This window comes from Amycolatopsis sp. NPDC101161, assembly GCF_044768185.1.
Classification (GTDB): domain Bacteria; phylum Actinomycetota; class Actinomycetes; order Mycobacteriales; family Pseudonocardiaceae; genus Amycolatopsis.
Genome location: NZ_JBIWPI010000002.1, coordinates 196052 through 251803, shown reverse-complemented (window position 1 = coordinate 251803; position 55752 = coordinate 196052). Strand labels below are relative to the sequence as shown.

Sequence of the window (55752 nt, the reverse complement as noted above, 5' to 3'; positions counted from 1 at the left end):
CGGCCGCCGCGGGGCGCAAGCCCGCGCGCCCCTCGACGACGGCGCCGCCGGCCGAAGACCAGTGGCAGCAGTACGTGAGCTCGGTGATCAGCTCGTGGCAGCAGCACCCGCACGGCCGGCCGAACCGCTGATCAGCAGTTCGGTGTCGGCGGCTTCCCGGCGATCCGGTCCTTGACGAACGCCAGCACGTCGGCGTTGCCGGTGTAGACCAGCGTGATGTGGTCGGTGTCGTAGGTCTTCCACGTCACCGCCACCCCGGCCGCGCAGTACGCCTTGTGCAGCGCGTCGGCTTGCGCGAACTGCACCAGCTGGTCGGCGGTGCCGTGGTACTGGAACACCGGGACCTTCGGCGGGCTGCCGCCGAGCTTGTTCTCGTTCAGCCGCGCGACCCACGCGGGCTTGATGTAGCCCGGGCCGGTCGTGTAGTCCGCGATCTTCTGGTTCGCGTACGTCGTGAGCAGCTCGAACGTGCACGCGCTCTGCTTCATTTCGGCCAGCTTCGCGCGGCCGTTGTCGCTGAGGAACGAGTCGAGCTGCAGCTCGGGGTAGGCCTGGTCGAGGCCGAGCAGGGCGTAGGCGAACACGCCGAAGCCGAACTTGCCGTCGAGCTGCAGCGTCACCTGGACGAGGTCGGCCGGCACCCCGCCGGCCGCGATCCCGACGAGGTTCAGCTCCGGCGCGTACGCCGGTTGCAGCTCGCCCGCCCACGCCGCTGCGCCGCCGCCCTGGGAGTAGCCGCGGAAGACGACCTTCGCCGCCGGGGACAGCCCCGCCGCGGGGAGCCGCTGAGCCGCGCGGACGCCGTCGATCACCGCCGGGCCCTCGGACCGGCCCACGACGTACGTCGTCTTCGGCGTGCTCTGGTAGCCCTCGTAGTCCGGGACGGCGACGGCGTACCCCGCGTCCAGGAGGTCGTCGAGGCCGGGCTGCTCGTAGAACGCGCCGATGTCGATCATCTTCGACGGCGTGCAGCCGAACGCCGGCCCGTGCGTGCCGGGGTCGAACGAGACGATCGGCGCGGTCGCGCGGTCGGCGTTCTTCGGCACGAGCACGGTGCCGGTGACGGCGTCGGGCTGCCCGAGCGCGTTCGTGGACAGGTACATCACCTGCCACGCGTCGACGGACGCCTTGCGCGGGCCCGCGTTCGACGGCCGCCAGCGGATGACGTCCCCCGGCTTTCCCGCGGGCAGCGGCGACGGCGGCGTGTAGAACGAGTCGTCGGCGGGACCCGGTTCCGGGGCCGCCGACGCCGCGGGCGCGAGCGCGGTGGCGAACACCAGCGCCGCGAAGGCGGCGAGCACGCGGCGGCCGGTCACGAGCCCGTCCCGTAGACGCGCTTGCAGGTCGCGGACTCGCTGAAGGCCAGGTTCAGCTCGGGGTTCGCCTTGAGGTCCTTGATCGGGCCCTCCGGGTCGGCGAGCTGGCCCATGGTCGCGTCGGCGTCGGAGATGACCTTGCGCAGACTGGGCTGGTCGGTCACCTTCGCCTGCTCCATCTTGGACTTCGTCTCGGCGAGCTTGGTCTTCGTCTCGGTGAGGTTGCCGGTCGCTTTGTCCACAGCGGACTGTCCATCCGGGACAGGCGGGACGCCGGCGGTGCGCAGGCCGCCCGCCATGTCGTCGAGGGCGGAACCGAGGCGGCCCAGGAAGTCGACCATGGCGTCCCGGGTCTTCACCGGGTCGGCGTCGTCGACGGCCGGCGGCTGTGAAAGCTTCGCCGAACCCGAGGCCACGCCGGTGCACACCTTGTCGACCCAGGCGAGCGCCGCGGGATCGGCGTGCCGGCCGGGGTCGGCCGGGGCGTCCGACCCGCACGCGGAGCACGACATAAGCGCGGCCGCCGCCATTGCGAGCACCGCGCTGTGCATTCTTTTCATGGGTTTCGAAGCTACGCGGCGCGGTTGCGGGCGAGCAAGGCGGGAATGGCCGATTGGCACGTGCGTCAACATTTCGCGGACCGTGTTTGTCACGCGCGTCAGCGCTTCGTCGATGCCTCTGTGCTGGGGAAACCTTCCCCGGCCTGCTAGGAACCCGAGCCGGGTGACGTGCCGGGGTGACAATTTGCGGTGCCCGTGTGGCCTTTTCACCGAAAGCCCTTGATCGGCGCCCTCTGCGCTCGTTAGCTTACGGTCCGGTCGCGATTCTCGAATAGCGCGGGCCGTTTCGTATCACTGTTGATACACGGAAGGACCATCGTGAGTCACCCAAGAGGCAAGAAGAAGACGGTCGCGGCCGCCGCGGCCGTGGGCGCGGTGGGGCTCGTCGCCACCGCGCTGGTCGTCGGGGCGCAGGCCAGTGCCGCCGACCCGATTTCGCTGACGCTGAACTACCACTGCACGTTCCCGCTGGTGGGGTCCCAGTCGCTGAAGGTGGTGATCAACACCGACCTGCCGACCACGGTGAACACCGGCCAGCCGACCGGCGCGTTCGACATCAAGGCCGTGTCCACGATCAACGCGGACACCGTCTCCGGCCTGAGCCTGATCGGGGCCACGACGCTCGAGGGCACCGCCACCGCCGCCGCGACCGTCGCGGCGCCGAGCCTCAACCTGCCGGTCAGCGTCCCGATCACGCTGGACAAGACGAACATCCCGGCCTCGGGGGAGATGAACATCAACGCGGCGGGCAAGACGCCGTCGCTGACGTTCACCCAGGCCGGCCAGGCGAAGATCACCGTCGGCGACCTGAACCTCAAGGTCACCCCGCGCAAGGCGGACGGCTCGGTCACCGGCATCACGCCGGACGGCACGATCGACGCGCCTTGCACGCAGGACGCCGGCCAGAACAACACGCTGGCCACCATCACCATCAACGGTGGCGGGACGACGACCCCGCCCCCCACGACCACCCCGCCGGTGACGACACCCCCGACCACCACGCCGCCGGTGACCACCCCGCCCACCACGACCCCGCCGGGCGGGGGCATCAAGTACTCCTTCGGCATCACCGGCCAGACGGCGCTGAAGTCCCTCGGCAGCACCGCGCCGATCACGGGCTCGTTCGACGCCGACGTCGACCTGGCGGCGAAGAAGTTCACCGGCAGCCTGCAGCTGAACCCGACGCACACCGACTTCAAGCTGTTCGGCTTCCTCCAGGGCAGCTCGGACGTCAAGGTCGTGCAGAACGGCCCGCAGACCGGTGAGCTGGTGGGCACCGGCTTCAAGGCGCACATCAAGTTCGACACGTTCCTCACCACGGTCAACCTGTTCGGCATCCCGATCAGCACCGACCCGAAGTGCGGCACGACCACCTCGTCGACGAGCGAGATGACCACCGGTCCCGACTTCGACCTGCTCAAGGGCGGCAAGCTGTCGGGCACCTACTCGCTGTCCGCGCTGCAGAACTGCGGCCCGTTCAACGACATCATCAGCGCGTTCGCCAAGAGTGACGGCAACACGCTGAACCTCGTGCTCGCCAAGAAGTGACCCGATCTGCCGGCCCCCGCCGCGCCGCGGCGGGGGCCGGTGCCACGTCTCGAGAAAGGGGAGCGCCCGTGCGGATCGCCCGGTCGTTGCTCGCCGCCTGCGTGCTCGCCCTCGCCGTCGCCACGCCCGCGTCGGCGTCGACCCCGGTCGACAAGGAGCTGAGCTTCACCTGCCCGTTCCCCTTGATCGGGCTGCAGAAGCTGGCCGTGGAGGTCAAGGCGGCGTTCGAGGTGCCGGCCGCGCCCGGCGGCACGTTCACGACGGCGGACCTCGCGGTGGCGGTGACCGTGCCGGACAAGTCCACGCGCGGCCTGGCCCTGGTCGGCGCGGCGAGCATCGAAGGGACGGCGTCCGCAGGGGTGACGCTGACCAACGGCCCGCTGACGCTGCCCCTGGCCCTGCCGCTCACCGTGGCGAAGACGGCGGTGCCGGCGTCGGGGCCGTTCACCACCAACGCGTCCGGCTCGGTCCCGCCGGTGCAACTGCCGAACGCGGGGAAGACGGCGCTGACGATCGGCGGGTTCAGCGCGCGGCTCACCCCGAAGAAGGCCGACGGCTCGTTCACCGGGCTCGGTTCGTTCACCTCGGACTGCACGCTCGACGCGGGGCAGGACCCGGTGCTGCTCAGCTTCGACCTGGGTACCCCGGCGTCCCGCGACTACCGCGTCACGGGGACGACGACCCTCAAGGCACTGGGGGCGACCGCGCCGGTCACCGGATCTTTCACGGGATTCAGCCCGGCGTTCGACCGGACGCGGGCGGAGTTCAAGGTCTTCGGGTTCGTCCCCGGGACAGCCGACCTGCTGTTCAGCCCGGATGGCCCGCAGACCGGAGAAATCACGGGTGACGGCTTCGTCGCGCACGCGAAGCTGGCGCTGTCCCTGCCGCAGGTGACCTTGTTCGGGCTGCCGGTCGCGGACGCGGGCTGCCGGGCGAGCGCGTCGATCCCGGTCGACCTGCGGTCCGGCACCGGCTTCACCCCGGCGGCGGGCGGCCCGGTGGCGGGCACGTACACGATCCCGGCGCTGACCGGCTGCGGCGCCTTCACCGCGTACCTCAGCTCTCTGGTCCAGGGGGAAGGCAACGCGTTCACGCTGTCGATTTCGCCGTTCCCCGCGTGACGGAGTAGGAAAGGACCGACGACCAGGAGGAACGGACATGGCGCAGTACGCGGTGCTGATCTACGAGCGGGTGCCCGCCGAAGACCTGCCGAAGGAGATCATGGACCGGCACCTGGGACTGCCGGACCTGATCGCCTCGAAGGGCGGGAAGGTGACCGCGGGCCTCGCCCTGCAGCCGAACGAGACGGCCACCGCCCTCCGCGGCGACCTCGTCACCGACGGGCCGTTCGTGGAGACCAAGGAGGTGCTCGCGGGCGTGTACGTGCTGGAGGCCCGCGACCTCGACCACGCCCTCGCCTGCGCGAAGCTGACGCCGGTCGTCGAGGGCGGCGTCGAGGTCCGGCCGCTCGTCGGCTTCCAGGTCGTGGCGGACTGACCCCGGTCGCCGACGCCGTCGCCGAAGCGCACCGTCGCGAGTGGGCATACGTGCTCGCCGCGACGGTGCGCGTCACCCGCGACCTCGACGAGGCCGAAGAAGCCGTCCAGGACGCCTACCTCCAGGCGCTGAAGCGCTGGGCGGCCGACGGCATCCCGGACCGGCCCGGCGCGTGGCTGACCACGGTCGCGCGCCGGACCGCGCTCAACGGCGTCCGGCACCGGGAAGTGCTGCGGCGCAAGCTGCCGCTGCTCGTCGAACCCGACGTCGCCGAGCCGCCGGAGCCCGCCGGGCCGATTCCCGACGACCGGCTCCGGCTCGTCTTCACCTGCTGCCACCCGGCACTCGCGCAGGAGGCCCAGATCGCGTTGACGCTGCGGCTGGTCTGCGGCGTGGCGACGGCCGACATCGCGCACGCCTTCCTGGTGCCGGAGCCGACGATGGCCGCCCGGCTCACCCGCGCCAAGAAGAAGATCGCCGCCGCGAGCATCCCGTACGCCGTGCCCGCGGCCGAAGACCTGCCCGCGCGCGTGTCCGTCGTGCTGACCGTGCTGCACCTGCTCTACGCGGCGGGCCACACCGCGCCGTCGGGGGACGACCTCGTCCGCGACGAGCTGACCGGCCGCGCGCTGGACCTGGCGCGGATGCTGCGTGCCCTGCTGCCCGCCGACACCGAGGTCGCCGGCCTGCTCGCGCTCCTGCTCGTCCAGCAGGCCCGCCGGGCCACCCGGACCGACGCCGCCGGGCGCCTTCTGCGGCTGGAAGACCAGGACCGCACGCGCTGGGACACCGCGATGATCGCCGAAGCCGACCGGCTCGTCGTCGAAGCGCTCGAAAACGGCCCGCCGGGGCGCTTCGGCGTCCAGGCCGCGATCGCGGCCCTGCACGCCCAGGCGCCGAGCTACGGCGAAACCGACTGGCCGCAGATCCTGACCCTCTACGACGTGCTGCTGCGCCTGTGGCCCTCGCCCGTGGTGGCGCTCAACCGCGCGGTCGCCCTCGCCGTGGTGGCCGGACCCGAGGCCGCCCTCGCCGAGATCGCCCGGCTGGAGGCCGACGGCCGCCTCGCCGGGTACCGCTACCTGCCCGCCACCAAAGCGGATCTGCTGCACCGCCTCGGCCGCGACGCCGAAGCGGCCGACGCCTACCGCGCCGCGCTCGCGTTGAGCGAGAACGCCGTCGAGCAGGAGTTCCTCGCCGCCCGGCTCAGCGGCGCCTGACGAAGTACGGCGAAGCCTCGGCCCGGAACATCCGGACGTAGCCGAAGATCGACAGGACCAGCACGCCGATGAAGAACAGCACCTGCAGGATGTCGCCGGTGTTCTGCCCGGGCGCGTCCAGCGCCGCGATCAGCTGGAGCGACACGTTGGCGATGCCCAGCGCGCCGAGCACGGCCAGCAGGATGCGTGCCCAGTTGGCGCCGCGGAACACGCCGTACACCAGCAGTGCCCACAGCCCGCCGAGGATCAGGAACGCGACCGCCGCGACCGGGGTGGGGAGCAGGCTCTGCGTCGACTGGGTGAGCACGGTGCCGTCGTCGAGCCGGACCGACCGCGACGAGGTGAACCGGAAGCTCCCCGCGACGTGGCCGCCCAGGAGCTGGCTGAGCAGCGCGCCGAGGAACCAGCACAAGACCGCGCCCCACCAGGCGAACGCGGCCAGCCGGACGGTGGCCGGCCGCTCGGGCCGGGCGGGCTGGTAGGCGTACGGCGGGGCGGCCGGGAACTGGCCGTAGGGCTGGGGCTGGGGTGGTGGGACCGGCGGAAACCCTTCGCCGCCCCCCTGCGTCTCCGACATGCGCGGAGCATAGGGCGGGATCGTCCGGTTCCGGCACGGTCACGACCCGAACCGTTACCCGTCCGGTGTCACACCGGAGTGCTATAAAACGCTACCTCCGTGGGACCGGTTTCGCGGCCGTAGGCCGCCGCCGCCAGTGCCGCTAGGGTGATCGTCTGGATGTGCTGGCTCACGAGCAGCCGAACGGGAGAAGCCGGTGACCGCCGCGCAGGACTCATCGTGGGACTCCGGCACCCGTTTGCGCGTGCTGCTCGTCGAGGACGACGACGGCGACGCGCTGCTGGTCGAGGAGATGCTCGCGGACACGTCCGTGCCGTTCTCGCTCGAACGCGTCGAAACGCTCGCGGCCGCGCTGGCCGGCCCGCTCACCGCCGACTGCGTCGTCCTCGACCTGCAGCTGCCCGACGCCATGGGCCTGAGCGGGCTGACGAAGCTCGGCCAGCACGCGCCCGGTGTCGCGATCGTCGTCCTGACCGGCGGGCACGACCAGGCCACCGGCGTCGCCGCGGTCGCCGCCGGCGCGCAGGACTACCTCGTCAAGGACCAGGTCGACGGACCGCTGCTGGTGAAGGCGCTGCGGTTCGCCCGCGAACGCAAGCGCGCCGAGCAGGTCGAGCAGCAGTTCCTGCAGCAGCAGCTGCTCGCCCGGGAAAACGCGCGGCTGGAACGCGGCCTGCTGCCCGTCCCGCTGCTGCGTGACCCGCACCTCGACCTGGCCTCCCGCTACCGCCCGGGCCGCAACGGCTCCCTGCTGGGCGGCGACTTCTACGACGCGATCGAGCTCGCCGACGGCACCGTGCACATGATGATCGGCGACGTCTGCGGCCACGGCCCGGACGAGGCCGCGCTCGGCGTCGCGCTGCGGATCGCGTGGCGGTCGCTGGTGATGGCCGGCCTGCCCATGGCCGACGTGCTGAGCATGGTCGAGCGGGTGCTGGTGCACGAGCGGATCGAGCCGCTGTTCGCCACCGTCTGCATGGTCGTCGTCGCGCCGGACCGACGATCCCTGCGCCTGTCGCTGGCCGGGCACCTGCCGCCGCTGCTGCTCACGCCCGGCGACGGGCACCTCCTGTCCGGCGAACGCCTGGGCGTCCCGCTCGGCGTCGTCGAAGGCACGAAGTGGGAGGCCCTCGAGGTGCCGCTCGACCCGGGCTGGTCGCTGCTGCTCTACACCGACGGCGTGTTCGAGGGCCGCGTCGGCGCCGGGGCCGAGCGGCTCGGCCACGAGCGGATGGCCGCCATCGTCCTGGAGATCCAGCACGAGGCCGGCCTCGCCGGCACCGACCTGCTCGACGAGCTGATCGCCCGCGCCGAACGGCTCAACTCCGGTCCACTCGACGACGACGTCGCCCTCGCCCTGCTCAGCCACGATCCGACAGGACCCCGCTGATGAGCACTGAAGCACGCGGCTGGACGATCCGCCGCTGGCTGAGCCTGTTCGCCGTCGCCGAAGCCGTGCTGCTGCTAGCCGCGGTGGCCGGCGGCGTGATCGCGCTGAACAACCTCACCGAGGCCCGCACCAGCCTCCTCGACGTCATCGGGCCGCAGCGGCTGGCCGCGACGCAGCTGTCGACGGCGTTGCTCAACCAGGAAACCGGCATCCGCGGCTACCAGCTCGGCCGGCGGCCGGACTTCCTCGCGCCGTACACCGACGGCCGCCAGGCCGAAGGTGACGCGGTCAGCCAGCTGCGCCAGCTCGGCGCGCTCCCCGGCACCCAGGCCGGCGACGACCTGGAAGCCGTCCTGCGGGCGGCCGCCGCCTGGCAGGCCGTGGCCGCCCCCGCCGTCGAACCCGGCGCCGGGCCGCCCACCCAGGCGCAGATCGAGCGCAGCCGGATGCTGTTCGTCGCGGTGCGCCAGGCCCTGGGCACCCAGTTCGACCACCTCACCGCCGTCCGCGACGCCGGCCGGGCGGACCTCGACAGCGCGGCGGCCTTCCTGACCGCCATCCTCGTCGCCATCGCCGTGCTGATCGTGCTGCTGTTCGTGGTGCTCTTCCTCGGCCTGCGGCAGGTCATCACCCGGCCGATCCTGCGGCTGGCGGGCGAGGTCCGCCAGGCCGCCGACCGGGACGTCGGCCTCCCGGTGCACGGGAGCGGGCCGCGTGAGATCGCCCAGCTCGGCGCCGACGTCGAAGCCATGCGCCAGCGGATCCTCGACGAGGTCGCCGAGCTCGAACGGGCCCACGCGCTCCTGGACCGCCGGACGCACGAACTGGAGCGGTCGAACGCCGACCTGGAGCAGTTCGCCTACGTCGCTTCGCACGACCTGCAGGAACCGCTGCGGAAGGTGGCGAGCTTCTGCCAGCTGCTCCAGCGCCGCTACGAGGGTCTGCTCGACGAACGCGGCCAGCAGTACATCGAGTACGCGGTCGACGGCGCGAAGCGGATGCAGGTCCTGATCAACGACCTCCTGGCGTTCTCCCGGGTCGGGCGGAAACCGGCCGAGCACGTCGTGACCGACGCGGGCCGGCTGGCCGACGACGCGCTCGCGAACCTGGAGGTCGCGCTGTCGCTCAGCGGCGGCAAGGTCGACCGGGGCGAGCTGCCGGAGGTGCGCGTCGAGCCGGCGCTGATGACGGCGGTGTTCCAGAACCTGATCGGCAACGCCCTGAAGTTCAAGGGCGAGGCACCGCCCGAGGTGCGGGTCACCGCGGACCGCGACGGCGACGAGTGGGTGTTTTCGGTGTCGGACAACGGGATCGGCATCGACGCGGAGTACGCCGAACGGGTCTTCGCGCTGTTCCAGCGGCTGCACACCCGCAACGCGTACCCGGGCACCGGGATCGGTTTGGCCCTGTGCCGCCGGATCGTCGAGTACCACGGCGGCCGGATCTGGCTCGACACCGAAGCCGAGAACACCACCTTCCGCTTCACGCTGCCGGCGGCGACCGAGGACGGCGAGGACGCATGACGTACGCGCACGTTCCGATCGACATCCTGCTCGTCGAAGACGACCCGGGTGACGTGCTGATGACGCGGGAAGCCTTCGAGCACCACAAGATCCGCAACGCGCTGCACGTCGCGAGCGACGGCGTCGAGGCCCTCGAGTTCCTGAACCGCCGCGGGCGCTTCGCCGACGCGCCGCGGCCGGGGCTGATCCTGCTCGACCTCAACCTGCCCCGCAAGGACGGCCGCGAACTGCTCGGCGAGATCAAGCAGGACCCGGAGCTGCGCACCATCCCGGTGGTCGTGCTGACGACGTCCGAAGCGGAGGAGGACATCGTCCGCAGCTACGACCTGCACGCCAACGCCTACGTCACCAAGCCGGTCGACTTCGAGAAGTTCGTCGAGGTGGTCCGGAAGATCGACGAATTCTGGGTCACCGTCGTCAAGCTGCCGCACCGGTGAGGTGCGTCGTTGGCGCGGCGGCGGCGATTGGGGCACCATAAAGCGCCGTGACCTCTTCATCCCGGGATCTGCCCGCCGTCGAGCTGGCGGTCACGCTCGACTGGCGGGGCACGGCCGCGGTGCTGCGCGTCGAGGGGGAGATCGACCTGGTGAGCGCGCCGGAGTTCGAGGAAGTCGTCGACGTCGTGCTGGCCGGCGAGCCGCGGACGCTGGTGGTCGACCTGCGCGGGGTCACGTTCTTCTGCTCGGCGGGGCTGCAGGTGCTCGCGGCGGCGCACCGCCGGCTGCCCGAGCGCGCGCTGCGGGTGGTGAGCGACTCGGCGGTGACGTCGGGGCCGCTGAAGACGACCGGGCTGGACACGTGGATCGGCATCCACGCGACGGTCGACGAAGCGCTGAGCCGGTGACGGGCCCGGAAAGGCAACCGATGGACGAACCCCCGGGACCGTTCCGCCGCCACGGCGTGCAGGCGGAACCCCAGGCCCTGCGGCGGCTCCGGCACGACCTGATGGCGTGGGTCCTCGAGACGGGCGTCGACGCGGACCGGGCGCAGGACATCGTGCTGGCGAGCTACGAAGCTCTGGCGAACGTCGCCGACCACGCGTACGACGGCGCGGGGGCCGGCGTGGTCGACCTCGACGCGACGGCGCACCCGGACCGGATCGAGGTGGTCATCGGCGACCACGGCCGGTGGCGGACCCCGGTGGTGGACCCGCGCCCGGTTTCCCCGCGCGGGCGCGGGTTGCTGCTGCTGCGGGCGAGCGCCGACCGCGCGGACATCGCGTCCGGCGAGTCGGGGACCGTGGTGACGCTGGCGTGGGACCTGGCCCCGGCGGTCGTGAGTGAGAAACAGGGTTAGCACCCCGTTTCCCACTCACGACGAGCCGCGGCAGAGCTACTAGCTGTGCGCCACCGCACCGGTCTTCGGGTCGAGCGTGACCTTCTTCGCTTCCGGCCACCAGAAGTCGAACATCCCGTTCAACGTCCCCGCCCGGGAGTCGAAGGACGAGTCGCCGACGCGGCCGGTGAACCAGTTGTCCTCGATGAACTTCAGCACCGAGGTCTGGTCCGTCTGCGTGTGGTCGACGTGGTTCACCTTGCTGTACGGCGAAACCACCAGCAGCGGCAGCCGCGGGCCGTAGCCGCAGCGGTCGGCGTAGGTGCCCACCTTCGTCGGCTTGCCCGTGCACACCGCCTGGTCCTGCGCGGCGTCGTGCGAGCCGTTGATGATCTGCGAAGAGGCGTGGTCGTACCAGCCGTCGGAGTCGTCGTAGGCCAGCACGATGGCCGTGGACTTCCACTCCGGCGACTGCTGGATCTTGTTGATCTCGCTGACGACGAACTGCTGCTCGTCCAGCGGGTCCGAGTAACCCGCGTGGCCGTCCTGGTACTCCGGGGCCTTCAGGAAGCTCACCGCGGGCATCGAGCCGGCCTTCAGCGAGTCGTCGAAGTCCGAGATGTCGTACTGGTGGTTGGCGCGGTCGGTCTGGCCGATCGCCCGCACCGACGACGGCGCGAGGTGCTTCGGGTTCGCCGTCGACGGGTAGTACTGGAACGGCTCGTGGTGCGGGCTGTAGTCCACCACGGCGTTGCCGCCCAGGTTCGTGTGCTTCTGGCCGCAGACCGCGTACCCGTTGGCTTCGCCGGTCGGGCGGAAGCCGCCCTGGAACCAGCCCCACGTCACGCGGCGCTGGTTGAGCAGGTCACCGATGTTGCGGCCCTGCATGGTGGCCAGGTTGTCCTTGCTCGTGTGGTTCTTGCCCGAGCAGTCGTCCCAGGCCGGGTCCGGGTCGTTGATGACCGTGCCGACACCATTCGCGTCCGGCGACGACACCACGTAGGAGTCGCTGACCGGCTTGTGCGTCACCGGGTCGACCGCCTGGCCGCCGTGCGTCTGGCCCGAGATGAGGTTCAGCGCGCCCGGCGTGGACGGGCCGAACACGGTGTTGAACGAGTTGTCGTTCAGCGCGTAGTGCTGGGCGTAGTTCCACATGCCCGTGACGGTGTTGCCGTCGTAGTAGTCCATCACCAGGCCGGGCTCGCCGAACAGCACCGGCTGGCCGGTGCACTTGTCCGTCTCGGTCTTCTCGACGAACTTGTCCATCTTGCCGCCGTTGAACGCGGCCTGCTCGGCGCCGTAGTTGTGGTTCTGGTCGCAGGTCATCGCCTGCTCGTGCGTGAGCCGCTTCGGGTCGTACGCGTTCGGGTTGTTCGTCAACAGCTTCTTGTCGAGGCCGTTGACCTTCGGGGTGTTGCGCGCGGCGGTGAACGGGGTGCCGTCGGTGTTGGCCGCGTTAGGGTAGGTGCCGAAGTAGTGGTCGAACGAGATGTTCTCGCCGAAGATGACCACGACGTGCTTGATCGGCGTGGCCGTGGGGATCCAGTGGGCCGGGAAGACGTTCAGCGGCTGGGCGTCCGCGGTGGTCGACGCGGAGCCGGTGACGACGGCCAGCGTGGCCACCGAGGCGAGGGCCCCGGCGCCGAGCAGGCCGCGCCGTCGCCGGCGGGTTCTCTTGTCCACAGTGGATGTTCCTTTCGTGGTGCGGCTGTTCATTTCTACGGAGTGCCGGTTCAGGCGAGCAATGCGCGGCCGAAGTGGTCGTCCGGCCCGGTGACGCCCGGCAGCGCGAAGAAGTAGCCGCCGCCGAACGGGGAGATGTAGTCGGTCAGGGGTTCGTCGGCCAGCCGCGTCTGGACCGCTTCGAACTGGCGCTCCAGGTCCTGCTGGTAGCAGACGAAGACCAGGCCCATGTCGAGGTTGCCGTTGCTGTCGACGCCGCGGTCGTAGTTCACCGCGCGGCGCAGGATCCGGCTCGAGTCGGTCTCCGGCGTCCGCGGGTTGGCCTTGCGGATGTGGCTGGTCAGCGGGATGACGGTGCCGATCGGGTCGTCGGCGTAGCGGGGGACGTCGGTCTCCTCGGTGCCGTCGAGCGGGGCGCCGGTGTCGCGGCGGCGGCCGAACATGTTCTCCTGCTCGGCCAGCGAGACCCGGTCCCAGAACTCGACCAGCATCCGGATCAGCCGGACCACCTGGTAGCTGCCGCCCGCGGCCCAGGCGGGATCCCCGGGTGTCCACACGAGACGGTCGAAGTCGGCTTCCTCCGGGTTCGAGGTGCCGTCCTTGAAGCCCATCAGGTTCCGCGGCGTCCCGGCCGGGCGCGGCGGGGAGCTGAAGCCGTTGATCTTCCACCGCGGCTGCATGCCCCCGCGCGTCGCGCGGGCGATGTCGCGCAGCGCGTGCAGCACGGTGTCGGTGGAGTTCGCGGAGAGGGTGAGGCTGAGGTCGCCGTGGCACTGGGCCGGGTCGAGGGCGTCGTTCGGGAACGTCGTCATCGGCTTCAGCTTGGCGGGCTTGAGTTTCGCGAGACCGTACCGGTCGTCGAAGAGCGAGGCGCCGACCCCGAGGACGACACCCAGGTCACCACCGGGCACCACGGGACCGAGCACCCCGGAGTCCGCGGGCGGCGCGCTGATCCCGAGCGAGGCGGGCGCCCCGCCCCCGGTGAGGAACCGCGCCCGATCGGTGACGGCCCGGAAGAGCTCGGTGAGCTCGGCTTTCGACTCGGCGACGACGTCGAAAGAGGCGACGACGGTCTGGGTGGGCGGCTTCCGCAGGATGGCGCCCTGGTGCGGACCGTGGAAGGGCACGGGCGCGGTGCTGTCGGTGACGGCGGAGGAGGCCCCCAGCCCGGCGCCGGCGGCAACGGTCAGTCCGGCCCCCATGGCGGCGCGGCGCAGGAAGGAGCGGCGCGGCAACCCGGCCGGGTGCGGTACGGGGCAGCGAGACTGGTCGGTCACGAGACCCTCCTCGGCCGGCTGGTGCCCGCGGAGCTGGTCACGGTTCCGCGCGGTCGGCCCATCACGAGACCCTCCTCGGCTCGGCGATCGCCGCGACCGGGGCCAGCAGCTCCGTCAGCTCGCTCACATCGGCGTTCAGCTTCTGCCTTTCCTTCTGCGGCAGCTGAGCCAGCGGCGTCCAGCTCCCGTCGGGCCGGTGCGCCGCGTCCAAAAAGGACTGCGTGCGCGTCAGCCAGGTGTCCACCTTGGACAGATCCGGGTACCGGGGCGCGAGCAGCGGGCGGAGCACGTCCAGCACCGCGCGCGTGCCGTCGAGGTTGGCGCGCGCCGTCGCCAGGTTGGTGCCGCTGCCGTAGTCCGTGCGGCCCGTCAGCTCGAACTGCAGCGTGTTCTCCATGATCTCGTGCGCGCGCAGGCCGAGGTCGTTGCCGTCGACCTGGCTGTTGCCGAAGGACGCCTGCAGCGCGCGGGCGTCGGTGTCGAGCCGGTCGGCCACCGCGCCCAGCGCCCCCAGGTCCTCGCCGTGCCAAAGACCCTGTTCGAGGCGGTGGAAGCCGGTGAAGCCCGCGTCCGACGTGCCGTTCGGGAGGCCATCGGCGGTGCCGTTGAGCGCGCCGTCGGAGTCACCGAACGCGTTGTACGCCGCGCCCAGCCGCTCGTACGTCAGGTGGGCCGTCAGCCACGCCGTCTCGCTCGCCGCGCGGTCGCCGCCGTGGACCGCGTTCTTCAGCGCGCCCGTGTCCGCGACCAGCTCGCCGAGCCCGGTCGTGACGTGCTGCTGGTAGGCCTTGAGCGGCCCGAGCAGGTCGTTGTGCGTCACCGGTGCGACGCCCGGGCCGGTCCGCTCGGCACCGCCGCTGACCTGCACGGCCGGTCCGACGATCGCGCTCGTGTCCTCGGGCAGGCAGCGGAACGCGTAGCTGCCGTTGCCGAGGTTGACCTGCAGCGGCCGGGTGGTCGCCGGGCCGAGGCCCTCGACCTCGCCGTAGATCACGCCGGTCGCCGGGTCGATCAGGTCGACCTCGGCGGTCACCGAACCCGTGTTGTGCAGGCGGAACGTCTGCGGTCCCGGCTTCGGGTCCGCCCAGCCGGTGCCGCACGCCGAGCGCGACACCGCGATCTCGGGGTCGCCGGCCGACGCGCTGTCCGGCCAGAACGCCACGACGGCCCCCGCCGCGGCGGCCACGACCACGGCCGCCACCACTACCCAGCGGGTACGCACTGACCCCGGCACGCCTGCTCTCCCGTCACTCGATCGGACCATCACCGGTCACGGATTATGCGACCCTAGCGCCCGGAAAACCGCATCGGATGCCGTCGAGAGGAGGGAATTCACCGGGACTTCAGCCCGGCGCCCACGAAAGGGGGAGAAATCAGACGATTGTGTGTGCCAGATCTGTCGGATTGGACGGTTTGGTCCGGTTGGTCACGCTGCCGGCAGCGGGGAACCGGTCTCCAGCAGCGTCTTCAGGCTGGACAGCAGCGCCGGCCAGCCCTGGCTGCACATCGCCATGACCGTGCTGCCGGGCTCGAAACCGTCGTGCAGGACCGTCAGCTTCACGGTTTCCCCCTGCGGTTCCAGCGTGAAAGTGACCTTCGAGCGGCCTTCCCGCTGCAGTTTCGCGAGCGTTTCGGCGTCGATTCCGTTTCCGTTCGCCCATTCCTCGGTGAACGTGTGCCAGGTGTAGGAAAGGCGGCGGTACGGGTCCGCTTCGAGGACGACCTGCTCGGGGTGGCTCGTTTTCGCGCCGCTTTCCGCCCAGGTCATCGGCGACCCCTTTGTCCAGTCGGTTTCGAACGCGACGCCCCAGTACTGGCGGGTGAACGCCGGTTCGGTAAGCGCTTGCCAGAGCTTTTCCGGGGTCGTGCTGATGTAGGTGGTGTACGCGAATTCGTTCATCGGTTCGGACTCCAGGGCTCGTTTCAGATCGGCGAGCGCGCCGGCCCGCCGGCGGTCGTAGCGGGTCAGCCAGCGCTCGCTGATCGCGTTGATCGGCGCGGCGTCGAGGTAGTGCAGTTTTTCGCGGCCGCGCCAGGTCGTCGTGACCAGTCCGGCCGCCTCGAGCACGGCCAGGTGCTTGCTGACCGACTGGCGGGCCATGTCCAGTCCCGCGCACAGCTCGCGCAGGGTCTGGCCGTTGCGCTCGTTGAGCACGTCCAGCAGCCGGCGGCGGCTGGGGTCGGCCAGGGCCTTGAACACCTCGTCCATCGCGCCCTCTCGTGACATGCAGCCGTTTGGCTGCCTATTCACGATAGGCAGCCAAACGGCTGCATGTCAACCGGGGATCACCGGAAGCGGATCACCGTGATGCCCGCGAGCACGAAGAACACCAGGATGACGAGCGTGCCGGTCTGCCCGCCGGACGAGCGGGTCACGACCTGGTCGACCGCGCCGGTCAGCCGCACGCCGCATTCGGCGACGACGGTGTGCCGCCCCGCCTCGATCCGGGTGAACTGGACCGGCGCGGTGAAGGCGCCGGAGCTGTCGGCGTAGGCGGAGCCGACCTCGGTGCCGTCGGCGGTCAGTGTGACCATCCGGCCCGGCTCGCAGCCCTTCCCGGACGCCGACAGCTCGTCGCCGGGCTTGACGCTCGGCCGGTCGAGCACCAGTTCGCCCGGCTTCGGCGCGGTGCTGGTGGTCGCCGGGGTGCCGGGTGTCGTGGGGGTGGTGGACGTCGGCGGCGGGGTCGTGGTGGTCGGCGGGGTGGTGGTCGTGCTCGGCGGGGTCGTGGTGGTGCCGGGCCGGGTCGGGCGTGTGGTTACCGGCGGTGCTGGTGTGGTGGTGGTCGGCGGCGGGGGTGTCGTGGTGGGGATCCCAGTAACGACGAACGTGCCGCTGGCGGTTTCTTTCTGGCTCGTGCAGGTCGCGGTCACGGTGTGTGGGCCCGGTGCCGCGCCGGTGGGCACGGTCGCTGGAAACGAGCCACTGGTCGCCGGGGCCACCTTCGAACCGAGAGAGGTTCCTTCCCAGGTGAAATTGATGATTCGGCAAACGGCGAAACCGTTCCAAGAAATGGTGAACGAACTTCCCGCCGGCCCGCTCGACGGTTTCAAACCAACCGACGGGGGAACTTGTGCGTTACCCGTGCTCGCCAGTGCGAGCAGAAGCAACGTTCCGGCCACGGCGCCGAAAAACAGCCGAACCACGAATCGCATTGGGACGTCCCTCCCCGGTGTGTGCTCGCTGTAGCATTCCGGACCAGTCGGATAACGCAAGTAGGGGATGCCCAATGGGACGTGTCATCGCGGCGGGGGTTGCGTTGGGTTTGTGCGCCGTACTGCTCGGCGCGCCACCAGCTTCGGCGGACGCCGGCTCGCTCGACGTGCAGGCGTCGATCGACGGGCGGCCGGTCGCGGACGCCACCGTCCCGATCGACCCGGGCCAGCAGGTCGAGCTGCAGGTCGTCGCGACCAACTCCGGCACCGCGCCGGTGAAGGTCCGCAGCGTGCGGCTCTCCGGCGTCGCGCTCGCCCTGACGTTCTTCGCCTACGACACGACGGCGCCCTTCGAAGTGCCGGCGCGGGGCTCGATCACCCGGACGTTCGTGCTCGACCTCGGCGACCTCACCGGACAGGCGACGGGACTGCTGCCGTCGTCGGTCGAGCTGCTCGACGCCCAGCGCGCGACGCTCGGCGAAGCGACCACCGTCGCCGACGTCCAGGGCTCCTTCTGGTCGGTCTACGGCGTCTTCGGCCTGGCGATGCTCGTGCTCACCGTGCTCGCGTGGCTGACCGCGCTGCTCGCGCTGGCCCGGCACCGGCTGGCGCCCAACCGCTGGCGCCGCGGCCTGCGGTTCCTGCCCGCCGGGTTCGGCACCGGCCTGGTCGCGGTGATCACGCTGTCGGTGCTGCGGCTGGTCCCGCCGGAGCCGGCGGTCGAGATCCCGGTGGTGCTCGGCGCCGCGGCGATCGCGTTCCTGCTCGGCTACCTGACGCCGCATCCCGCGCCACCGCCGGTCGTCACCGACAGTGACACCACGGTCCGGATGGCGGTCCCGCCGACGCAGGAATTCACCCGATGAGCGCACCGGCCGAGCTGGTCGCCGCCCTGCCGCAGTACGACATCGGGGCGGAGATCGGCGAAGGCGGCATGGGCGTCGTGTTCGCCGGGACGCACCGGACGCTCGGGCGGCACGTCGCGATCAAGCAGCTGCCGTGGGACGTGCTCAACCACGCGGCGAGCAGCGAGCTGTTCGACCGCGAGGCGCGCGTGCTGGCCAGCCTGGACCACCCGCACATCGTGCCGGTGTACGACTACGTCCGCACCGGGCGCGAGCACCTGCTGGTGATGGAGCGCCTCGACGGCGGCACCGTGCACAGCCGGTTCCACGGCGACGGCGTCAGCGGCGAACAGGCGTGCGCGATCGGCCTGGCGATGCTCGCCGGGCTGCACGCGGCGCACCGGGCGGGCGTGCTGCACCTGGACGTCAAGCCGCGCAACCTGCTGTTCAACCTGCAGGGCGTGGTGAAGGTGGCCGACTTCGGCATCGCCCGGGTGATCAGCGAGGGCGCGACCCTGGTCACGCACGGTGGCGAAATCCTCGGCACGCCGGCGTACATCGCGCCGGAGCAGGCGATGGGCAACGCGCTGAGCCCGGCGGCCGACGTGTACGCGGCGGGCACGGTGCTGTACGAGCTGCTGGCCCGGGAGCTGCCGTTCGACAACACGCGCGGCGCGATCAGCATGATGCGCCAGCACATGTTCACGGACCCGAAGCCGATTTCGGGGGTACCGATGCCGATCGCCGGCGTGATCATGCGCGCGCTGGCCCGCGAGCTGGACGCGCGGTACCGCGAGGCGGAGTCGTTCGCGGCCGATTTGGCGGCCGCGGCGACGGCGGTTTACGGGCCGGGGTGGCTGGAGCGGTCCGGGGTGCCGGTGCTGCACTTGACGCCCCGGGTGATCGCGGGGTTGAACTCGCCGACGGCGCCGCAGGGCGACGAGCGCACGCGACCGGTGAGAAGGCCGACGGGTCCCAACGCGACACTGGTGGCGACGAGCGGCGGGTTGGACACGGCACCCGCCTCGCCGGGCGGCGCCGGGCTCGGCGTGGCAGGTGGTCCCGGAGGCTCGGCCGGCGGCTTCGCGCCGGGCCTGGCAGGCGGTTCCGAGGCCGGTTATGCCGGCGGCCCTGGATCCGGCGCGGGCGCTGGCGGCGGCTTCGGGCCGGGCTCTGCTGGCGGCGCGGGCCTGGCGGGCGGTTCCGAGGCCCGCTTTGCCGGCGGCCCTGGATCGGGCTCGGCGGCAGGCGCGGGTGGCCCCGGCTCCGCGGCCGGCTTTGGTGGCCCGGGTTCCGGCCCGACCGGCGGCGCGCTCGCCCCGGATTCCGACTCTTCCAACCGCTCGCGGGCCGCCGCCGTTCTCTGGCTGCGGCTGGCCGCCGCGGCCGCCGCCGTTGTGCTGGTCATCCTTGCGCTGCTCAATCCCGAACGATTGCCCCACGAGGCGTCGCCCACCCTGCTGCTCGGCGGCACCCGGGTCACCTCGCCCGTCGAAGTGGACCTCAGCAAGCCGCTCATCCTCGCCGGGGCCGGGAATCCCGGACGGGTCGCGCTCAGCCTGTCCGCCGCCGGGATTCCGCTCGGCTCGGCCGAAACCCTCGCCAAGCCGGCCGGCAACGGCTTCACCGCCGAGCTCACCCTGCCGGCGATCGCGCGGTGGGTGGTCGGCGGGGCGGTCACCGCGACCGTCCAGACCGGGCTCGTCACCCAGACCTTCACCCTGCTCACCAGCCAGCACCCGCTGGCCAGCGCGATGGGCGCGGGCAGCCTGATCCTGGCGCTGTTCGCGCTCGCCTACCTCGAATCCGGGCTGCGGACCATCCGCAACGGCCACCGCTGGCGCGGCGCGGCGTTCGGCGGCCCGGTGCTGGGGCTGCTGTTCGGCGCCGTCGCGTGGCTGTGCATCTCCGTGCTGCGCGTGCACGAACCTTCGCCGGGGTTCGGCGCCGGGTGCGCCGTCGCGGGTGCGGTCGCGGCGGGGCTCGTCGTCGCGGCGGCGCGGCGCCGGGCGTCCACTGTGGTCAGTCGACCATCCGGACGGTGACGTGCGGGCTGTAGCTCTTGCGCCGGCTCCACCCGGTTTCCGCGCAGAGGCTCAGCTGGATCGCGCGGTCGGCCGGCGCCCAGTAGCCGGTGCGGACGAAGTAGCCCTCCATCGTGGTCAGCGCGCCGAGCCGCTTGCGGGCCGAGCACATCTCCCAGCCCCACTGGCGTCCGGACTTCTCGACGCCGTTGCGGCGCACGGACAGGCACGGGTTGCCGACCGCGCGGATGTCGGCGTCACCCTCGGTGACGTAGACGACGCCGTCGATCTTGTAGAACCGGTTGTTGTCGAGCAGGGACACCTGCCCGGAGAGCGTGACCCCGACGCGCCCACCTTCGTCGCCCGTGAGCGTCCAATCGAGACAGAATTCCTGGACCGGGAGTTCCAGCGACTGGGTCATGGCGAGTTCCCCTGTTCTAGGCTGAGCGTCCCCCTCAGAAGATAGGGAAAATCCGGACGCCGGGAAGGGGCCGGGACGATCTTCACCCGAAGCGGTTTCCGATCGAGGAATGCCTTGCCGCGCATGGGTTTTCAGGCGATGGGGTGACGTCGGGCACGCGAGGTGACATCGGCGCGTCTCTCCGGGTGGCGCCGTCCGTACGGTCGGGTCTGTTCCCGGCTTGATCACGGTCCGTGAGGTAAAAGTAAAGGAACCATTACCTTCGCGGGGGCGTTGGACGGGCATGAGCGAGCCCACGGTCATCGAACTCGGGCCCCGCGACATGTTGGTCGTGGCGGGCCTGCCCGGCGCGGGCAAGACGACGATGCTCGACCACGCCGCGCCCGGCCTGGTGGTGCTGGATTCCGACCAGGTCCGGACGCGCTTGGCGGCGGCGGTACCGGCGGTGCCGTACCGCTGCTACCGGCCGGTGGTCCACGCGTGGCACCGCGCCCGGGTGGTCAGAAGGGCACTGGCGAGGGGGCCGATCGTGGTCCACGAGCCGTCGACGCGCGCGTCGACCCGGGCGCTGCTGGCGCTGGTGGGAGCGCTGAGCGGACGCCCGGTGCGGCTGTTGTTCCTGGACGTGACGGCGGCGCAGGCATTGGCGGGCCAGCGCAGCCGGGGCAGGGTCGTGCGGCGGCGGTCGTTCGCCCGGCACGTGCGACGGGTGGATCGCTGGCGGGAGGGGCTGCTGGCGGAGCGGGTGCCGGCGGGGTGGAGCAGTGTGCAGGTGATCGACCGGGCGGGCGCGCGGCGGACGCGGGTGGTGGTCAGGTCCTTGGTGGGTTGCTGACGCGAGCTGCGGAGGACTGCTCGCGCTTCGGAGGTCGGTGCGTGGGTGGCGACGGACCGCTTGGCGCCGGCGGGGGATGCCGGCGCCGGGATGGTGAGGATCGCCGGGTGCTGAGGGTTGGGCGGCCTGCCGCGGGTCGGTGGTTTCGGGTTCCCGCGGGTGGAGGACGCCCGCGAGGCGTGGGTTGGCGGCCGGATGCCGGGCGAGGCTGCGGGGCGAGGGTTGGCGCGGGGGCTGTGGGCGGGCGGCGAGGATCGCCGCGGCGGGAGGTCTGTGGTGCGCTTCCGGTGATCGGTGCCGCGATGGGTGCGGCGGCGCCACCGAAGCGCTTCCGAACCGCAGCCGTCACCCCTAGTTGGTCTGGACATTTTACATATTGGTCTAGACAATATACCCAGTCTCCCCGACTGGAGGACCCGATGAGGCGTTCCAGACTGTCCGCAATCCCCGCCGCCGCAATGCTCGCGCTCTCCGGGCTCGCCACCGGGACCGCCGAGGCGGCCAACCTCCTCGCCAACCCAGGCTTCGAAGCCGGTTCCCTCTCCGGCTGGACCTGCGCCAACGCCACCACCGTCAGCAGCCCCACCCACTCCGGCGGCTACGCCCTCGCCGGCACCCCCGTCGGCGCCGACTACGCCCAGTGCTCGCAAACCGTGTCCGTTCAGCCGAACACCACCTACTCCGTCTCGGCGTGGGTGCGCGGGAACCCCGTCTACCTCGGCGTCACCGGTGGCCCCTCCACCTGGTCCGGCAACTCGGGCGCCTACAACCAGCTGTCCCTCACCTTCACCACCGGCAGCCAGACCTCCGCCCAGCTCTACCTCCACGGCTGGTACGGCGCCGGCACCTACTACGCCGACGACGTCGTCCTCGACGGCCCCGGTGGCAACACCCCCGGCACGCCCACCGCTCCCGGCACCCCGCAAATCACCGCCGCCACGACCAGCTCCATCGCCCTGAGCTGGGGCGCGAGCGCCGGGACCGTCACCGGGTACCGCGTCTACGAAGGCAGCACCGTCGTCGCCACGACCACCGGGACCAGCGCCACCGTCGGCGGCCTGACCGCCTGCACCACCCACAGCTACACGGTCGCCGCCTACAACGGAGCCGGGGAGTCGCCGAAGAGCGCCGCCGCCAGCGGGAGCACCTCCGGGTGCGTCGACACCGGCCTGCCCAAGCACGCCCTGATCGGCTACCTGCACTCCAGCTTCGCGAACGGCTCCGGCTACGTCCGGATGGCCGACGTCCCCGCCGCCTGGGACATCATCGACCTCGCTTTCGGCGAGCCGACCTCCGTCACCTCCGGGGACATCCGGTTCACCCGGTGCCCGGCCACCGAATGCCCGAACGTCGAGAGCGACGCCGACTTCACCGCCGCCATCAAGGCCAAGCAGGCGCAGGGCAAGAAGGTCCTCATCTCCATCGGCGGCCAGAACGGCCAGGTCCAGCTGACCACCACCGCCGCGCGGGACAAGTTCGTCAGCTCCGTCTCGGCGATCATCGACAAGTACGGCCTCAACGGTCTCGACGTCGACTTCGAGGGCCACTCGCTCTCGCTCAACGCCGGCGACTCCGACTTCCGCAACCCGACCACGCCGGTGATCGTCAACCTCATCTCGGCGCTCAAGTCGCTCAAGGCCAAGTACGGCTCGGGTTTCGTCCTGACGATGGCGCCCGAGACGTTCTTCGTGCAGGTCGGCTACCAGTTCTACGGCGGCACCAGCGCCGGTGACGCGCGGACCGGCGCCTACCTGCCCGTCATCCACGCGCTGCGCGACTCGCTCACCGTGCTGCACGTCCAGGACTACAACTCCGGCCCGGTCATGGGGCTCGACAACTCCTACCACAACATGGGCGGCGCCGAGTTCCACATCGCGATGACCGACATGCTCAAGGCCGGCTTCACCGTCGCGAACACCGGCCAGTTCTTCCCCGGCCTGCGCCCCGACCAGATCGCGATCGGCCTGCCCGCCGCGGTCAGCGCCGGCAACGGCTACACGTCACCAGCAGACGTCCAGACGGCGGTGAACTGCCTGGTCAAGGGCAGTGGCTGCGGCTCCTACACGCTGCGCGGCGGCACCTCGCCCGCTCTCCGGGGCCTGATGACCTGGTCGATCAACTGGGACAAGTACTACAACTGGGAGTTCCAGAACAGCCACGAGCCGTTCCTGAACTCGCTGCCGTGACGCCGGGCGGTGTGCCCCGCCGAGGTGGGGCACACTGCCTGACGTGGTGAAACGCGACTCGGTGCTGACGCGTGTCGTCCGCATCTTCGAGACCTTCGGGCCGGACACGCCGGCGCTGCGCGTCACCGACATCGCGCGCCGCGCCGGCCTGCACGTCGCCACGGCGTCCCGGCTCGTCGACGAGCTGGTCGGCCACGGCTGGCTGCGCCGCGACCCCGATCGGAGGATCCGCGTGGGTGTTCGGCTCTGGGAACTGGCGTCGCGCGCGTCGCCGACGCTCGGGCTGCGCGAGGCGGCCATGCCCTTCATGGAGGACCTGCACGCCGTCGTCGGGCACCATACCCAGCTCGCCGTGCTGGAGGACCGCGAGGTGCTGTTCGTCGAGCGGCTCTCGGCGCCCGGCGCGGTCGTCAACGTGACGCGCGTGGCCGGGCGGCTGCCGCTGCACGCGTCGTCGTCCGGGCTGGTGCTGCTCGCTCACGCCCCCGCCGACCTGCAGGAAGAGGTGCTGGCGGGTCCCCTCCCGGCCTTCCGCCGCACGACCTTGACCGACCCGGCCCGGCTGCGGCGGTTCCTCGCCGACGTCCGGCGCAACGGCTACGCGTTCTGTGCCGGGTTCATCGACGAGGAGACGACCGGGATCGCCGTGCCGCTGCGGGGCCGCGGCGACACCGTCGTCGCGGCCCTGTCGGTGATCGTGCCCAACGACCGGAACGCGCGGGCGCAGATCCCGGCGCTGCGGGCGGCGGCGCGCGGCATCTCGCGGACGCTCTCTCACTGAATGAGAATGCCGTAGTCGGTGCCGGACCCGCCGGGAGATGCTCGGGGCTCCCCTCGGGAAAGGACGTCTCCAGTGCGCACCCAGGTCGTCATCGTCGGCGCGGGCCCGGCCGGGCTGCTGCTGTCCCACCTGCTCGGGCTCGACGGCATCGACTCGGTGCTGCTCGAACGGCAGACCGCCGAGTACGTCCAGGCGCGCATCCGCGCGGGCATCCTCGAGGCGGGCACGGTCGAGCTGCTGCGGCAGGTCGGCCTCGGCGACCGGCTCGACGTCGAGGGCATGGAACACCGCGGCATCTACCTGCAGACGCCGGGGGAGCGCCACCACATCGACTTCACCGGCCTCATCGGCCGGTCGGTGACCGTCTACGGGCAGACCGAGGTGACCAAGGACCTCATGGTGGCGCGGGAAAAGGCCGGCCGCCCGGCGTACTACTCCACTTCGGACGTCGTCGTGCACGACGTGACCGACCGGCCGTACGTGACCTTTGTGGACGGTGACGGCACCGCGCGGCGGATCGACGCGGACGTCGTCGTCGGCTGCGACGGGTTCCACGGGCCGAGCCGGGCTTCCGTTCCGCAGCCGCGGGTTTGGGAACGGACGTACCCGTTCGCGTGGCTGGGCGTGCTGGCCGACGTCGCGCCGTCGACGGACGAGCTGATCTACGCCTGGCACCCCGACGGGTTCGCGATGCACAGCATGCGTTCGCCGCGAGTCAGCCGGTTCTACCTGCAGGTGGCGCCGGACGAAGACATCGAGCGGTGGAGCGACGACCGGATCTGGACGGCGCTGTCCGACCGGCTGGGCGTCGACGGCTGGACCCTCGAGACCGGGCCGATCGCCGAGAAGAGCGTCCTGCCGATGCGCAGCTTCGTGACGACGCCGATGCGGCACGGGAACCTCTACCTGGCCGGGGACGCGGCGCACATCGTGCCGCCGACGGGCGCGAAAGGCCTGAACCTCGCGGTCGCCGACGTCGCGCTGCTGGCGCGTGCGCTCAAGGCGTCGTTCCAGGGCGACGACGAACTCGTGGACGCGTACTCGGAGACGGCGTTGCGGCGGGTCTGGCGGTGCACGCACTTCTCGTGGTGGATGACGTCGATGCTGCACCGCCACGGCGACGACTTCGACGCCCAGCTCCAGCTGTCCCAGCTCCGCCGGACGGTCAGCTCGACCCCCGCGATGACCGAGCTGGCCGACAACTACGCGGGCCTGCCGCTGTAGCCCGGGCCGTTCCTGTCCGGTTCTGACTCTTGACGCCCAGCGCGCCCGCGTCGCACCATACCCGCGTAGTAATTCGAATTATCAGCGCCGGGAAGGGCTCATGAGGGAACTGGACACGGAGATTCTGGTGGTCGGCGGGGGACTCGGCGGGGTCGCCGCCGCGCTGGCCGCCGCGTCCCGCGGGCGGCGCGTCGTGCTCACCGAGGAGACCGGCTGGCTCGGCGGGCAGCTCACCGCCCAGGCCGTGCCGCCGGACGAGAACCCCTGGATCGAGCGGTTCGGGTCCACCCGCACCTACCGCGACCTGCGCGCGGGCATCCGCGACCACTACCGCCGCCACTACCCGCTGCGGGCCGAAGCCGCGAGGCACCCGGAGCTGAACCCCGGCGCCGGGCGGGTCAGCAAGCTCTGCGGCGAACCGCGCGCCGCCTTGGCCGTCATCGAAGCCATGCTCGCGCCGCACGTCAGCGCCGGGCGGATCCACGTTCTGCGCCACCACCGCCCGGTCGAAGCGCACACCACGGGAGACCGGGTCGACGCCGTGGTCCTCGAAACCGGCCAGGGCAAAGTCACCGTCCGGGCCCGGTACGTCCTCGACGCCACCGAAAACGGCGACCTCCTGCCGCTCACCGGCACCGAGCACGTCACCGGCGCCGAATCCCAAGCGGACCACGACGAGCCGCACGCGCCCGGGAAAGCCGACCCGGCCAACCTTCAAGGGATCACCTACTGCTTCGCGGTTTCCCACCACGAAGGCGAAAACCACGTCATCGACCGGCCGGAGATGTACGGCTTCTGGCGCGACTACCAGCCGGACTTCTGGCCCGGTCCGCTGCTCGGCTTCGTCGCCCCGGACCCGCGGACCCTGGAGCCGGTCAAACGCTCCTTCGTCCCGAACCCGCCCGGCGACCCCCTCGCGGTGAGCGCCGACCAGAGCGCCGACGCCGGCGACAAGGAGCTGTGGGCCTTCCGCCGCATCCTCGCCCGCAACCTGCACACCGACGGCGCGTTCGACTCGGACATCACCCTCGTCAACTGGCCGCTCAACGACTACTGGCTCAAGCCCGCGCTCACGATTCCCGGCCACACGACCGAAGCCGACGTCGAGGCGGCGCACCACGAAGCCAAACAGCTGAGCCTGTCCGTCCTCTACTGGCTGCAGACCGAGGCACCCCGCGCGGACGGCGGCACCGGCTTCCCCGGTCTCAAGCTCCGCCCCGACGTCACCGACACGGAGGACGGACTCGCGAAGTCGGCGTACGTCCGCGAAGCCCGGCGCATCAAGGCGGTCACGACCGTCACCGAGCACGACGTCTCGGCCGAGATCCTCGGCGTCGACGGCCGGGTGCGCCGCGCGGACGCCGTCGGGGTCGGGAGCTACCGGATCGACCTGCACCCGTCGACCGGCGGGGACAACTACATCGACGTCGCCAGCGTGCCGTACGAGATCCCGCTCGGCGCGCTGCTGCCCGTCCGCACGGCGAACCTGCTGCCCGCGGGCAAGAACATCGGTACCACGCACATCACGAACGGCTGCTTCCGGCTGCACCCGGTGGAGTGGAACATCGGCGAGGTCGCCGGGCTGCTCGCGGCGTTCGCCATCAGCGAGGACGTCGAGCCGCGGGACGTCCAGGCCGACAGCAGGCTCTTCGAGGACTTCGCACGCGTGCTGGACGCCGCCGGGGTGGAACGCCGGTGGCCGGAAGTGCGGGGGTACTGACGGTGCCGCCGGTAGAGTCCAGGCGAACCGCACCGGAGGGAGTCACGGATGACGGCGGGTTCGGGCCGGGTCACGCAGGCCCAGGTGGCGCGCCTGGCCGGCGTCTCGCAGGCCGTCGTGTCCATGGTGCTGAACGGCTCCGACAGCCTGCGCGTCACCCCCGAGACCCGCGACCGCGTGCAGCAGGTGCTGCGCGAAACCGGGTACACGGTGGACATCATGGGCCGGCGCCTGCGCGGCGGGTCCAACCAGATCCTCGGCGTCTTCACCTACGAGTCCGTGTTCCCGTCCGGGGTGGCCGACTTCTACCGGCCGTTCCTGCTCGGCATCGAGGAGGAGGCCGAGGCGCAGGGCTTCGACCTGCTGCTGTTCACCAGCGGTGGCCGCCGCGACGGGCGCCGCCGCATCTACGAGGCGGGCACGAACCGGCTGCGCATCGCCGACGGCTCGATCCTGCTCGGCCGGCACAACGACCCGCAGGAGCTCGCGCAGCTCGTCGAGGAGCAGTTCCCGTTCGTGTTCGTCGGCCGCCGCGAGTCGCCGACCGGGCCGATCAGCTACGTCGGCGCGGACTACGTCGCGGCCACCCGTGAGGTCCACGAACGGTTGTGGGCCCTCGGGCACCGGCGGATCGGCCTGCTCAGCGTGACCGAGGAGAACGAGCCGACGCTCGATCGCCGCAGCGGCTACGAAGCCGCGGCGCGCAAGCACCGCCGTCCGCCGCTGGTCTTCCTCGAGGAAGACCCGGCGCAGGCGCTGCGGCAGGCGCTCGACGAGGGGGTCACGGCCTTGCTCGTCGAGAGCTTGGCGATGGCCGACGGCCTCCTGGCCTGCGCGCGCGAACTCGGCCTGGGCGTGCCCGGCGACCTGTCCATCGTGGTGCTCGGGGACGCCGACCCGTCGCAGCAGCCGCACGCGCACGCCGTGCCGAGCACCGGCACGGACTGGTCGATGTTCCGCATCCCGCGCCACGAAATGGGCGCGCACGCCGTGCGCGTGCTCGTCGGGCTGCTGAAGAACCCCAAGCCCCGCCAGCTGCTCCTGCCGTGCACGATCCACGAGGGCGCCACCACGGCGAGACCCTCCACAACAGACTCCCGCTGAGGCCCGAGCGGCCTGTTGACAGTACTGGCGGCGGCACTTACGGTCGCTGCTAATTCGAATAACCAGGAGGCATCGTGGCCTACCGGAGAATCCGGCTGCTTGCCGCGGCCCTGTCCGCCGTCGCACTGGCTTCGACGGCGTGCTCGGGCGGCGCCGGCGACGACAAGGACATCGCCCTGCGCATGACCGTCTGGACGACGGACAAGAACCAGCTCGCCCTCTTCGACTCCATCGCCGCCGAGTACCGCAAGGCCCACCCGGAGGTCGCGTCGGTCAAGTTCGACGTCGTCCCGGGCGACACCAGCGCCTACTCGGCCGCGCTCACCACCCAGCTCTCCGGCGGCAACCCGCCGGACCTCGCGTGGATCCTCGAGCGCGACGCCCCGGACTTCGTCCAGTCCGGCGCCCTCACCGACCTCAAGCCCACTTTGGACAGTGCCGCCGGGTACAACGCCGGCGAGCTGGTGCCGTCCGCCACGAAGCTGTGGACCAAGGACAGCGGGCTCTACGCCTACCCGTTCTCGACGTCGCCGTTCGGCATGTTCTACAACAAGAACCTGCTCAGCCAGGCCGGGGTCACCGAGACCCCGGACCAGTTGGTCGCGAGTGGACGGTGGACCTGGGACGCCGCCAAGCGGATCGCCACCCAGGTCGCCGCCGAGGACACCGGCAAGGCCGGGCTGGTCATCCGCGAGTTCGAGTACAAGCAGTGGGTGCTGCTCGCCTCGGTCTGGCGCGGGTTCGGCGCCGACGCCTGGGGCCCGGACGGCAAGACGTGCGGGTTCACCTCCCCGGAGATGACGTCCGCGATGACGTTCCTGCACCAGGCGATCTTCACCGACAAGGCGCTGCCGGGCCCGGGCACGACGGCGGACTTCTTCGCCGGGGAAAGCGGCCTGACCATCGCGCAGATCAGCCGGGCCGGGCTGCTCAAGGCCAAGCCGTTCGAGTGGGGGATCGTCCCGCTGCCCGCCGGGCCGAAGGCGAACGCGCAGGTCATCGGCCAGGCCGGGATCGGTGTCCCGGTCAAGGGCAAGCACGCCAAGGCCGCCGCGGACTTCCTCGCGTTCTTCACCAACCCGGCCAACTCGGCGAAGCTCGGCCAGTACTTCCCGCCAGCCCGCGACAGCCTGCTCAACGCGGCCACCCTCGCCAAGGCGAACCCGCTGTTCAGCCAGGAGCAGCTGCAGAACGTCGTGGTGAACGGGATCAAGACCGGCGCGGTGCTGCCGTCGCACACCGGGAGCGCGCGGATCGCGTCGCTCGTCCAGTCCGCCTTGGACCCGATGTGGAAGCCGGACGCGAACGTCCCCGCCGCGCTGGCCGGCGTCTGCCAGGCGATCGACCCGGCGCTCAGCCGATGACGTGGACGTCGAGGAAGCGCGACGAGCTGGCGGGGTGGCTCTTCGTCGCCCCGCAGGCTCTCGGGTTCCTCGCCTTCGTCGTCGCGCCGCTGGTCGCGGTCGTCTGGTACAGCTTCCAGGATGTCAACCTGCTGGCCGGGACGTCGACGTTCGCCGGCGCGGACAACTACGCCCAGCTCTTCGACGACCCGACCGCGCCAAAGGTCGCCCGTGCCACGGCGATCTTCTGCGTCGGCCTGGTCGTGCTCAACCTGGTGCTGGCGCTGTCGCTGGCGTTGCTGCTCAACCTGAAGCTGCGCGGCACCACGGTGTTCCGGACGGTCTTCTTCTCGCCGGTGGTCGTCACGCTCGTCGCGTGGACGATCGTCTGGAACTTCCTCCTGCAGGACAACGGCGGTATCAACGCGCTGCTGCAGACGATCGGCATCGACGGGCCGAACTGGCTGCGCGGCAACGGCACCGCGATGCTGTCGGTGATCGTGGTGCAGGTGCTGAAGAACGTCGGGCTCAACATGGTGCTGTTCCTGGCCGCGTTGCAGGGCATTCCGGCGTCCATCATGGAGGCGTCGCAATTGGACGGTGCCGGGCCGTGGCGGCGGTTCCGGTCGGTGATCCTGCCGATGATCAGCCCGACGACGTTGCTCACCGCGATCATCACCGTCGCCGGCGCACTGCAGGTGTTCGCCCAGATCCAGGTGCTGACGCTCGGCGGGCCCGCCGACAGCACCAACGTCCTCGTCTTCTACTTCTACCAGCAGGCCTTCGCCAACCACGACCTCGGCTACGGCTCCGCGCTGGCCGTCGTGCTGTTCCTCGTCATCCTCGTGCTCACGCTGCTGCAGTGGCGGATGCGGAAGCGGTGGGTGTTCCATGAGTCGTAGGGCCAAGATCGCGTGCTACGCGGTGATGGTCGTGCTGGCCGTGCCGTTCGTGTTCCCCACCTGGTGGATGATCACGGCGTCGCTGCTGCCGGCGAACGAAGTGCTCGCGTACCCGCCGAAGCTGTTCCCGGCGTCACCCCAGTGGGAGAACTACAAGACCGCGTTCACGGACTTCCCGTTGGCGCGGCAGTACTTCAACAGCCTGTACATCGCGGTGCTCGTCACGCTCGGCACGATGTTCTTCTCCTCGCTGGCCGGGTACGCCTTCGCCCGCATCCGGTTCCGCGGCGAGAAGCTGTTCACGCTGATCCTCATCGGACTGATGGTGCCGAGCGAGGTCACGATCATCCCGCTGTTCCGGCTGGTCGACGACCTCGGCCTGACCAACACGCACTGGCCGCTGATCGTCGTCCCGATCTTCGGCGCGCCGAGCGTGCTGGCGACGTTCGTGATGCGGCAGTTCTTCATCACCATCCCCGGCGAACTCGAAGAAGCGGGCCGGCTCGACGGCCTGTCCCGGTTCGGGCTCTACCGGCGCGTCGCCCTGCCGATCGCCAAGCCCGCCCTCGCCGCGGTCGCCATCTTCACGTTCCTCAACACGTGGAACTTCTTCCTGGAACCGTTGGTGTACCTGACGGACAAGAGCATGTTCACCCTGCCCGTGGCGCTGACGCAGTACGTCGACGTCTACGGCGGCCACCTCTGGAACGTCCAGCTCGCCGCCGCGACCACCACGGTCGTGCCGGTGTTGATCGTGTTCATCATCGCGCAGCGCCAGTTCGTCGAAGGGCTCGCCCAGAGCGGCCTCAAGGGCTGACGTCCTCCGGCGGGCCGGTGCCCTCGTCCGCGCGGCCGGGCTTCGGCAGCCGGACGGTGAACGTCGACCCGGCGTCCACTTCGGACTCGACGGTGACCGCGCCGCCGTGCGCTGCCACCAGGTGGCGCACGATGGCGAGGCCGAGTCCGCTGCCGCCGGTCTGGCGGCTGCGGGACTTCTCGGCCCGCCAGAACCGGTCGAACACGTGCGGCAGGTCCGCCGCGGCGATCCCGGTGCCGGTGTCCGCCACGGCGATCACCACTTCGTCCACAGTGGACGAGACGTGGATCGTCACGAGGCCGCCGGGCGGTGTGTGGCGGACCGCGTTGGTCACCAGGTTGGAGACGACCTGGCGCAGCCGCAGCGGGTCGGCCGCCAGCCCGGTGTCGCCGTGCGCCGAGACGGTGAGCGTGACACCGGCCGCGGCCGCGCGGTCGGCGTGCGCGGAAGCGACGTGGCCGGCCAGCTCGGCCGCGTCCAGCGGCTCCGGGTGCAGCCGCAGCCGGCCGGCGTCGGCCGCGGCGAGGTCCTGCAGGTCCTCGACGATGTGCTGCAGCAGCACGGTCTCTTCGAGCAGCGACGTCGACAGCGCGCGGTCGAACGGCAGGTGCCCGTCCTCGGCGGCCTCCAGCCGGCCGCGGATGACGTTGAGCGGGTTGCGCAGCTCGTGGGCGATGTCGCTGACCATCGCCTTGCGCTGCTCCTCGATGCGTTCGCGGCGCGCGGTGAGGTCGTTGAACGCGGCGGCGAGGTAGCCGACCTCGTCGCGGGACTTCACCGGCGCCGGCCGGTCCTGCTGCGCCGCCTCGGTCAGCGCGCGCAGCGGCCGCGACAGCCGGCGCGCGACCAGCACGGTGATCGCCGCGGCCAGCACCAGCACGCCGCCGGTCACCGCGAGGATCCGGGTCAGGTTCTCCTGCGACAGCGTGAACGTCGGCAGCTGCGACCCGCCGGGGCCGAGCGTGAAGAGCAACGCGGGCGGCGCGACGTACGGCGTCAGCTGCGCGCGGCGGGCGGAGTCGACGCAGCCCTGACTGCGGCCCTGATCGGTCTCGCCGAGCGTTTCGAAGTCGAGCCCCAGCTTCACCGGCTGCTGCTTCTGGGCCTCGAGGCAGCTGTTCACGGCGTCGTTGAGCTTGGCGAGCGCGTCGGCCTCGGTCGGCGTGGCCTCGGCGAGGTCGTAGACGCCGCACTTGGCCGCGAAGTAGCGCGCGGCCAGCGGGTCGAGGCCGGTGAGCTGCGGGCGCCCGCTCGCCGCGTCCCGCACCTGGCTGGGGAAGCCGAGGTCGGTCAGGCAGGAGGCGACCTTCCGGGCGAGGCCGTCGAGGTCGCTGTGCTCGGCCGCCGACAGCCGGTACGGGCCGACCGCGCGCGGGTCGATGCCGCTGGTCCCGGCCTGGGGCAGCAGCACCGGGTCGACGTGCAGCGGGTCGACCGACGCGGTCGCCTTCACCGGCAGGGTGACCGGCGCGCCGCCGGAGTCGCCGAGGACGCGGCGGTCGAGCGTGGTCACCACGACCCGCCGGCCGGTCTGGTCCGACAGCGCCTTCAGCTTCGGCCCGACCTGGTCCCAGGTGTGGTTGGCCGCGGCGAACCCGAGCACCTCGGTGTAGATCGTCGCGTCGCCCGAGAGCGCCTGGCCCTGCTCCTGTTGGATCGCGCGGGTGGTGGTTTGCACGGCGAGCCACGCGGTCGCGGCGATCGAGCCCAGCGCGATCAGCAGGGAGACGGCGGTCAACCGGACGACGAGACTGCGCCGGAGGGGGAAGCTACGCGTCATTTTCCGCCGTCAGCTTGTACCCCACGCCGAAGACGGTACGCAGGTAGACCGGCTTCTGCGGGTCGGGTTCGAGCTTCTTGCGCAGGTTGAGGACGTGGACGTCGATGATCCTGGTGCTGACGAACCGGTCGTCGCCGCGGGTCAGCTCCAGGAGCTGCCGCCGGGTGAACACCCGCCCGGGCTGCCGGATCAGCGTCTCCAGCAGCTGGAACTCGCCCGGCGTGGTCTCCACCGGGCGGCCGTCGACCGACACCTCGTGCCGGATGGGGTCGAGCCGCAGGGCGCCGGCGCGCAACGCCGGGTCGGGCGGCTCGCCGCGGGCCGACGTCCGCCGCAGCAGCGTGCGGACCCGGGCCATCAACTCGCGGGGGCTGTACGGCTTGGTCAGGTAGTCGTCGGCGCCCAGGTCGAGGCCGAGGAGCAGGTCCTCCTCGGTCGCGCGGGCGGTGAGCATCAGCACCGCGACGTCGGACTCGCCGCGCAGGATGCGGCAGACGTCGAGGCCGTCCACCTTCGGCATCATCACGTCGAGGACCAGCAGGTCCGGCCGTTCGCGGCGGGCTTCGTCGAGGGCCGCGCGGCCGTCCGCGGCCAGCACCACGGTGTGACCTTCGCTCTCGAGGTAGAGCCGGAGGACCTCGGCCTGCTTCTCGTCGTCCTCGGCGACCAGTACACGTGCGCACACGGCGTCGAGGTTAGGCGTCCTGACACCGCCGCCACCCGATCCTGACCGGATCTTCATACGTTGAGGGCACGAGCCAGGTCTTTGTCAAAGTGTTGACCGCGGCCCCGGGCGCAGGCAAAGGTCGGATGACAAGGCTGTCGGCTTCGGGAGGCACCGGGTGCGGTATCGGTTCATGGCGGCGGTGGTCGCGACGGCGGTGATCGGGGCGCCCGCCGTCGTTTCGGCGGCTCCGACAACGTTGTCAGCCCTGGTCGGGGACCCGGCGGCCTACGTCGACCCGCTGATCGGCACCGGCCGCGGCGGCAGCTCGGTCGGCGAGATCAACAACTTCCCCGGGCCGGCGGCGCCGTTCGGGATGATGCAGTTCTCGCCGGACACCCAGGGCGCGTACGCCGGCTACCAGTACCACTCGGACCGGATCCGGGGTTTCAGCCTCGACCACGCCTCCGTCGGCTGCAACGCGTTCGGCGACGTGCCGATCCTGCCGGTCACCGGCGACGTCGGCAGCGCGCCCTGGGACCGGACCGAGCAATTCGGCCACGACGGCGAGCAGGCCGAGCCGGGCTACTACGCTGTGACGCTCGCCGACTCGGGCGTCCGGGCCGAGCTGACCGCGACGACCCGCACCGGGCTCGCGACCTTCACCTACCCGGCCGGCTCGACGCCGCAGGTGCTGGTCAAGGGCGGGGCCAGCCTGGCCGGCAACTCCGCCGCCACCTTGAAGATCACCGGCGACCGCGAGGTCAGCGGCTCGGCCACCACCGGCAACTTCTGCGGCAAGCCGAACAAGTACACGGTCTACTACGACATCGCGTTCGACCAGCCGTTCACCGCGCACGGCACGTGGGACGGCTCGTCGGTCAAGCCGGGCACCGACAGCGTCGACTCGCCGCGGGCGGGGGCGTACCTGACGTTCGGTTCGCAGACCGTGCACGCCAAGGTGTCGATGTCCTACGTGGGCGTCGACGGCGCGAAAGCCAACATGGCCGCGGAAGTCCCGGGCTTCGACTTCGCCGCGGTGCGAAAGTCCACACGGGACAAGTGGACGCAGGCGCTGGGCAAGATCCGCGTCGCCGGCCGGGACACCGCACAGCTCAAGACGTTCTACACCGCGCTGTACCACTCGCTCATGCACCCGAACACGTTCGACGACGCCGACGGGCGCTACATCGGCTTCGACGACCAGATCCGGACGCTGCCCGCGGGGCGGCACCAGTACGCGAACTTCTCCGACTGGGACACTTACCGCTCGCTCGCACCGCTGCACGCCATGCTGTTCCCGAAGGAAGCCAGCGACATGGCGCAGTCGCTGACGAACGACGCCGTGCAGGGCGGCTGGTGGCCGCGGTGGCCGATGGCGAACGACTACACCGGCCAGATGACCGGCGACAGCTCGGTCGCGCTGATCTCGAACCTCTACGCGTTCGGGGCGCGCGACTTCGACGTCAAGACGGCGTTGAAGTACCTGGTCAAGGGTGCGACTTCGGTCGACGAAACGCCTGGGGCGTACCAGGAACGCCGCGGCATCGCGGACTACGTCGCCCGCGGCTACCTGCCGAACAACGACGCCTCACGCGGCGACCACGCCCGCGTCGGCGCGTCGATCACCCTGGAATGGGCGATCGACGACTTCGCCATCGCCCAGTTCGCGCAGGGGATCGGCGACCGGGACGTCGCCCGCGAGTTCACGAAACGCGGCCAGAACTGGCAGAACATCTTCAACCCGCTGACCGGCTACCTCCAGCCGCGCGCGCAGGACGGCCGGTTCCCGGACGGCCCGGCCTACGTCCCGCCGCCGCCCGGCAAGTTCGGCCAGGACGGCTTCGACGAGGGTAACGCCGCTCAGTACACGTGGCTCGTGCCGCAGGACCCGGCCGGGCTGGTGACGGCGATGGGCGGCCCGGCTCTTGTTTCGCAGCGCTTGGACACGTTCTTCCAGAAGCTGAACGTCGGCCCGAACGAGCCGTACATGTGGGCGGGCAACGAGCCCGACTTCGGCGTCCCGTTCCTGTACAACCACGTCGGGCAGCCGTGGAAGACGCAGCAGGTCGTCCGCGAGATCGCGACGACGCTGTTCAGCGCCACTCCGGACGGCGAGCCGGGCAACGACGACCTCGGCGCGCAGTCGTCCTGGTACGTCTGGGCGGCGCTCGGCATCTACCCGGCGACCCCGGGCACGCCGGACCTGGTCGTCGCGAGCCCTTTGTTCGAACGCGCGGTGCTCAGCCTGCCGAGCGGCCGGACGCTCGACGTCCGCGCGCCCCAGGCGCCGGCGACGTATATCCACTCGCTGTCGTTGAACGGCCGGGACTGGAACCGGACGTCGCTGCCCGCCGGAGTGGTTCGCGACGGCGGCCGGCTGGACTTCTCGCTCGTGTCCACTCCGGACAAGCGCTGGGCCGCGGACTCGGCGCCGCCGTCCTATCGCGACAGTGAGAAGCCGTTCCTGGCCTCGGTGACCAACCAGGTCGTCGTCTCACCCGGCAGCACGGGGGAGGCCACGGTCAGCGGGCAGCGGCTCGGCGGGCACGACCGCGTGCTCGACGTGACGACGCAGGCACCGCCCGGGATCTCGGTGACCGGGCCGCGGCAGCTGCGGCTCGACGACCGGACCGGCGGCGGTACCGCGAAGCTGAGCGTGTCGGTGGCCGCCGGGACGCCCGAGGGCTACTACCAGGTGCCGGTGACCGTCCGCGGCGGCCCGACGTCGGTCCCGGGCTCGGTGATCGTGCTCGTCGCGCCCAAGGACGGCTTGGCGGCGGCGTATTCGAACGTCGGTATCTCCGACGACGGCGACGCGGGCTCGGCGGACATCGACGGCGCAGGGAACAGCTTGTCGCGGCAGGCTTTGGCCGCGGCCGGACTGGTGGGCGGTCGGACGTCGCAGGCGGCCGGCACGTCGTTCGTCTGGCCCGCCGCCCCGGCGGGACGGCCGGACAACGTCGTCCCGGCCGGGCAGACGATCCGGCTTTCGGGGACGCGGCTGTCGTTCATCGGCACGGCGTCGAACGGCGACCACCGCGCGTCGGCGACGGTGACGTTCACCGACGGCACCACCGCGGCCGCCGACCTGTCCTTCGGCGACTGGGTGTTCCCCGGCGGCGGCACGGACCCGGTCTTCGGCAACACCCTGGTGGCCCGCACGGACCACCGCAACCAGCCGGGTGGCCGGGGCGGCGGGGCGTCGGTCTACGCGACGACGCCGTTCGACGCCCCGGCCGGGAAGCAGATCGCGTCGGTGACCCTGCCCTCCGACGGCGACCTGCACGTGTTCGCCATCGGCCTCGCCTGAAAGCCGTCGTGAGCGGGAAACAGTGCTAGAACCCTGTTTCCCGCTCACGACGGGCGTGCGTCAGGCGGCTTGCTGGGCGTTGTAGACGTTGATCGCCGCGTCGCCGAAGTGCGGGCTGCGTTCCTCGTCCGAGTTGTCGTCGGAGTGGTAGCTCACGTTGCCGACCAGGTAGCCCCAGCCGCGGGACAGCTGCAGGTCGTCCAGCCAGGGGCCGCCGCTCGCGCCGTGGCCCTGGTCGCAGTGGATCGCCTCCTGGTCGGGCTGGAACGGCCAGATCCCCGGGCGCCACGTCGTCCCGGTGCAGTAGCGCAGCTCCTGCCCGGTGATGCCGGTGCGGGCCGGGTGCGTGTCGAACGGGTAGCCGAACTCGTAGACGTTCCAGTCGTAGCCCTGGCCGAACTTGTAGCCCTGCCAGCCGGTCACGTTGGCGACGCTGGCGCCGTTGCGCGGCCACAGCGTGATGGCCGCGAAGTCGTAGTCGCTGTCCCTGCCGTCGAAGTAGCCGGTGGGCGTCGACACGGACTTCCAGCTCCACCGGCCCAGCGGCTCACCGGAACCGGCGTAGTCCGGGACGAAGACGAAGTTGCTGTACCAGTGCTTCGCGCCGTCGGTGACGCAGTGCCCGGCGGTCCAGATCATGCTGCGGTTCGTCGAGTTGATGACGCTCGCGGTGCACTGGTGGCCGCCGTCGGGCTCGTCGAAGTACAGCTTGCCGACGGTCGTCGCGGGCATCTGGCCGTGCGCGGTCCAGACCTGCGACTGGCTGAGCGAGGTCAGCGCGTCCGGGCGCAGCTGCCCGGGCTTCGTCACCGCGGCACCCGGCGCGGACTGCGCGGCCAGGACGTGCGACTGCGGTTCGGCCCCGTGCTGCTCCGTCGGGATGTCGGCCGGCTTGGCCGCCCGCATCCGTTCGGGCGTCCACGAGCTGAGGACGTCCTTCTCGGCCGTGGCCGACCGGAGGACGACCGCGGCGGACGCCTTCCCCGGCACCGCCGGCGTTCCCGCTTGCGCCGTGCCGTGGACCAGCAACCCCCCGAGCACCACGACGGCGGCTGCGCCTGCCCATCTTCTCATCTGGCACCTCCCCTGTTCCGGACGGCGAACCCGCCCGGCAGCCAGCCTCCCGCCGCGGGCGGGGCGGCGACACTGGACCTTGGGGTTGCGCCGTTCAGGGGAGGCCGGGCGGGGCCGGCCGCGCGTCGAGCAGGCAGGCCACCGACCCGGCTTGCAGCCGCGACTCGAGCCGCAGCTTGATCAGGACGTTGCTGACGTGGAACTTCACGGTGCGCTCGCTGATGTCCAGCCGGCGGGCGATCCCGCGGTTGGAGAGGCCGTGGCCGAGCAGGCCGAAGATCTCGCGCTCCCGCCGGCTCAGCCGCTCGACGCGTTCGAAGACGCCGTCGTTCATCTGTTCCCCCTCTGCTCGCACCGAGAAGAGGGGGAACGCGCGGATTCAGATACTCAGCCGGGGGAGCCGGCGGCGCAGACCCCGATCGGTGCCGCGTGCGCGGGGTCGAGCGCGTTGCGGACGAGGTGCCACACGTTGAGGTCGTAGGCCTCGCCGATGTGGCCCACCGGGTCGAACGGGCAGAAGTCCTGGACGTACTGGTTCTTGACCCCGGGCTCGCGGACGAACGACGTCTCGGTCGGCGTCACGAGCTCGTCGTAGCGCGAGGTGATGATCGTGTAGCCGATGCCGGGCTGGGCGACCGGGCCGGTGTTCAGGGCGACGATCGCCGCGCCGCCGTCCAGCTCGTCGGCGAAGATCGGGAGGCCGAGGGTCTTGACGATCGTGTCCCACGTGCTCTTGCCGAGCAGCGTGTAGGCCAGCGTCAGGAGGCCGGACGCGTTCGCGCCGTGCGTCGGCGGGGCGATCGCGACGACCTGGCCGATTTCGCTCTGGATGCCCTGCATCTTGGCCAGGTAGAGCGACTGGAGGCCGCCTTCGGAGTGCCCGACGACGTCGACCTTGGCCGTGCCGGTGGCCGCGCGGACCTTTTCGACGAAGGCCTTGATCTCCAGCGACGACTCCGCGACCGGCTTCAGCCCGCCGACGAAGGGGAACTGCGGGTAGGCGCCGTAGGTCAGCGAGAACGTGCAGTAGCCGCGGGCGGCCAAGTCGGCCTGGAGGAAGTTGAGGTCCTCGTAGTAGGTGGCGAAGGTGCCGTGGAGCAGGACGACGGGGTTCGGGTGGGCCGCACTGGGGCGGCAGCCGAAGTCGTTGTTCCCGCCGGTGGCGGCCTGGGCCGGGACGGCCGCGCTCAGTGCCAGCACCCCCGCCAGGCCGATCGCGGCCAGCCATCGTTTCGTTCCCCGCGCCATTGCGAAGTCCTTTCGTCTGGTGGTGTGCACAGCATGCGCTCGTTGATCAACGCTGTCTGCTGGCAAAACGCGCAGAAACTTGCCGGGGCCGTTTGTGCATGGTGACAATATGGGGGTGGATGCCGTCGAGGCGCTCTTCCCGCGGTCCGGGGAGATCGCCGCCGCGATGATCGCCCGGTGCGCCGCCGAGATCCCGGCGTACCGGCTGCTGCCGGCGAGCGTGCTGGAGGGCGACCTGGTCGCGAACGCGATGGCGGTGTTCGAGCTGTTCTTGACGACGGTCGCCGAGGATCGCCGGCCCACCGAGGCCGAGCTCGCGCTGCCGATCGCGTGGGGTGCCGAGCGGGCCCGGGACGGCCTGCCGCTGGAGGCCGTGCTGCGGATCTACCCGCTGGCGGCGAGCGTGGCGTGGGAGCAGGTGCCGGGCGACCGCGCGCGGCTCGGCGCGCGGATGCTGGACTTCCTCGGCGAGGTGATGCCGCGCGTCGCCGAGGCGTACCTGCGCGAGCGTGACGACCTCGATTGGGAGCAGCGGGAGGACCGGCAGCACCTCACGGCCCATCTGCTCGCCGGCCGCCCGGTGCGTCGCCGCGAGCTGGCCGAGAGCTACGACGTCGTGGTGTTCCACCTGCCCGCGTTGCCGGCGACCGCGGACGCGCGGGCGGCGACGGACCTGGTCCGCGCGGTCCGGTCCGATTTGGACGGTCAGCCGGGCGTGCTGGTGACGTTCGAAGGGGACGGGGGAGTGCTTCTGGTGCCCGCCACCTCGTCGGCCGACGAGGTGGCGGCCCGGGTCGACCGGGTCTGCGGCCGCCCCTGCATCGCGGCCACCGCCCGCGCTTCGACGCACGCGGACATTCCCTTCGCGCATTCTTCGGCGTTGGAAATCCTCGCGCTGGCGGAGAACCTGGGGCGACCGCCGCGGCTTTACCGGCTGGACGACCTGGCGATCGAGTACCAGATCGCCCAACCCGGTCCGGCGCGGGAAGTGCTGGCCCGGGTGCTGGCGCCGCTGGCGGAGCACCCGCATTTGATCGAGGCCCTGCGTGCTTTCGTGACGTCGGGGTACAACCGCGGCGAAGCGGCGTCAGCGTTGAGTATTCACCGGAATACGCTGACGTACCGCTTGGGCCGGATCCAGCTGATGACGGGCTACGACGCGACGCAGCCGGCGGACGCGCGTCAGCTGGCCGCCGCGATGACGGCTTACGACATCGTGCGGCAGAACGGCTGATTCCCACGGGATAACGCTTGGGTCGCGTTCTCGGGGATCCGTTGCGGATCGGCCGGGCGGGCCGATTCCTGGGGGCGGACACGGAAGAAGTTGATTTCCATGAAAGCCTCCGGAATTCTCGTCGCCGTCCTGATCGGAGCGGCTGCCGCCGCGTGCGGGGTGCCGCCGGTGGTCGGGGTGCCCGTACCCGTCGCCGTCACGCCGGGCACGACGACCAGCACCGCCGTCGTCGCCGTGCCGCAGACGGTCTACGTTCCGCAACCGCCCGCGTACGTCGCGCCCACGGACACGTCGGAAGCGCACACGGTCGTCGCGTACTACGACGCCATCAACCGCCGCGACTTCGCCACGGCGTGGTCGCTCGGCGGCAGCCGCATCGCGGGCGGTGGCGGGTTCACCAAGTACGTCAACGGTTTCTCGACGACGTCGTGGGACACGCTGACCGTCACCGACGTCCGCGGGAGCACGGCTTCCGTCGTGCTGTCCGCCGTCCAGACCGACGGCAGCACCCGGACCTTCGCGGGCACCTACACCGTTTCCGGCGGCGTCATCGTCGGCAGCCACATGACCCGGACGAAATGAGCCCAGCCATGCGCCTTTTCCGAGCCACCGCCGCCCTTTCCGCCGTGCTCGCGCTCGCCGCGTGCGGGCTGCCGCGGGCGATCTCCGGGGGCGCCGGCCCGCCCGCGGTGTCCACAGTGGTCACCACCGCGCCGAGCACCCCGACCGTCACCGTGGCACCGCCGCAGACGGTGGTCGTCCAGCCGCCGCAGACCGTCGTCGTCGAGCCGAAAGGCACTTCCGGTCAGTGGTACACCCAGTCGAGCTGGATCAACGCCCAGCCGTGGATCACCATCACCCCCGCGGCCGGGCAGACGCCGTGCCAGTGGCTGCACGCGCGCGGCTACTCCTACGCGCAGGCCTACGCCGCCTGGGCGCAGAACGGCTACCCGGCCAGCTGGTCGGCCACCGGCGACGGCTACCCGTGCCAGAAGTCCTACGGCATGCAGCACTAGGGCCGGCCTAACCGTCCAAACGGGACCAGAACTCGGTCAGCGCACGCGCCACCGGGTGCGGGTCCGTCACCGGCCACCAGTGGCCGACACCGGGGAGTTCGGCGATCTCGGCACCGGCGGCCTCGCCCGCGGACCGGTGCTGCGCCGGCGTCCCGCTGGCCTGGTCGACGTCCGCGAGCGCGACCAGGGCCAGGCCGGGCCGCTGTCGCGCCTTCGCGAGGTCGCGGCCCGCCTCGGCCATCACCGGCTGGGCGGCCGACCGCAGCAGCGAGAGCACCGCCCGCCCCATGCCGTCGTCCATCCCGGCGGCCACGCGTTCCGCGGCCGGGCCGGTCATCCCGAGCGCGTGGACGACCTCCAGCCGCTGCGCCAGCGTGCCGCCGAAGATCTCCTTCACCGAGGCCTCGCCCGCCCCTTCCTGCTGCCACACCTGGGCCCGGGCGTGCCAGACGTAGCCCGGGTCGAAGAGGCCGAGCGCGTCCGACGCCCAGCTGCGGATCAGGTCCGGGCGGGTCATCGCGATCCGGGCGACGTGCGCGCCGCCCCAGTCGTGGCCGACGAGGTCGACCGGCTCCCGGAACTGCTCCAGCCGTTCGGCGAGCCATTCGCGGTAGCCCTCGACGGTGGCGGAGAAGCCGTCCGACGCGGGCACCCCGAACCCGGGCGGGGACAGCGACACCGCGTCGTCCCGGCCGAGTGCCTCGATCAGCGGTCCCCACACGCCGGTGTTCTCCGGGTTGCCGTGCACGAGTACCAGGGGAACAGACATCCTCACTCCTAAACTTGCGTGCATGTACGCAAGTAACTGTAGCAGCGGCCGCGGCCGGAGACCACCGCCGGAAGCTACGGCGTGACCGCGAACGCCGCGCGCACCGAGCGCGTCGCCTCCCGGATGAGGGCGGGGACGCCCCGGACCGGGGGCTGGGCGATGAGCTGCAGCCCGGTCCCGCGGACCAGGGCGACGACCAGCACGGCGGCCGCGGCCGGGTTCGCGTCGGGCCGGACGGACCCGTCGGCGACGCCCTGGCGGACCACGTTCGCCAGGAGCAGCCGGAAGTCGGCGTCCCGGCGGGCGAACAGCGGAGCCAGCACGGGGTCGGCGGCGATCGCCTCGCCCCACAGCTGCAGGAACGCGCGCGCCGACGGCGTCCGCCGCACGACGTTGCGCAGGTACGCCTCGACGATCCGCACCAGGTGCTCCAGGCCGTCGCCCTGGTAGGTGGGGACGTCGAACCGCTGCGCCTCGTCGAGCAGGGCTTCCAGCAGCCGTTCCCGGCTGCCGAAGTGGTGGTAGACGATGCCGCGGCTGTAGCCGGCGGCCTCCCCGACCTCCGCGAGCGTGACGGCCCGGGACCCGCTGCGCGCGATGAGCGCCATCGCGGCGTCGAGCACGCGCCGCTCGGTCTCGGCGCGTCGTTGCTCCTGCGTTCGCCTGGCCGGGCGATCGGTCATGCGTGGTGCTCCCTGAACGGCGTCGTGGTCGACGAAGTGTGCCATGGCGAGGGGTTTCCGGCGGCGCGTCGGCCGGGTCAGGCCGTGCCCTGGTGTTCGTCGCCGGTGTCGAAGAAACGGTCCACGTACTCTTCCGGCGGCAACGGGCTGTCACGCAGCAGCGAAAACACCTCGCTGCCGGACACCAGCTCTTCGTTCCCCGTGGCATAGGCCTGGGCGAGTCCCACGTAAGTCGCCCCCATTTCCTGCGCGTACTCCCGCGCTTCCGCCTCGGCCAGCGCCAGCGCCGAGTCGGCGTCGACCGCGTGCCACACCGTGACCCGCTCCTCGTACGACGGTTCGACAGCTTCGGTCCACCGGAAGACGCACCGCACCCCGTACCACTCCGTCATGCCTTCGCTCCCTCTCGGCTTCGCGGCAACCCGAACGCGGGAAACATACTGCTCGTCCGGGACGCCTAGTCCACCCAGGCGCGGACGACCTCCTCCAGCACCGTCAGCGGCAGTGGCCCGCCGCCGAGGACGACGTCGTGGAAGTCCTTGAGGGAGAACGCTTCCCCGAGCGCCTCCGCGGCGAACCGGCGCAGGCGCAGGATCTCCAGCCGGCCCGTCATGTACGCCAGTGCCTGGCCCGGGCACTCGATGTACCGGTCGGTCTCCGACTGGACCTCCACCTCGCTCAAGACCGTGTGCGTCCGCAGGAAATCGACGCACTGCGCACGCGTCCAGCCCAGCGCGTGCAGTCCCGTGTCGACCACCAGCCGCGCCGCGCGGACCGAGTCCTCGGCCACCATGCCCAGCCTCATCAGGTCGCTGGAGAACAAGCCCATCTCGTCTGCGAGCCGTTCGGAGTACAACCCCCAGCCCTCGCTGTACGCGGTCACCGGCGCGACCCGGCGCAGCTGCGGCAGGTCGGTCCGCTCCAGCGCCAGCGACGTCTCGAAGTGGTGTCCGGGGACGCTTTCGTGGAACGCCACGGACTCGGCGATGAACCGGTCGCGCGTGTGCACCTCGTAGGTGTTCGTGAAGTACGTGCCCGGGCGCGAGCCGTCGAGCGCGGGCGGCAGGTAGTACGCCGGCGCGGCGACGGGCCCGTCGGCTTCGGGGACCGCCCGCACGACGCACTCGGCGCGGGGCATCCGGTGGAACCACCCCGGCGCCGCGGCCGTCGCCCGGGCGACCGCCGCTCGCGCCGTCTCGAGCATTTCCTCGGCGTCGCGCCAGCGGAGGCTTTCGTCGGTCCGCAGCCGGCGGCGCACCTGCTCGGGGTCGGTCAGCCCGAACTCGCGGCCGCCGATCTCGGCGTACTCGGCTTCGAGCCCGGCGAGCACGTCGAGGCCCAGGTGGTGCAGCTCCTCCGGCGTGTGGCTCGTCGTCGTGTGCATGCGCGCCAACGCCGCGTAGTGCGCCGCGCCGTCTTCGAGCCAGCAGAGCCCGGGCCGGTCGTCGGGCCGGCCGTGCCCGACGACGTCGGTCGCGAGGAACTCCCGGTAGCGCGTCAACGCGGGCCGGACCACCTCCGCGACCAGCCGGTCCCGGCGCTCGCCGCGGCCGCCGGTCAGCGGCTGGGCGAACAGCTCCGCCTGGGCGAGGTACCGGTCGAGGAACGCGACGGCGTTGCGCGCGTTGCGGTCGACCGGCGTCCGGCCGGCGCGCAGGCCGTCTCCTTGGCGCTGTGCCAGTGCTTCGTAGAACGCCGGGAGCCCGGCCAGCCGGGCCAGGTAGTCCTCCTCCGCCTGCGCACCGGACGGCGTGAGCTGGGGGAGGAACGCGAGGTGGCTGATGCCGACGGCGAACATCGGGTCGGCCAGGGTGAACTCCACGACCCGCGCGTCGAGCTGGGTGATCAGGGCCTCGGCCTGCTGGACGACCACCCCGAGCGTCACCCGGTCGGGGTCCGTCGACGCCTGGGCTCGGGTGAGGACACTGGCGGCCCGGTCTCGCAGCTCCCGGTGGGCGGCTTCGGACGGATCGGCCAGCTCGGCGTCGTGGCCGGGGATGCCGACGAAGGACGCCTCCAGCGGGGTCCAGGTGGCCAGCACGTCGAGCAGTTCGTCCGCGAGCGCGGTGGCGGAGGTCATCCCGCCATTCTGTCGGCGCGGCTCGGCACCGGGCGAGCCGGTCGAGGTCGAGCTTCGCCGCGTTGCCCGAGCGCGACGATCGTGCGCGGCGGAAGAGGACTACCTGGCCCGGCTGGCCGGGCTCCCGGCGTTCTACGAGGCACTGGCACAGCGCCAAGGAGACGGCCTGCGGCGTCGACGTCGGCGCGCGAGCCGAGATGCACGCGATGAACGCGATGAACCCCGTAGTCCGCCGTCGGGGAAGTGCCCCTCCGAGGTCCCGGAGAAGCAGATGCGGAGCCTCCGGGACCTCGAGTGGCGAGCCGCCGTGCCACCGGCCACTCGACCGGGTCCGTGCTCCGACTTCACCGTCTTGACACCCGGAACCCGTGCGCTGCACTCTCGTGCGAGCTCCGAACGTATAGCAGAGCACTGCTCGCGCACCTAATACTGGTATATACCGGAATTGCCGCGCGGTCTGGCGGATTTGGCTCTGAGCTGGGCAAACTCGCGAAAATTGTTTCGGTTGATGGACGATGGTTTGGACACCCCGCTACTCCTTGGACGCATTCTTCGCTTGATACGTGCGTCATGGCGAACTCGGGTGGGACTATCGGATCGTCCCCGCCCGTGAGGTGCCGCTGAGGCAGGGAACGCCCGGCGTCGAGTGCCACCTCGTGCCGTGCGTGAGATCCGGCGTCTCCGACTTCACCGACTCGACCGTCGCCCGGGCACCTCGAGGCGCTGCGACCCCCTGGAGCGACTGATCATGTCTTCGAAACAGCATCGGCCGTGCGCGCTCGTCGCGGGCGACCTGCCGATCACGACGGTGCCTCGCACCACTGTCCTGGTGATCATGGTGTCACTCTTGCTCAGTGCGCACCTGCTCGGCGACAGTCACGAGGCCGTTCTGCTCTTGCTTCTCGCTTGTGCCGGCATGCCGGCCGGCCTTTCCGTGAATAGGCCACCAGTGCTGAATCTGCGCTTTCGGAAATTCCGGCTTGGTCTCGAGGCGGTCGGTGACATATGACTCTGCCTGCGGTCGACCGGCGGCTGCAGCGTTGGCGTCCGATGAAACGCGACAGCCTCCGGCTTCAACCCATTCGGAAAGGCGCGGCCGAGAGCGGGCCTGAGACCTTCAACTCGACCGAGAGGGTTGTGTTGAGGCCGGATGAACTGACGTTGGCGACAGTGTCCGAATTCGTGGCGATGCTTCGACTCGTGCTGAGGAAGTCCGGCTTGACGGCAGGGCAGGTCGCCGCCAAGACGTCGATTGCCCGGAGCTCTGCGTACAACCTCGTGGCCGCCACGCGAACCGGCCTTCCGGTCGATCCCTCTCAGGTGCGGCTCTTCGTGCGAGGGTGCGGTCTGCGGCAGGAGCAGATCGATGAGGTCATGCGCGCTTGGATGCGGCTGAGCGTCGACAATCGTCGACGTAAGGACGTAACCGCGGCGAACTCGGAGCAGTTGCCCCGAGCGGAAGATCTGGGTGTCGACGAGTGCATGGAGCACATTCGGCGCTCGCGTGCCGCGGGCGAACACGTTGTGGCAGCTGCCTGGGCGCGGCGGTTGACCGGAGCTCTGCTGGCCGAACGTGCTGAGCTCGACGCGTAACGAGCGGGGCCGGGAGCTGGTCGCTCCCGGCCCCGCCGGTACTAGGTCAAACTCGAACAAGGTCTCGCATCAGGATCCTTCGCCCCGTTGGGCACCCAGCGCACGTTCGCGAAGGACGCCTGGAACGCCGCGTCCGTGTACACCAGGAACGGGGTGTTGATGTGCTCGAAGTCCAGCCCGTTGTTGAAGCAGGACAACGGGATCTTGACCGTCGTCTTCGGGCCGCCCGCCAGGTCGGTGAACAGCTTCGTCGCGTTCACCTCCGAGAAGCACGGGTAGACGCAGTGCATGCTGATCACCGTCCGGTTGACCGGTGCCTGCTGCACGGTGGTGTCGAACTCCAGCGCGCCGTCCGCGTTCAGGTAGCTCCGCAGATCGTTCGTGCCCGCCGGGTTCTGGAGGTAGAACTGGGCCGCGCCCGTGCCGGTCCACGTCGCCTTCAGGCCGTCGCCCTGCACGTTGACGTCCGTCGGGACCGTGTTGATCTCCGGGTGCGAAGCCGTGCCGTCCGGGCCGATCTCCGTGCCGCCCCAGTTCGACGCCGAGCCGATGAAGCTCTTGTACGGCGCGACATCCGTGCGGTCGTAGAGCGCCAGGTCCTCGGTCGCGGTCCCGCCGCCACCGGTCGAGCCGCACGACGCCGGGCCCGGGGTCTCGTCCAGCTGGCCGATCGTGACGCGCTGGCCGCTCTTCAGGCCGTAGCCCAGCTTGAACAGCGGGTCGTAGTCCGGCGACCACGGGTTGAGCGGCGACTGGCACGCGCTCTTCGGCCACGAGTAGCTCAGCGTGCCCTGGTAGCCGTTCCCGTCCTTGCCCTTGACCAGCATGTCGGCGACGCCGCCGCCCTCGGTGCCGGGCAGCCAGGCCGCCACGAACGCGTCGGAGCGGTTGATCTCCTTGTTCATGTACAGCGGGCGGCCGCCGACGTACACGGTGACGACCGGGGTGCCCTTGCCGCTGACCTTGTTCAGCACGGCCAGGTCCTCGGGGTACAGCTTGGCCGCCTCGAGCGTCTTGCGGGACAGGTCGCCCACACCCTCGGCGTACGGCGTCTCACCGATGACGGCGATGACGGCGTCGTAACCCTTCGGGTCCACGCTGCCGGTCGCGTCGAAGGTGACGTTCGCGTCGCCGAGGTCCTGCTTGATGCCGGACAGGATCGAGGTGGCGTTCGGGAAGTCGGCGTTGGTGTTGCCGGTGCCCTGCCAGGTCAGCGTCCAGCCACCGGTCTGGTTCGAGATGCTGTCGGCGCTCTTGCCGACCACGAGGACCTTCGACTTCGGCTTGAGCGGCAGCACGTTGCCGTTGTTCTTCAGCAGCGTCTGCGACTCGCGGGCCGCGTCACGGGCCAGCCAGTTGTCCTTCAGCGCGTCGTCGGAGTTGGCGTAGGAGCGCTCCGACGGCTTCTGCGACTCGAACAGGCCGTCACGCAGCTTGACGCGCAGGATGCGGGTCACGGCGTCGTCGATCCGCGACATCGGGATCTGGCCGCTCTTGACCTGGGCGACGGTGTTGGTGATGAACGCCTTCCAGTCGGCGGGCACCATCACGACGTCGATGCCGGCGTTGATCGCCTGTGGGCACGAGGAGTTGGTGCAGCCCGGGACCTGGCCGATGGCGTTCCAGTCGGACACGAGCAGGCCGTCGAAGCCGATCTTGCCCTTGAGGATCTGGTTCATGGCCTTGTCGCTGCCGGTCAGCTTGCCCTCGTTGATGCCGAGGTCCGGGTTGGTCCAGCTGTTGAACGAGATCATCACGGTCTGGGCGCCGGCGGCGAGCGCGCCGTAGTAGCCCTGGCCGTGGATGTTGATCATGTCGGCCTCGGAGGACGGGTTGACGCCCTGGTCCTGGCCCTTCGCGGTGCCGCCGTCGCCGATGAAGTGCTTGGCGGTGGCGATCACGCCGTTGTAGGTGATGCGCTGGGTGGCGCCGTCCTGGAGGCCGTTGATGGCCTCGTAGCCGTACGAGCGGGTGATGCGCGGGTCCTCGGAGAAGCCCTCGTAGGTGCGGCCCCAGCGGTCGTCCTGCGGGACGGCGAGGGTCGGCGCGAACGCCCAGTCCTGGCCGGTGGCGCGGATCTGGCGCGCGGTCGCGTTCTCGACGTCGCGGACGAGGCAGGGGTCGTGGGCCGCGCCGAGCGCGATGTTCTGCGGGAAGACGGTGGCGCCGTAGACGTTGTTGTTGCCGTGCACCGCGTCGATGCCCCAGATGACGGGGATCTTGGTGCGGCTGCTCTTGGAGGCGTCCCAGTAGGCGTCGGCGAGGTTCAGCCAGTCCTGCTGGGTGGCGTGCTTGTTCGCGCCCGGCCACGCGCCGCCGCCGTTGAGGACGGTGCCGATGGCGTACTGGCGGACCTCGTCGGGGGTGATCGAGGTGATCTCGGGCTGCGTCATCTGCCCGACCTTCTCCTCGAGGGTCATCCCAGAGAGGATCTTGGCGATCCGCGCCTCGTCACCCGCCTTGCCCTTCAGCTGGCTGTCGACCTTGGGCCAGTCGGCGAGGGTGGGCAGGCTGTTCTCGATCTTGGCGCAGCCGTCCTTGTCCTTGGCCGGCTGGCCGATGACGGGCTGTGGCGCTTCGGCGGCTTGGGCCGGGATCGCCTGCGCGGCCCCGCCGAGCAGGCTGAGGCTCATCAAGGTGACGAGCGAACTTCGGCGCGCACGGACCCACGCGCGGGATCTTCTGGCCATGGTCTGGTCCATTCTGCGATGAACGGCGGACCGGCCGATCCTCACCGGGCGAGCGGGCGGCGTCAATAGGTTTCGAGCTAGTTATTTCTCGACATAAAATAAGACTCGCCCGGCGACGGGGTCACGCGGAGTTCCTGCTTAGCCGGTGCGGGTATCGGCGGGCAAGGTCCTTGCGGGCACGGGTTTTGCCCGTTCGTCAGGGGTGCCGGAGCATCTCGGCGATGGTCTGCACGCGGATCACGGTGATCCCGTCCCGCTGCTCGACGGCGAGCGGGTGCCCGGTCGGTTCGACCTCGATGACGGTTGGTCTTGAGGTTCAGGGTCCCGGGTTCGTAGCCGGGTAGTTCGGTCGCGAGCCAGCCGAAGTACGGCGGTTCTCCCGCGCGGCCGGGGTTGTCCCAGAGCTCTTCGGCGCGGAAGAAGTTGTCCTTGCTGACGGAGACCCAGACGCCCCACTCGAAGTCGTCGTCGGCGTCGAGAACGGGCAGGACGAGGCGGCCGCGGAGGAAGTAGTGCCGACCGTCGATGACGCAGCGTTCGGGTTCGAGGACGTCGCCGGCGCCGTCGCCGTCCTGCCAGAAGGCCGGGGCGGGTGCGCTGTAGGCGAACGGGGGCGGGGGCGGGTTCATCGCCCTGCTGCCGGCTGCCCGGCGGCAGCAAACGGCGAGCACGACCTGGCCACGAAGCGCGACGTTCTGCTCTTGCGCGAGCAAGCCGACGGCCGGCCGGGCTCTCCGCGCTGGAGCGCCTGGCCCAGGACGAGTTCCTGCTCGGAATCAAGTTCGGCGGACGAACGAGGCTCGACAACGCGTCTTCGAGCGGGGCCGGCTGACCCGGGCTCAGCCGAGGACCGAGCCCGGCAGTTCCTCGAAGATCAGCCAAGTCCGCGTCGACCGCACCCCCTCCAACGCCTGCAGCCGCTCCAAGACCACGTCCCTCAGCGTCTGGTTGTCCGGTGTTCGCACCAGCAGCAGGATGTCGAAGTCGCCACCGACCAGCGCCACGTGATCCACATACGGGATCTCGTGCAGGTCCGTCGCCATCGTGCGCCACGACGTCTGCTCCACCGTCACCATGATGTACGCCGATGTGCCCAGCCCCGCCCGGCGTGGGTCGATGCGGGCGCCGAAGCCCGTGATCACCCCCTCGGCCAGCAGCCGCTCCAACCGGGCGTACGCGTTCGTGCGCGAAATGTGCAGCTTCTCCGCCAGGGCCCGCACCGCCAGCCGGCCGTCCGCGGACAGCTCGGCCAGCATCGCGCGGTCGACCTCGTCGAGGGCGGGGGCCGTTCGTCCCGGCAGGCCGCCGTGAGCCAGCGCACTGATGGACGTTTGGTCACCCGGAGCGCCAACTGAAGGCCGTTTGTCGCTCATTCGGCCAACTCCTTGAACACCCGACCAGTAAGAACCACCATTTCAGCATCATATGTCTGCGAGAGGTGGTGCCCGTGGAAGCCCTGCTGCCGTCCACGACGCCGGTGCGGTTCGTCGCCGAGGACGGGACGCGCGTCGATCAGCACGGTGAGTACGCCGAGCCCGCGAAAGACCGGCTCAAGGCCGCCTACCGGCTGATGGTCCTGGGCCGCCGGTTCGACGTCCAGGCGACCGCCCTCACCAAGCAGGGCCGCCTCGCCGTCTACCCCTCCAGCGCCGGCCAGGAGGCCTGCCAGGTCGCCGCCGCGCTCGCGCTCCGCGACCAGGACTGGCTCTTCCCGACCTACCGCGACTCCGTCGCCCTCGTCGCGCGCGGCCTGAAGCCCGGCGAAGTCCTGACGCTGCTTCGCGGCGACGCGCACTGCGGCTACAACCCCGCCGAGACGCGCGTAGCGCCCCAGTGCACTCCGCTCGCGACGCAGACGCTGCACGCCGCCGGTCTCGCGCACGCGATGCAGCGACGCGGTGAGGACGCCGTCGCGCTCGCGCTCATCGGGGACGGCGCCACCAGCGAAGGCGACTTCCACGAGGCACTCAACTTCGCCGCCGTCTTCAAGGCGCCCGTCGTGTTCTTCGTGCAGAACAACCGCTACGCCATCTCCGTCCCCTTCGAGAAGCAGAGCGCCGCACCCGCCTTGGCGTACAAGGGGATCGGCTACGGCATGCGCTCGGAGCAGGTCGACGGCAACGACGCCGTCGCGGTCCTCGCCGTCCTCGACGACGCCGTCAAGCACGCCCGCGAGGGCAAGGGCCCGGTGCTCGTCGAGGCCCACACCTACCGCATCGACGCCCACACCAACGCCGACGACGCCACCCGCTACCGCGACGCGGACGAAGTCGCGAAGTGGCGCGAAGCCGACCCCCTCAAACGGCTCGAGACCTACCTCGAGAACGACCTCACCGCGAACGAGATCGAGCTCTGCCACGCCGAGGCCGAGGAGTTCGCCCAGTCCGTCCGCGACACCCTCAACGCCGACACCGAGCTCGACCCGATGTCCCTGTTCGACCACGTCTACGCCGAGCCGACCCGCCACCTCGAAGCCCAGCGGGCCGCCCTGCAAGCCGAACTGGAGGCCTGATGACGACCACGATGGCGCAGGCGCTCAACGCGGCCCTGCGCGACGCGCTCAAGGACGACGACCGCGTCCTCGTCTTCGGCGAGGACGTCGGCACGCTCGGCGGCGTCTTCCGGGTCACCGACGGCATCACCGCCGACTTCGGCGAGGACCGCTGCTTCGACACGCCGCTGGCCGAGTCCGGCATCGTCGGGTTCGCCGTCGGGATGGCGATGGGCGGCTTCCGCCCGGTCGTCGAGATGCAGTTCGACGCCTTCGCCTACCCCGCGTTCGAGCAGATCACCTCGCACGTCGCGAAGCTGCGCAATCGCACCCGCGGCGCGCTGGAACTGCCGATGGTCATCCGGATCCCCTACGCCGGCGGCATCGGTGGCGTCGAGCACCACTGCGACTCCAGCGAGGTCTACTACACGCACACGCCGGGCCTGCGCGTCGTCACGCCGGGCACCGCGCAGGACGCCTACGACCTGCTCCGCGACGCCATCGAGTCGCCGGACCCGGTCGTCTTCCTCGAGCCGAAGGCCCGCTACTGGTCGGGCGAAGAGGTCTCCTTCGCGCGGAAGAGCCCGGCCATGGACAAAGCCGTGGTGCGCAAGAGCGGAAAGGACGTCACGCTCATCGCGTACGGCCCGATGGTGGCCACGGCCATGGAGACCGCCGAAGCGGCGAAGGACGAAGGCTGGGACGTCGAGGTCGTGGACCTGCGTTCCTTGAGCCCGTTCGACGACGAGACCGTGACGGCGTCCGTGCGCCGCACCGGCCGGGCCGTCGTGGTGCACGAGGCCGCGGGCTTCGGCGGCTACGGCGCCGAGGTCGTCGCGCGCGTCACCGAGCAGTGCTTCCACCAGCTGCACGCGCCCGTGCTGCGCGTGACCGGGCTCGACATCCCGTACCCGGCGCCGAAGCTGGAGCGGCACACGCTGCCCGACGTCGACCGGATCCTCGACACGATCGCGCGCCTGCAGTGGAACGACACCCCGGTGGTGGCCGGTGCCTGACTTCCTGCTGCCCGACCTCGGCGAAGGCCTGACCGAGGCGGCCATCCTCAACTGGCACGTCGACGTCGGCGACACGGTCAAGGTCGACCAGATCGTCGTCGAGGTCGAGACGGCGAAGGCCGCGGTCGAGGTGCCCGTGCCGTTCGCGGGCGTGGTGTCCGCGCTGCACGGCGAGCCGGGACAGCTGCTGCCGGTCGGCGCGCCGCTGCTGTCCGTCGGCGGGTTCGCCGAGCCGGGCGTGACGACCTCGAGCGGCAGCGGGAATGTCCTCATCGGGTACGGCACCGCGCCGACAACCCGGCGCAAGCGCGCCCGCCGCGTCGAGGCGCCCGCGCCGAAGGCCAAGGCGCCCGGCGTGATCTCGCCGTTCGTCCGGAAACTGGCTTCGGACAACGGGATCGACCTCGCCAAGGTCACCGCGTCCGGCGCGGACGGCATCATCCGCCGCGCCGACGTCGAGGCGGCGCTCAAGAAGCCTCAGATCTCGGGCGGCCGCCGGATTCCGCTCACCGGGATCCGCAAGGCCGTCGCGGACAAGCTCACCACGTCCCGGCGGGAGATCCCCGAGGCCACGGTCTGGGTGGACGTCGACGCGACCGATCTGGTCGCCGCCCGCGCGGCCCTCAACGCCAAGTCCGACCGGCCGGTCAGCCTGCTCGGGCTGATCGCGCGGTTCGCCGTCGCGGGCCTGCGCAAGTTCCCGGAGCTGAACTCGCGCGTCGAAGGCGACGAGATCGTCCTGCTCGACGAGATCCACCTCGGGTTCGCCGCGCAGACCGACCGCGGCCTGGTCGTGCCGGTCGTGCGGGACGCGGGGGCGCTGTCCACGCGGGACCTGTCGGCGGCGATCGGCGACCGCGCCCGCACCGCGCGGGACGGCAAGCTCGCGCCCACTGACCTCACCGGCGGCACGTTCACGGTCAACAACTACGGCGTCTTCGGCGTCGACGGCTCCGCGGCGATCATCAACCACCCCGAGGCCGCGATCCTCGGCATCGGCCGGATCATCGACCGGCCGTGGGTGGTCGACGGCGCCCTGGGCGTGCGCAAGGTGTGCGAGCTGACGCTGGCGTTCGACCACCGCGTCTGCGACGGCGGCACGGCCGGCGGGTTCCTGCGGTTCGTCGCCGACTGCGTGGAGTCGCCCGTCACCGCCCTCGGTGATTTGTAGACGCACCGGCCGCATTGGCCGGTGGTGACGGTTTTGGCACTTACAGTGTTCGCGTGACGACTCCAGCCCAGCACGACCGGGACCAGGCGGAAGCCCGCGTGGGCCGGCTCAAGCAGGACCTGCGGGCCGGGCTGGCGACCCCGCCCGCCGACGTCGAGGCGATGGACGAGCTCGTCGCGACGGCCCACCGGCTGCTCGACGCCGAAGTGGCGTTCGACGACGCGAAGCACCGGCTCGCCAACGCCGAGCTGGAGTCGCGGCACGCGGCCACGCAGCGCGCGGTCGTGTACTACGCGGCCGCGCCGGTGCTGGTGCCGCTGGTCGCCGCGGCGCTGGTGCTGTTCGACGTGCTGTCGCCGGTGTGGCTGCTCGCGTTCGTCCCGCTGTTCGCGGCCGGGCTGTGGATCGGCTTCGGCCCGGTGCGGCGCGTCGGCGACGTCATCCGCGAGCGGACGCGCGCGGCGTGGGCGGGCAGTGCGACGGCCGGGCTGCTGGTGGCCGCGCTCATCCCGTGGTCCGGGGCGGTGGTCTGCACGATCCTGACGGCGCTGGGCGTCGCGGCCACGTGCGGGCTGCTGTGGCGGGAAAGCCGGATCCCGTGAGCCACGGCTACGCGACCTACGGCGACGATCCCGAGTTCTCGCAGGAGTACCTCGAGCCGGTCGACACCACGCGGCGCGACCTCGACGAGCTGTTCGCCGCGGTCGACGGGCTGCGCGCGGCCGTCGAGGAGACCGACGACCGCGTGCGCCGGGACGTCGCCGACCTGACCGAGCGGCTCGAGAGCGGCGGCGCGGACCGGCAGGAGGACCGCCTCGACCTGCTCGGCCGGCGGCTGGACCGGCTGCAGCAGCAGGTCCAGGCCCTGGAGCGCGCGGTCCGCGTGTCCGACGGGGTGCCGCAGGTGAACCTGGACGACGTCGGCGCGGAGACGCGCGCGCTGGCGGCGGAGGCGGCGCGCTGGGACGACCTGCACAAGGAACTCGTCACGAAGGAGCAGCGGGCGCGGTACGAGGAGGAGATCTCGCGCCTGGACGGGGTGCGCGCGGCGTTGTCGCGGTGCGACGCCGACCTGCTGGACGTGATGGGGGTCCTGGCGTCGACGGACCGCGCTTCTCGCGCCCGAGGGGACGCGGAGTCGTCGTTGCGGGCGTTGTCGACGCGGCGCCGGACGTTGCTGGACGAGGAGATCCCGGCCGCGATCGCGGCGGCGGACCAGGCGAAGCTGGCGTTGCGCGAGGCGGACGCGGTGGAGGCGCGGGTGGTCCCGCAGCTGGAGCGCGCCGAGCGAGCGTGGCACGACCTGCAGGTGCGGCTCCGGACGCGCATCACGGACGCGTTGGGGTCGAACGCTTTGCTGCCGACGTGGTTCGGTCACGCGCTGGGCGTGTCGCCGCCGGCGGGGGCCTCGGGGGACGCGTGGATCCGCACGGCGGCTTCGGTGCTGGCGTACCGGGTGACGTTCCGGATCGTGGATTCGGCGTTGCCCCTGGGCCCGCCGGCGCTGGAGGACGTGGACACGACGGAGCGGCGGTGGACCTGGCGGGCGCGCCTGGAGTCGGATCTGGACGACCTCTCGCTGTAGGCCCGGTGCGAGGGGTCGTGAGTGAGAAACAGGGTTGGTAACCAGGGTTTTCAAACACACCACCCCCCGCCGCCGGGCGGGGCGGGCGGGCGGGGGGGCGCGGCCCCGGGCGAGGGGCGGG

The 55752-nt window shown here is 71.1% G+C and carries 54 protein-coding genes (1 of these 54 running past the window's edge); 33 read left to right on the top strand and 21 right to left on the bottom strand.

Features of this window, described 5'->3' with window-relative positions; genetic code table 11:
- Window positions 1-131, top strand: the 3' end of a protein-coding gene (locus ACIRSS_RS12205) for a hypothetical protein (protein ID WP_400893901.1). Its footprint begins 457 nt before the window's first position; only the last 131 of its 588 coding nucleotides appear in the window; its start codon lies beyond the left edge, outside the window; its stop codon occupies window positions 129-131.
- Here ACIRSS_RS12205 and ACIRSS_RS12200 read toward each other — a convergent pair whose 3' ends face one another.
- Window positions 132-1316: a lipase family protein gene (locus ACIRSS_RS12200; protein ID WP_400893899.1), complete on the bottom strand. Its 1185-nt coding sequence runs from the start codon at window positions 1314-1316 to the stop codon at window positions 132-134.
- Window positions 1313-1876 carry a hypothetical protein gene (locus tag ACIRSS_RS12195; RefSeq protein WP_400893897.1) on the bottom strand — a complete coding sequence of 188 codons (564 nt, stop codon included), beginning with the start codon at window positions 1874-1876 and terminating at the stop codon, window positions 1313-1315. Before ACIRSS_RS12195 ends, ACIRSS_RS12200 begins: the two co-directional genes overlap by 4 nt.
- A 318-nt stretch (window positions 1877-2194) precedes the next feature.
- Here ACIRSS_RS12195 and ACIRSS_RS12190 point away from each other — a divergent pair, with 318 nt between their 5' ends.
- The 4 genes from ACIRSS_RS12190 (at window position 2195) to ACIRSS_RS12175 (ending at window position 6141) form a co-directional block, all read left to right on the top strand.
- The gene (locus ACIRSS_RS12190; protein WP_400893895.1) at window positions 2195-3424 is read left to right on the top strand and encodes a DUF6801 domain-containing protein; all 1230 of its coding nucleotides are present in this window, start codon (window positions 2195-2197) and stop codon (window positions 3422-3424) included.
- Window positions 3425-3492: 68 nt separating this feature from the next.
- Complete coding sequence (locus ACIRSS_RS12185; RefSeq protein WP_400893893.1) at window positions 3493-4545, top strand: DUF6801 domain-containing protein; 1053 nt, start codon at window positions 3493-3495, stop codon at window positions 4543-4545.
- A 37-nt stretch (window positions 4546-4582) separates the two neighbouring features.
- The gene (locus ACIRSS_RS12180) at window positions 4583-4921 is read left to right on the top strand and encodes a YciI family protein (RefSeq protein ID WP_400893891.1); all 339 of its coding nucleotides are present in this window, start codon (window positions 4583-4585) and stop codon (window positions 4919-4921) included.
- A gap of 50 nt (window positions 4922-4971) precedes the next feature.
- Window positions 4972-6141, top strand: coding sequence for an RNA polymerase sigma factor (locus ACIRSS_RS12175; protein WP_400893889.1), 1170 nt, complete (start codon window positions 4972-4974; stop codon window positions 6139-6141).
- Here the strand turns inward: ACIRSS_RS12175 and ACIRSS_RS12170 are convergent.
- On the bottom strand, window positions 6128-6718 hold the full coding sequence (locus ACIRSS_RS12170) for a hypothetical protein (protein ID WP_400893887.1): 591 nt from the start codon (window positions 6716-6718) through the stop codon (window positions 6128-6130). The two genes, ACIRSS_RS12175 and ACIRSS_RS12170, sit on opposite strands and share 14 nt — an antisense overlap.
- Before the next feature lie 196 nt (window positions 6719-6914).
- On the opposite strand from ACIRSS_RS12170, the gene ACIRSS_RS12165 reads away from it, so the two are divergent.
- From ACIRSS_RS12165 to ACIRSS_RS12145, 5 genes are read left to right on the top strand one after another with little or no spacing between them, the layout of a single operon-like run.
- Window positions 6915-8108: a PP2C family protein-serine/threonine phosphatase gene (locus ACIRSS_RS12165; RefSeq protein WP_400893885.1), complete on the top strand. Its 1194-nt coding sequence runs from the start codon at window positions 6915-6917 to the stop codon at window positions 8106-8108.
- The gene (locus ACIRSS_RS12160) at window positions 8108-9631 is read left to right on the top strand and encodes an ATP-binding protein (protein WP_400893883.1); all 1524 of its coding nucleotides are present in this window, start codon (window positions 8108-8110) and stop codon (window positions 9629-9631) included. Before ACIRSS_RS12165 ends, ACIRSS_RS12160 begins: the two co-directional genes overlap by 1 nt.
- On the top strand, window positions 9628-10068 hold the full coding sequence (locus ACIRSS_RS12155) for a response regulator (RefSeq protein WP_400893881.1): 441 nt from the start codon (window positions 9628-9630) through the stop codon (window positions 10066-10068). The genes ACIRSS_RS12160 and ACIRSS_RS12155 overlap by 4 nt, the downstream gene beginning before the upstream one ends.
- A 47-nt stretch (window positions 10069-10115) precedes the next feature.
- Window positions 10116-10475, top strand: a complete 360-nt coding sequence (locus tag ACIRSS_RS12150; RefSeq protein ID WP_400893879.1) for an STAS domain-containing protein — start codon at window positions 10116-10118, stop codon at window positions 10473-10475.
- Window positions 10476-10495: 20 nt separating this feature from the next.
- The gene (locus ACIRSS_RS12145; protein ID WP_400893878.1) at window positions 10496-10927 is read left to right on the top strand and encodes an ATP-binding protein; all 432 of its coding nucleotides are present in this window, start codon (window positions 10496-10498) and stop codon (window positions 10925-10927) included.
- A gap of 39 nt (window positions 10928-10966) precedes the next feature.
- Here the strand turns inward: ACIRSS_RS12145 and ACIRSS_RS12140 are convergent, their stop codons facing one another.
- The 5 genes from ACIRSS_RS12140 to ACIRSS_RS12120 all read right to left on the bottom strand — a co-directional run bounded on the left by ACIRSS_RS12140 (window position 10967) and on the right by ACIRSS_RS12120 (window position 16401).
- Complete coding sequence (locus tag ACIRSS_RS12140) at window positions 10967-12589, bottom strand: phospholipase C (RefSeq protein ID WP_400893876.1); 1623 nt, start codon at window positions 12587-12589, stop codon at window positions 10967-10969.
- A gap of 50 nt (window positions 12590-12639) precedes the next feature.
- Entirely contained in the window at window positions 12640-13791 is a 1152-nt protein-coding gene (locus tag ACIRSS_RS12135; RefSeq protein WP_400897420.1) for a Dyp-type peroxidase, read from the bottom strand.
- A 136-nt stretch (window positions 13792-13927) separates the two neighbouring features.
- On the bottom strand, window positions 13928-15088 hold the full coding sequence (locus ACIRSS_RS12130; RefSeq protein WP_400897418.1) for an EfeM/EfeO family lipoprotein: 1161 nt from the start codon (window positions 15086-15088) through the stop codon (window positions 13928-13930).
- 204 nt (window positions 15089-15292) lie between these two features.
- Window positions 15293-16075 (bottom strand): ArsR/SmtB family transcription factor, encoded by a 783-nt coding sequence (locus tag ACIRSS_RS12125; RefSeq protein WP_400893874.1) that lies wholly within the window; start codon window positions 16073-16075, stop codon window positions 15293-15295.
- A gap of 77 nt (window positions 16076-16152) precedes the next feature.
- Window positions 16153-16401, bottom strand: coding sequence for a hypothetical protein (locus ACIRSS_RS12120; RefSeq protein WP_400893872.1), 249 nt, complete (start codon window positions 16399-16401; stop codon window positions 16153-16155).
- Here ACIRSS_RS12120 and ACIRSS_RS12115 point away from each other — a divergent pair.
- From ACIRSS_RS12115 to ACIRSS_RS12105, 3 genes are read left to right on the top strand one after another with little or no spacing between them, the layout of a single operon-like run.
- A complete protein-coding gene (locus ACIRSS_RS12115) occupies window positions 16394-17056 on the top strand; it encodes a hypothetical protein (protein WP_400893870.1) in 663 nt (220 codons plus the stop codon). The genes ACIRSS_RS12120 and ACIRSS_RS12115 overlap by 8 nt on opposite strands.
- A gap of 40 nt (window positions 17057-17096) precedes the next feature.
- Window positions 17097-17888: a hypothetical protein gene (locus tag ACIRSS_RS12110; protein ID WP_400893868.1), complete on the top strand. Its 792-nt coding sequence runs from the start codon at window positions 17097-17099 to the stop codon at window positions 17886-17888.
- Window positions 17885-19912: a serine/threonine-protein kinase gene (locus ACIRSS_RS12105; RefSeq protein WP_400893866.1), complete on the top strand. Its 2028-nt coding sequence runs from the start codon at window positions 17885-17887 to the stop codon at window positions 19910-19912. The genes ACIRSS_RS12110 and ACIRSS_RS12105 overlap by 4 nt, the downstream gene beginning before the upstream one ends.
- Here the strand turns inward: ACIRSS_RS12105 and ACIRSS_RS12100 are convergent.
- Entirely contained in the window at window positions 19890-20312 is a 423-nt protein-coding gene (locus ACIRSS_RS12100) for a hypothetical protein (protein WP_400893865.1), read from the bottom strand. The genes ACIRSS_RS12105 and ACIRSS_RS12100 overlap by 23 nt on opposite strands.
- Before the next feature lie 283 nt (window positions 20313-20595).
- Here ACIRSS_RS12100 and ACIRSS_RS12095 point away from each other — a divergent pair, with 283 nt between their 5' ends.
- From ACIRSS_RS12095 to ACIRSS_RS12055, 9 genes are all read left to right on the top strand, one after another.
- Window positions 20596-21147, top strand: coding sequence for an AAA family ATPase (locus ACIRSS_RS12095; protein WP_400893863.1), 552 nt, complete (start codon window positions 20596-20598; stop codon window positions 21145-21147).
- 419 nt (window positions 21148-21566) lie between these two features.
- On the top strand, window positions 21567-23333 hold the full coding sequence (locus tag ACIRSS_RS12090) for a chitinase (RefSeq protein WP_400893861.1): 1767 nt from the start codon (window positions 21567-21569) through the stop codon (window positions 23331-23333).
- A gap of 43 nt (window positions 23334-23376) precedes the next feature.
- Window positions 23377-24114 (top strand): IclR family transcriptional regulator, encoded by a 738-nt coding sequence (locus ACIRSS_RS12085; protein ID WP_400893859.1) that lies wholly within the window; start codon window positions 23377-23379, stop codon window positions 24112-24114.
- Between the two features lie 72 nt (window positions 24115-24186).
- Window positions 24187-25338, top strand: a complete 1152-nt coding sequence (locus ACIRSS_RS12080) for a 4-hydroxybenzoate 3-monooxygenase (protein ID WP_400893857.1) — start codon at window positions 24187-24189, stop codon at window positions 25336-25338.
- A 100-nt stretch (window positions 25339-25438) separates the two neighbouring features.
- Window positions 25439-27058, top strand: coding sequence for an FAD-dependent oxidoreductase (locus ACIRSS_RS12075; protein ID WP_400893855.1), 1620 nt, complete (start codon window positions 25439-25441; stop codon window positions 27056-27058).
- Between the two features lie 48 nt (window positions 27059-27106).
- Window positions 27107-28162 (top strand): LacI family DNA-binding transcriptional regulator, encoded by a 1056-nt coding sequence (locus ACIRSS_RS12070; protein WP_400893853.1) that lies wholly within the window; start codon window positions 27107-27109, stop codon window positions 28160-28162.
- A gap of 74 nt (window positions 28163-28236) precedes the next feature.
- A complete protein-coding gene (locus ACIRSS_RS12065; RefSeq protein ID WP_400893851.1) occupies window positions 28237-29526 on the top strand; it encodes an ABC transporter substrate-binding protein in 1290 nt (429 codons plus the stop codon).
- Complete coding sequence (locus tag ACIRSS_RS12060; RefSeq protein ID WP_400893849.1) at window positions 29523-30407, top strand: carbohydrate ABC transporter permease; 885 nt, start codon at window positions 29523-29525, stop codon at window positions 30405-30407. The genes ACIRSS_RS12065 and ACIRSS_RS12060 overlap by 4 nt, the downstream gene beginning before the upstream one ends.
- Window positions 30397-31224, top strand: coding sequence for a carbohydrate ABC transporter permease (locus tag ACIRSS_RS12055; protein ID WP_400893847.1), 828 nt, complete (start codon window positions 30397-30399; stop codon window positions 31222-31224). The genes ACIRSS_RS12060 and ACIRSS_RS12055 overlap by 11 nt, the downstream gene beginning before the upstream one ends.
- Here ACIRSS_RS12055 and ACIRSS_RS12050 read toward each other — a convergent pair.
- Together ACIRSS_RS12050 and ACIRSS_RS12045 are read right to left on the bottom strand one after the other, a co-directional pair.
- Window positions 31214-33004, bottom strand: coding sequence for a sensor histidine kinase (locus tag ACIRSS_RS12050; protein WP_400893845.1), 1791 nt, complete (start codon window positions 33002-33004; stop codon window positions 31214-31216). The two genes, ACIRSS_RS12055 and ACIRSS_RS12050, sit on opposite strands and share 11 nt — an antisense overlap.
- Window positions 32994-33689 (bottom strand): response regulator transcription factor, encoded by a 696-nt coding sequence (locus ACIRSS_RS12045; protein ID WP_400893843.1) that lies wholly within the window; start codon window positions 33687-33689, stop codon window positions 32994-32996. The genes ACIRSS_RS12050 and ACIRSS_RS12045 overlap by 11 nt, the downstream gene beginning before the upstream one ends.
- Window positions 33690-33846: 157 nt before the next feature.
- Between ACIRSS_RS12045 and ACIRSS_RS12040 the strand changes: the two genes are divergently transcribed.
- The gene (locus ACIRSS_RS12040; RefSeq protein WP_400893841.1) at window positions 33847-36981 is read left to right on the top strand and encodes a GH92 family glycosyl hydrolase; all 3135 of its coding nucleotides are present in this window, start codon (window positions 33847-33849) and stop codon (window positions 36979-36981) included.
- 60 nt (window positions 36982-37041) lie between these two features.
- Here ACIRSS_RS12040 and ACIRSS_RS12035 read toward each other — a convergent pair whose 3' ends face one another.
- The 3 genes from ACIRSS_RS12035 to ACIRSS_RS12025 form a co-directional block, all read right to left on the bottom strand.
- On the bottom strand, window positions 37042-38055 hold the full coding sequence (locus ACIRSS_RS12035) for a trypsin-like serine peptidase (RefSeq protein ID WP_400893839.1): 1014 nt from the start codon (window positions 38053-38055) through the stop codon (window positions 37042-37044).
- Window positions 38056-38149: 94 nt separating this feature from the next.
- Window positions 38150-38389 (bottom strand): LuxR C-terminal-related transcriptional regulator, encoded by a 240-nt coding sequence (locus ACIRSS_RS12030; protein WP_400893837.1) that lies wholly within the window; start codon window positions 38387-38389, stop codon window positions 38150-38152.
- 53 nt (window positions 38390-38442) lie between these two features.
- Complete coding sequence (locus ACIRSS_RS12025; RefSeq protein ID WP_400893835.1) at window positions 38443-39303, bottom strand: esterase/lipase family protein; 861 nt, start codon at window positions 39301-39303, stop codon at window positions 38443-38445.
- A gap of 115 nt (window positions 39304-39418) precedes the next feature.
- Between ACIRSS_RS12025 and ACIRSS_RS12020 the strand changes: the two genes are divergently transcribed.
- From ACIRSS_RS12020 to ACIRSS_RS12010, 3 genes are all read left to right on the top strand, one after another.
- On the top strand, window positions 39419-40537 hold the full coding sequence (locus ACIRSS_RS12020) for a PucR family transcriptional regulator (protein WP_400893833.1): 1119 nt from the start codon (window positions 39419-39421) through the stop codon (window positions 40535-40537).
- A 99-nt stretch (window positions 40538-40636) separates the two neighbouring features.
- Window positions 40637-41119, top strand: a complete 483-nt coding sequence (locus tag ACIRSS_RS12015) for a hypothetical protein (protein ID WP_400893832.1) — start codon at window positions 40637-40639, stop codon at window positions 41117-41119.
- A gap of 8 nt (window positions 41120-41127) precedes the next feature.
- A complete protein-coding gene (locus tag ACIRSS_RS12010) occupies window positions 41128-41553 on the top strand; it encodes a hypothetical protein (RefSeq protein ID WP_400893830.1) in 426 nt (141 codons plus the stop codon).
- Between the two features lie 7 nt (window positions 41554-41560).
- On the opposite strand, the gene ACIRSS_RS12005 is transcribed toward ACIRSS_RS12010, so the two are convergent.
- The 4 genes from ACIRSS_RS12005 to ACIRSS_RS11990 all read right to left on the bottom strand — a co-directional run bounded on the left by ACIRSS_RS12005 (window position 41561) and on the right by ACIRSS_RS11990 (window position 45085).
- On the bottom strand, window positions 41561-42322 hold the full coding sequence (locus ACIRSS_RS12005; protein ID WP_400893829.1) for an alpha/beta fold hydrolase: 762 nt from the start codon (window positions 42320-42322) through the stop codon (window positions 41561-41563).
- A 74-nt stretch (window positions 42323-42396) separates the two neighbouring features.
- Window positions 42397-43005 carry a TetR/AcrR family transcriptional regulator gene (locus ACIRSS_RS12000; RefSeq protein WP_400893827.1) on the bottom strand — a complete coding sequence of 203 codons (609 nt, stop codon included), beginning with the start codon at window positions 43003-43005 and terminating at the stop codon, window positions 42397-42399.
- 77 nt (window positions 43006-43082) lie between these two features.
- Entirely contained in the window at window positions 43083-43397 is a 315-nt protein-coding gene (locus ACIRSS_RS11995; RefSeq protein WP_400893825.1) for a hypothetical protein, read from the bottom strand.
- A 65-nt stretch (window positions 43398-43462) separates the two neighbouring features.
- On the bottom strand, window positions 43463-45085 hold the full coding sequence (locus tag ACIRSS_RS11990; protein WP_400893823.1) for a DUF885 domain-containing protein: 1623 nt from the start codon (window positions 45083-45085) through the stop codon (window positions 43463-43465).
- 748 nt (window positions 45086-45833) lie between these two features.
- Between ACIRSS_RS11990 and ACIRSS_RS11985 the strand changes: the two genes are divergently transcribed.
- Entirely contained in the window at window positions 45834-46094 is a 261-nt protein-coding gene (locus ACIRSS_RS11985; RefSeq protein WP_400893821.1) for a hypothetical protein, read from the top strand.
- A gap of 161 nt (window positions 46095-46255) precedes the next feature.
- A complete protein-coding gene (locus ACIRSS_RS11980; protein ID WP_400893819.1) occupies window positions 46256-46678 on the top strand; it encodes a hypothetical protein in 423 nt (140 codons plus the stop codon).
- Between the two features lie 41 nt (window positions 46679-46719).
- On the opposite strand, the gene ACIRSS_RS11975 is transcribed toward ACIRSS_RS11980, so the two are convergent.
- From ACIRSS_RS11975 to ACIRSS_RS11965, 3 genes are all read right to left on the bottom strand, one after another.
- Window positions 46720-49311, bottom strand: coding sequence for a glycoside hydrolase family 3 protein (locus tag ACIRSS_RS11975; RefSeq protein ID WP_400897416.1), 2592 nt, complete (start codon window positions 49309-49311; stop codon window positions 46720-46722).
- A 134-nt stretch (window positions 49312-49445) separates the two neighbouring features.
- On the bottom strand, window positions 49446-50081 hold the full coding sequence (locus tag ACIRSS_RS11970; RefSeq protein WP_400893818.1) for a DUF2199 domain-containing protein: 636 nt from the start codon (window positions 50079-50081) through the stop codon (window positions 49446-49448).
- Between the two features lie 126 nt (window positions 50082-50207).
- Window positions 50208-50684: an Lrp/AsnC family transcriptional regulator gene (locus ACIRSS_RS11965; RefSeq protein ID WP_364466030.1), complete on the bottom strand. Its 477-nt coding sequence runs from the start codon at window positions 50682-50684 to the stop codon at window positions 50208-50210.
- Window positions 50685-50809: 125 nt separating this feature from the next.
- On the opposite strand from ACIRSS_RS11965, the gene pdhA reads away from it, so the two are divergent.
- The 5 genes from pdhA to ACIRSS_RS11940 are packed head-to-tail and all read left to right on the top strand — an operon-like array spanning window position 50810 to window position 55631.
- Window positions 50810-51880, top strand: a complete 1071-nt coding sequence (pdhA, locus tag ACIRSS_RS11960; RefSeq protein WP_400893816.1) for a pyruvate dehydrogenase (acetyl-transferring) E1 component subunit alpha — start codon at window positions 50810-50812, stop codon at window positions 51878-51880.
- On the top strand, window positions 51880-52875 hold the full coding sequence (locus tag ACIRSS_RS11955) for an alpha-ketoacid dehydrogenase subunit beta (RefSeq protein ID WP_400893814.1): 996 nt from the start codon (window positions 51880-51882) through the stop codon (window positions 52873-52875). The genes pdhA and ACIRSS_RS11955 overlap by 1 nt, the downstream gene beginning before the upstream one ends.
- Window positions 52868-54046 carry a dihydrolipoamide acetyltransferase family protein gene (locus tag ACIRSS_RS11950; protein WP_400893812.1) on the top strand — a complete coding sequence of 393 codons (1179 nt, stop codon included), beginning with the start codon at window positions 52868-52870 and terminating at the stop codon, window positions 54044-54046. Before ACIRSS_RS11955 ends, ACIRSS_RS11950 begins: the two co-directional genes overlap by 8 nt.
- A gap of 53 nt (window positions 54047-54099) precedes the next feature.
- Window positions 54100-54648, top strand: coding sequence for a hypothetical protein (locus ACIRSS_RS11945; protein WP_400893810.1), 549 nt, complete (start codon window positions 54100-54102; stop codon window positions 54646-54648).
- On the top strand, window positions 54645-55631 hold the full coding sequence (locus ACIRSS_RS11940; RefSeq protein ID WP_400893808.1) for a hypothetical protein: 987 nt from the start codon (window positions 54645-54647) through the stop codon (window positions 55629-55631). Before ACIRSS_RS11945 ends, ACIRSS_RS11940 begins: the two co-directional genes overlap by 4 nt.
- The last annotated feature ends 121 nt before the right edge of the window (window positions 55632-55752 follow it).

What these genes read in the sequence shown, in the direction of transcription:
- ACIRSS_RS12195 (WP_400893897.1), bottom strand. Translation starts at nt 1,876, where the DNA reads ATGAAAAGAATGCACAGCGCGGTGCTCGCAATGGCGGCGGCCGCGCTT.
- ACIRSS_RS12180 (WP_400893891.1), top strand. Translation starts at nt 4,583, where the DNA reads ATGGCGCAGTACGCGGTGCTGATCTACGAGCGGGTGCCCGCCGAAGAC.
- ACIRSS_RS12170 (WP_400893887.1), bottom strand. Translation starts at nt 6,718, where the DNA reads ATGTCGGAGACGCAGGGGGGCGGCGAAGGGTTTCCGCCGGTCCCACCA.
- ACIRSS_RS12160 (WP_400893883.1), top strand. Translation starts at nt 8,108, where the DNA reads ATGAGCACTGAAGCACGCGGCTGGACGATCCGCCGCTGGCTGAGCCTG.
- ACIRSS_RS12155 (WP_400893881.1), top strand. Translation starts at nt 9,628, where the DNA reads ATGACGTACGCGCACGTTCCGATCGACATCCTGCTCGTCGAAGACGAC.
- ACIRSS_RS12145 (WP_400893878.1), top strand. Translation starts at nt 10,496, where the DNA reads ATGGACGAACCCCCGGGACCGTTCCGCCGCCACGGCGTGCAGGCGGAA.
- ACIRSS_RS12135 (WP_400897420.1), bottom strand. Translation starts at nt 13,791, where the DNA reads ATGGGGGCCGGACTGACCGTTGCCGCCGGCGCCGGGCTGGGGGCCTCC.
- ACIRSS_RS12125 (WP_400893874.1), bottom strand. Translation starts at nt 16,075, where the DNA reads ATGGACGAGGTGTTCAAGGCCCTGGCCGACCCCAGCCGCCGCCGGCTG.
- ACIRSS_RS12120 (WP_400893872.1), bottom strand. Translation starts at nt 16,401, where the DNA reads ATGGTCACACTGACCGCCGACGGCACCGAGGTCGGCTCCGCCTACGCC.
- ACIRSS_RS12110 (WP_400893868.1), top strand. Translation starts at nt 17,097, where the DNA reads ATGGGACGTGTCATCGCGGCGGGGGTTGCGTTGGGTTTGTGCGCCGTA.
- ACIRSS_RS12105 (WP_400893866.1), top strand. Translation starts at nt 17,885, where the DNA reads ATGAGCGCACCGGCCGAGCTGGTCGCCGCCCTGCCGCAGTACGACATC.
- ACIRSS_RS12100 (WP_400893865.1), bottom strand. Translation starts at nt 20,312, where the DNA reads ATGACCCAGTCGCTGGAACTCCCGGTCCAGGAATTCTGTCTCGATTGG.
- ACIRSS_RS12095 (WP_400893863.1), top strand. Translation starts at nt 20,596, where the DNA reads ATGAGCGAGCCCACGGTCATCGAACTCGGGCCCCGCGACATGTTGGTC.
- ACIRSS_RS12090 (WP_400893861.1), top strand. Translation starts at nt 21,567, where the DNA reads ATGAGGCGTTCCAGACTGTCCGCAATCCCCGCCGCCGCAATGCTCGCG.
- ACIRSS_RS12075 (WP_400893855.1), top strand. Translation starts at nt 25,439, where the DNA reads ATGAGGGAACTGGACACGGAGATTCTGGTGGTCGGCGGGGGACTCGGC.
- ACIRSS_RS12070 (WP_400893853.1), top strand. Translation starts at nt 27,107, where the DNA reads ATGACGGCGGGTTCGGGCCGGGTCACGCAGGCCCAGGTGGCGCGCCTG.
- ACIRSS_RS12060 (WP_400893849.1), top strand. Translation starts at nt 29,523, where the DNA reads ATGACGTGGACGTCGAGGAAGCGCGACGAGCTGGCGGGGTGGCTCTTC.
- ACIRSS_RS12055 (WP_400893847.1), top strand. Translation starts at nt 30,397, where the DNA reads ATGAGTCGTAGGGCCAAGATCGCGTGCTACGCGGTGATGGTCGTGCTG.
- ACIRSS_RS12050 (WP_400893845.1), bottom strand. Translation starts at nt 33,004, where the DNA reads ATGACGCGTAGCTTCCCCCTCCGGCGCAGTCTCGTCGTCCGGTTGACC.
- ACIRSS_RS12035 (WP_400893839.1), bottom strand. Translation starts at nt 38,055, where the DNA reads ATGAGAAGATGGGCAGGCGCAGCCGCCGTCGTGGTGCTCGGGGGGTTG.
- ACIRSS_RS12030 (WP_400893837.1), bottom strand. Translation starts at nt 38,389, where the DNA reads ATGAACGACGGCGTCTTCGAACGCGTCGAGCGGCTGAGCCGGCGGGAG.
- ACIRSS_RS12025 (WP_400893835.1), bottom strand. Translation starts at nt 39,303, where the DNA reads ATGGCGCGGGGAACGAAACGATGGCTGGCCGCGATCGGCCTGGCGGGG.
- ACIRSS_RS12015 (WP_400893832.1), top strand. Translation starts at nt 40,637, where the DNA reads ATGAAAGCCTCCGGAATTCTCGTCGCCGTCCTGATCGGAGCGGCTGCC.
- ACIRSS_RS12010 (WP_400893830.1), top strand. Translation starts at nt 41,128, where the DNA reads ATGCGCCTTTTCCGAGCCACCGCCGCCCTTTCCGCCGTGCTCGCGCTC.
- ACIRSS_RS12005 (WP_400893829.1), bottom strand. Translation starts at nt 42,322, where the DNA reads ATGTCTGTTCCCCTGGTACTCGTGCACGGCAACCCGGAGAACACCGGC.
- ACIRSS_RS12000 (WP_400893827.1), bottom strand. Translation starts at nt 43,005, where the DNA reads ATGACCGATCGCCCGGCCAGGCGAACGCAGGAGCAACGACGCGCCGAG.
- ACIRSS_RS11995 (WP_400893825.1), bottom strand. Translation starts at nt 43,397, where the DNA reads ATGACGGAGTGGTACGGGGTGCGGTGCGTCTTCCGGTGGACCGAAGCT.
- ACIRSS_RS11990 (WP_400893823.1), bottom strand. Translation starts at nt 45,085, where the DNA reads ATGACCTCCGCCACCGCGCTCGCGGACGAACTGCTCGACGTGCTGGCC.
- ACIRSS_RS11985 (WP_400893821.1), top strand. Translation starts at nt 45,834, where the DNA reads ATGTCTTCGAAACAGCATCGGCCGTGCGCGCTCGTCGCGGGCGACCTG.
- ACIRSS_RS11975 (WP_400897416.1), bottom strand. Translation starts at nt 49,311, where the DNA reads ATGAGCCTCAGCCTGCTCGGCGGGGCCGCGCAGGCGATCCCGGCCCAA.
- ACIRSS_RS11955 (WP_400893814.1), top strand. Translation starts at nt 51,880, where the DNA reads ATGACGACCACGATGGCGCAGGCGCTCAACGCGGCCCTGCGCGACGCG.